Origin of the sequence: Pseudomonas sp. BT76 TE3572 (assembly GCF_050435365.1) — a bacterium.
In the GTDB taxonomy this organism is placed as follows: domain Bacteria; phylum Pseudomonadota; class Gammaproteobacteria; order Pseudomonadales; family Pseudomonadaceae; genus Aquipseudomonas; species Aquipseudomonas fluorescens_W.
Map to the genome: position 1 here is coordinate 3,930,677 of NZ_JBNDKE010000001.1, position 57,671 is coordinate 3,988,347.

44 protein-coding genes, 1 pseudogene and 1 riboswitch (2 of these 46 running past the window's edge) are annotated in these 57,671 nt (G+C 59.2%); of the genes and pseudogenes, 12 read left to right on the forward strand and 33 right to left on the reverse strand.

Annotated features, from left to right (window positions below; genetic code table 11):
• From cpdA to ABH912_RS17845, 3 genes are all read right to left on the reverse strand, one after another.
• On the reverse strand, positions 1–695 hold the 5' portion of the coding sequence (gene cpdA, locus ABH912_RS17835; protein WP_429511275.1) for a 3',5'-cyclic-AMP phosphodiesterase. It extends 121 nt beyond the left edge of the window; only the first 695 of its 816 coding nucleotides appear in the window; the start codon lies at positions 693–695; its stop codon lies beyond the left edge, outside the window.
• Between the two features lie 99 nt (positions 696–794).
• Positions 795–1,247, reverse strand: a complete 453-nt coding sequence (locus tag ABH912_RS17840) for a DUF1249 domain-containing protein (RefSeq protein ID WP_008153350.1) — start codon at positions 1,245–1,247, stop codon at positions 795–797.
• Positions 1,238–1,855 (reverse strand): NUDIX domain-containing protein, encoded by a 618-nt coding sequence (locus ABH912_RS17845; protein WP_033055495.1) that lies wholly within the window; start codon positions 1,853–1,855, stop codon positions 1,238–1,240. The genes ABH912_RS17840 and ABH912_RS17845 overlap by 10 nt, the downstream gene beginning before the upstream one ends.
• A 228-nt stretch (positions 1,856–2,083) precedes the next feature.
• Here ABH912_RS17845 and ABH912_RS17850 point away from each other — a divergent pair, with 228 nt between their 5' ends.
• Entirely contained in the window at positions 2,084–2,830 is a 747-nt protein-coding gene (locus ABH912_RS17850) for an RsiV family protein (protein ID WP_095127425.1), read from the forward strand.
• Here ABH912_RS17850 and cytX read toward each other — a convergent pair.
• The gene (gene cytX / locus ABH912_RS17855) at positions 2,799–4,091 is read right to left on the reverse strand and encodes a putative hydroxymethylpyrimidine transporter CytX (RefSeq protein WP_429511276.1); all 1,293 of its coding nucleotides are present in this window, start codon (positions 4,089–4,091) and stop codon (positions 2,799–2,801) included. The two genes, ABH912_RS17850 and cytX, sit on opposite strands and share 32 nt — an antisense overlap.
• 159 nt (positions 4,092–4,250) lie before the next feature.
• Positions 4,251–6,140, reverse strand: a complete 1,890-nt coding sequence (thiC, locus tag ABH912_RS17860; RefSeq protein ID WP_033055492.1) for a phosphomethylpyrimidine synthase ThiC — start codon at positions 6,138–6,140, stop codon at positions 4,251–4,253.
• Positions 6,141–6,303: 163 nt separating this feature from the next.
• Positions 6,304–6,409, reverse strand: a riboswitch (TPP riboswitch).
• 191 nt (positions 6,410–6,600) lie between these two features.
• Here thiC and ABH912_RS17865 point away from each other — a divergent pair.
• Positions 6,601–8,040 (forward strand): TolC family outer membrane protein, encoded by a 1,440-nt coding sequence (locus tag ABH912_RS17865; RefSeq protein ID WP_429511277.1) that lies wholly within the window; start codon positions 6,601–6,603, stop codon positions 8,038–8,040.
• 103 nt (positions 8,041–8,143) lie between these two features.
• Here the strand turns inward: ABH912_RS17865 and waaA are convergent, their stop codons facing one another.
• Both waaA and ABH912_RS17875 read right to left on the reverse strand, forming a co-directional pair.
• Positions 8,144–9,421 carry a lipid IV(A) 3-deoxy-D-manno-octulosonic acid transferase gene (waaA, locus tag ABH912_RS17870; protein ID WP_429511278.1) on the reverse strand — a complete coding sequence of 426 codons (1,278 nt, stop codon included), beginning with the start codon at positions 9,419–9,421 and terminating at the stop codon, positions 8,144–8,146.
• Between the two features lie 11 nt (positions 9,422–9,432).
• Complete coding sequence (locus ABH912_RS17875; protein ID WP_429511279.1) at positions 9,433–10,335, reverse strand: LysR family transcriptional regulator; 903 nt, start codon at positions 10,333–10,335, stop codon at positions 9,433–9,435.
• Positions 10,336–10,438: 103 nt separating this feature from the next.
• Here ABH912_RS17875 and ABH912_RS17880 point away from each other — a divergent pair, with 103 nt between their 5' ends.
• From ABH912_RS17880 to ABH912_RS17895, 4 genes are all read left to right on the forward strand, one after another.
• The gene (locus tag ABH912_RS17880) at positions 10,439–10,771 is read left to right on the forward strand and encodes a DMT family transporter (protein WP_033055625.1); all 333 of its coding nucleotides are present in this window, start codon (positions 10,439–10,441) and stop codon (positions 10,769–10,771) included.
• A gap of 186 nt (positions 10,772–10,957) precedes the next feature.
• The gene (locus ABH912_RS17885; RefSeq protein ID WP_429511280.1) at positions 10,958–12,133 is read left to right on the forward strand and encodes an NAD(P)/FAD-dependent oxidoreductase; all 1,176 of its coding nucleotides are present in this window, start codon (positions 10,958–10,960) and stop codon (positions 12,131–12,133) included.
• The gene (locus ABH912_RS17890; RefSeq protein ID WP_429511281.1) at positions 12,130–12,942 is read left to right on the forward strand and encodes an aldo/keto reductase; all 813 of its coding nucleotides are present in this window, start codon (positions 12,130–12,132) and stop codon (positions 12,940–12,942) included. Before ABH912_RS17885 ends, ABH912_RS17890 begins: the two co-directional genes overlap by 4 nt.
• A 32-nt stretch (positions 12,943–12,974) precedes the next feature.
• Complete coding sequence (locus ABH912_RS17895; protein WP_008146227.1) at positions 12,975–13,943, forward strand: hypothetical protein; 969 nt, start codon at positions 12,975–12,977, stop codon at positions 13,941–13,943.
• 103 nt (positions 13,944–14,046) lie between these two features.
• Here the strand turns inward: ABH912_RS17895 and hldE are convergent, their stop codons facing one another.
• Together hldE and msbA are read right to left on the reverse strand one after the other, a co-directional pair.
• On the reverse strand, positions 14,047–15,471 hold the full coding sequence (gene hldE, locus ABH912_RS17900; protein ID WP_033055483.1) for a bifunctional D-glycero-beta-D-manno-heptose-7-phosphate kinase/D-glycero-beta-D-manno-heptose 1-phosphate adenylyltransferase HldE: 1,425 nt from the start codon (positions 15,469–15,471) through the stop codon (positions 14,047–14,049).
• Positions 15,472–15,719: 248 nt separating this feature from the next.
• Positions 15,720–17,519 (reverse strand): lipid A export permease/ATP-binding protein MsbA, encoded by a 1,800-nt coding sequence (msbA, locus tag ABH912_RS17905; protein ID WP_033055482.1) that lies wholly within the window; start codon positions 17,517–17,519, stop codon positions 15,720–15,722.
• 117 nt (positions 17,520–17,636) lie between these two features.
• Here msbA and ABH912_RS17910 point away from each other — a divergent pair, with 117 nt between their 5' ends.
• Positions 17,637–18,278, forward strand: coding sequence for a toluene tolerance protein (locus tag ABH912_RS17910; RefSeq protein WP_429511282.1), 642 nt, complete (start codon positions 17,637–17,639; stop codon positions 18,276–18,278).
• Between the two features lie 42 nt (positions 18,279–18,320).
• On the opposite strand, the gene ABH912_RS17915 is transcribed toward ABH912_RS17910, so the two are convergent.
• The 16 genes from ABH912_RS17915 to glnE form a co-directional block, all read right to left on the reverse strand.
• Entirely contained in the window at positions 18,321–19,448 is a 1,128-nt protein-coding gene (locus ABH912_RS17915) for an O-antigen ligase domain-containing protein (protein ID WP_419866176.1), read from the reverse strand.
• A gap of 25 nt (positions 19,449–19,473) precedes the next feature.
• Positions 19,474–20,241, reverse strand: coding sequence for a hypothetical protein (locus tag ABH912_RS17920; protein ID WP_033055474.1), 768 nt, complete (start codon positions 20,239–20,241; stop codon positions 19,474–19,476).
• Between the two features lie 39 nt (positions 20,242–20,280).
• Positions 20,281–21,237 (reverse strand): glycosyltransferase family protein, encoded by a 957-nt coding sequence (locus ABH912_RS17925; protein ID WP_429511283.1) that lies wholly within the window; start codon positions 21,235–21,237, stop codon positions 20,281–20,283.
• Positions 21,234–22,664: a PIG-L deacetylase family protein gene (locus ABH912_RS17930; protein WP_429511284.1), complete on the reverse strand. Its 1,431-nt coding sequence runs from the start codon at positions 22,662–22,664 to the stop codon at positions 21,234–21,236. The genes ABH912_RS17925 and ABH912_RS17930 overlap by 4 nt, the downstream gene beginning before the upstream one ends.
• Before the next feature lie 8 nt (positions 22,665–22,672).
• A complete protein-coding gene (locus ABH912_RS17935; RefSeq protein ID WP_429511285.1) occupies positions 22,673–23,569 on the reverse strand; it encodes an antimicrobial resistance protein Mig-14 in 897 nt (298 codons plus the stop codon).
• Positions 23,569–24,699 carry a glycosyltransferase gene (locus ABH912_RS17940; RefSeq protein ID WP_033055468.1) on the reverse strand — a complete coding sequence of 377 codons (1,131 nt, stop codon included), beginning with the start codon at positions 24,697–24,699 and terminating at the stop codon, positions 23,569–23,571. The genes ABH912_RS17935 and ABH912_RS17940 overlap by 1 nt, the downstream gene beginning before the upstream one ends.
• Entirely contained in the window at positions 24,683–26,440 is a 1,758-nt protein-coding gene (locus ABH912_RS17945) for a carbamoyltransferase family protein (protein WP_429511286.1), read from the reverse strand. The genes ABH912_RS17940 and ABH912_RS17945 overlap by 17 nt, the downstream gene beginning before the upstream one ends.
• A gap of 173 nt (positions 26,441–26,613) precedes the next feature.
• Positions 26,614–26,949, reverse strand: a complete 336-nt coding sequence (locus ABH912_RS17950; protein WP_429513123.1) for a YceK/YidQ family lipoprotein — start codon at positions 26,947–26,949, stop codon at positions 26,614–26,616.
• Between the two features lie 166 nt (positions 26,950–27,115).
• Positions 27,116–28,567 carry a lipopolysaccharide kinase InaA family protein gene (locus ABH912_RS17955; RefSeq protein WP_429511287.1) on the reverse strand — a complete coding sequence of 484 codons (1,452 nt, stop codon included), beginning with the start codon at positions 28,565–28,567 and terminating at the stop codon, positions 27,116–27,118.
• Positions 28,567–29,319 (reverse strand): lipopolysaccharide kinase InaA family protein, encoded by a 753-nt coding sequence (locus ABH912_RS17960; RefSeq protein ID WP_429511288.1) that lies wholly within the window; start codon positions 29,317–29,319, stop codon positions 28,567–28,569. The genes ABH912_RS17955 and ABH912_RS17960 overlap by 1 nt, the downstream gene beginning before the upstream one ends.
• Positions 29,316–30,050, reverse strand: coding sequence for a lipopolysaccharide kinase InaA family protein (locus ABH912_RS17965; RefSeq protein ID WP_033055461.1), 735 nt, complete (start codon positions 30,048–30,050; stop codon positions 29,316–29,318). Before ABH912_RS17965 ends, ABH912_RS17960 begins: the two co-directional genes overlap by 4 nt.
• Positions 30,050–30,856, reverse strand: a complete 807-nt coding sequence (gene rfaP / locus ABH912_RS17970) for a lipopolysaccharide core heptose(I) kinase RfaP (protein WP_033055460.1) — start codon at positions 30,854–30,856, stop codon at positions 30,050–30,052. The genes ABH912_RS17965 and rfaP overlap by 1 nt, the downstream gene beginning before the upstream one ends.
• Positions 30,856–31,977, reverse strand: a complete 1,122-nt coding sequence (locus tag ABH912_RS17975) for a glycosyltransferase family 4 protein (protein ID WP_223432815.1) — start codon at positions 31,975–31,977, stop codon at positions 30,856–30,858. Before ABH912_RS17975 ends, rfaP begins: the two co-directional genes overlap by 1 nt.
• Positions 31,977–33,038, reverse strand: a complete 1,062-nt coding sequence (waaC, locus tag ABH912_RS17980) for a lipopolysaccharide heptosyltransferase I (RefSeq protein ID WP_429511289.1) — start codon at positions 33,036–33,038, stop codon at positions 31,977–31,979. Before waaC ends, ABH912_RS17975 begins: the two co-directional genes overlap by 1 nt.
• A 1-nt stretch (position 33,039) precedes the next feature.
• Positions 33,040–34,074: a lipopolysaccharide heptosyltransferase II gene (gene waaF, locus ABH912_RS17985; protein ID WP_033055457.1), complete on the reverse strand. Its 1,035-nt coding sequence runs from the start codon at positions 34,072–34,074 to the stop codon at positions 33,040–33,042.
• Positions 34,075–34,437: 363 nt separating this feature from the next.
• Positions 34,438–37,377: a bifunctional [glutamate--ammonia ligase]-adenylyl-L-tyrosine phosphorylase/[glutamate--ammonia-ligase] adenylyltransferase gene (gene glnE / locus ABH912_RS17990; protein ID WP_429511290.1), complete on the reverse strand. Its 2,940-nt coding sequence runs from the start codon at positions 37,375–37,377 to the stop codon at positions 34,438–34,440.
• 383 nt (positions 37,378–37,760) lie between these two features.
• Here glnE and aceE point away from each other — a divergent pair, with 383 nt between their 5' ends.
• From aceE to msrA, 5 genes and pseudogenes are all read left to right on the forward strand, one after another.
• A complete protein-coding gene (gene aceE / locus ABH912_RS17995) occupies positions 37,761–40,406 on the forward strand; it encodes a pyruvate dehydrogenase (acetyl-transferring), homodimeric type (RefSeq protein ID WP_033055454.1) in 2,646 nt (881 codons plus the stop codon).
• An 11-nt stretch (positions 40,407–40,417) separates the two neighbouring features.
• Entirely contained in the window at positions 40,418–42,382 is a 1,965-nt protein-coding gene (gene aceF / locus ABH912_RS18000) for a dihydrolipoyllysine-residue acetyltransferase (protein WP_429511291.1), read from the forward strand.
• Between the two features lie 280 nt (positions 42,383–42,662).
• Positions 42,663–44,058: pseudogene (locus ABH912_RS18005) on the forward strand (alkaline phosphatase D family protein).
• 289 nt (positions 44,059–44,347) lie between these two features.
• Positions 44,348–47,041: a putative bifunctional diguanylate cyclase/phosphodiesterase gene (locus ABH912_RS18010; RefSeq protein ID WP_429511292.1), complete on the forward strand. Its 2,694-nt coding sequence runs from the start codon at positions 44,348–44,350 to the stop codon at positions 47,039–47,041.
• Between the two features lie 69 nt (positions 47,042–47,110).
• A complete protein-coding gene (msrA, locus tag ABH912_RS18015; RefSeq protein WP_150656684.1) occupies positions 47,111–47,758 on the forward strand; it encodes a peptide-methionine (S)-S-oxide reductase MsrA in 648 nt (215 codons plus the stop codon).
• Positions 47,759–47,906: 148 nt separating this feature from the next.
• Here msrA and ABH912_RS18020 read toward each other — a convergent pair whose 3' ends face one another.
• The 8 genes from ABH912_RS18020 to ABH912_RS18055 form a co-directional block, all read right to left on the reverse strand.
• Positions 47,907–48,743 carry a 23S rRNA (adenine(2030)-N(6))-methyltransferase RlmJ gene (locus ABH912_RS18020; RefSeq protein WP_033055449.1) on the reverse strand — a complete coding sequence of 279 codons (837 nt, stop codon included), beginning with the start codon at positions 48,741–48,743 and terminating at the stop codon, positions 47,907–47,909.
• A 294-nt stretch (positions 48,744–49,037) separates the two neighbouring features.
• The gene (locus ABH912_RS18025; RefSeq protein ID WP_033055448.1) at positions 49,038–49,361 is read right to left on the reverse strand and encodes a hypothetical protein; all 324 of its coding nucleotides are present in this window, start codon (positions 49,359–49,361) and stop codon (positions 49,038–49,040) included.
• A gap of 343 nt (positions 49,362–49,704) precedes the next feature.
• Positions 49,705–50,139, reverse strand: a complete 435-nt coding sequence (locus ABH912_RS18030) for a hypothetical protein (protein WP_231670517.1) — start codon at positions 50,137–50,139, stop codon at positions 49,705–49,707.
• 35 nt (positions 50,140–50,174) lie between these two features.
• Complete coding sequence (locus tag ABH912_RS18035) at positions 50,175–50,675, reverse strand: hypothetical protein (RefSeq protein WP_033055443.1); 501 nt, start codon at positions 50,673–50,675, stop codon at positions 50,175–50,177.
• Between the two features lie 87 nt (positions 50,676–50,762).
• A complete protein-coding gene (locus tag ABH912_RS18040; protein ID WP_033055441.1) occupies positions 50,763–51,080 on the reverse strand; it encodes a hypothetical protein in 318 nt (105 codons plus the stop codon).
• Positions 51,077–55,735: an RHS repeat-associated core domain-containing protein gene (locus tag ABH912_RS18045; RefSeq protein WP_429511293.1), complete on the reverse strand. Its 4,659-nt coding sequence runs from the start codon at positions 55,733–55,735 to the stop codon at positions 51,077–51,079. Before ABH912_RS18045 ends, ABH912_RS18040 begins: the two co-directional genes overlap by 4 nt.
• The gene (locus ABH912_RS18050; protein ID WP_429511294.1) at positions 55,735–56,472 is read right to left on the reverse strand and encodes a DUF4123 domain-containing protein; all 738 of its coding nucleotides are present in this window, start codon (positions 56,470–56,472) and stop codon (positions 55,735–55,737) included. The genes ABH912_RS18045 and ABH912_RS18050 overlap by 1 nt, the downstream gene beginning before the upstream one ends.
• A protein-coding gene (locus ABH912_RS18055; RefSeq protein WP_429511295.1) for a type VI secretion system tip protein VgrG crosses the window boundary here: on the reverse strand, positions 56,462–57,671 show its 3' portion. Its footprint extends 809 nt past the window's final position; 1,210 of the gene's 2,019 nt are visible here — the last part of the coding sequence; its start codon lies off the right edge, out of view; the stop codon is at positions 56,462–56,464. The genes ABH912_RS18050 and ABH912_RS18055 overlap by 11 nt, the downstream gene beginning before the upstream one ends.

The following is a 57,671-nucleotide window of genomic DNA, read 5'->3' on the forward strand; positions in this document are numbered from 1 at the left end:
ACCTTGAAATCGTCACTGCCCGGCTCGAACTGAATACACGTCGAAGGCGACGCAATCAGCCGCACACCCTTGCGAACCTGATCGATCTCCTGATGCACATGCCCCCACAAAACAGCGCGCACCTGCGGAAACCGATCCAGCACAGCAAACAACGCGTCCGGATTGCGCAATCCAATCGGCTCCATCCAGGCACAGCCAATGGACACCGGATGATGATGGAAACACACCAGATGATGCCGCTCCGGCGCCTCACTCAACGAACGCACCAGCAACTGCAACTGCGCATCCTGCAAGAACCCCGGCACCGAACCCGGTACGGCCGAATCGAGCAACGTGACCCGCCAATTACCGACATCCACCACCGGCTCCAGCAACGCACTCTGCACCGCAGCCTCCGCCATGATCCGCGGCTCATCATGATTACCGGGAATCCAGCGCGCCGGCGCATCAAGCTGCCGCGTCAGGTCGCGAAACCGCTGATAGGACTCCAGCGTCCCGTCCTGAGAAAGATCGCCACTGGCAATAATCAGATCGATCTGCGGCTGCTGAAGCCGCACCAACTCGATGACCTTTTGCAGGCTGTCCCGGGTATTCATGCCCAACAACGTCCCGTCCGTCTCGGCAAACAGATGACTGTCGGAAAGTTGCACCAGCAACGCCGAATCGGCGGTGGTCAAAATGGATACGCTCGGCAAGGCGTTCTCCCAAGGCTGAATCACGGGATTGGATGAGTGCCGCAATTATGCTGGGGGATGATCAAAAGGGGAAACCTGTGAACCTGACGCAGTTCACATCTAACGAACGACCGCGTACTCATGCCCGCAGGCCAGGCAATGGCTCAGCCATTCGCCCAGAAACATATTCAGCTGGGCCTTTTCGTCCGGCTGATGCATTGAGGCATTCGGGTAAGGATAGATGCCACGAAAGCGTCGCGCATGTTCGGCGCTGACGACTTCGGCCATGCACGCGTCGTGATAGACCTGGACTTCCAGTTGCGGCACCGGCAGCCACGGCAGGCTGTGTTCCTGGCGCACTTGCAGGGTTGTGGTGTACGGACAGACCTGCAGCACTTCGAGGGCCAGCACGCCGAGCATCTGGTCGCCGTGGGTCACGGCAATGCGCCGCGCCTCCGGCTCGTTGCGCATGTCCGGCAACAGTCGCATCAGGCGCGCGTAGTTGGCCTCGCAGGAGGCTTGCAGCCCCACAAGGTCAACCCGATAGCGATCGCGCAGTTTGTTTACGACCATAACCCCCTCACTTCAGCGCGGTTCAAAGCTAGCCATTGCAAGGCAATGATGCTGGCCGCGTTGGCAATTCGTCCGTCGCGTACGGCCTGCAGGGCATCTTCGAACGCCCAGACCGTGACGCGGATATCTTCTGCTTCTTCCTCCAGCCCATGCAGGCCGCCGACGCCGGTGCTATCGCAACGCCCCAGGTACAAATGCACGAATTCATTGCTGCCGCCCGGCGATGGAAAATATTTGGTCATCGGCCAGAGCGCCCCGAACACAAGCCCAGCTTCCTCCTGCCCTTCGCGGTGAGCAACTTCTTCCGGCACTTCTTCCTTGTCGATCAGACCGGCGACCAGTTCGATCAGCCATGGATTGTCGGTTTTGCCCATGGCGCCGACGCGAAACTGCTCGATCAACACCACTTCATCGCGCTGCGGATCGTAGGGCAGCACGCACACCGCATCGTGGCGAACGAACACTTCACGATTGATCTCGCGACTCATACCACCGGCGAACAATTCGTGACGCAAGTGCACACGATCGAGCTTGTAGAAGCCCTCGTAGCATCTTTCGCGCCGAACGATATCAACGGCGGTCGGAATGGCGTTGGCAAAATCAGTCATGACTATCCTCTTTACTGCAAATCCGTTATGAGGCTCCTTTTTGTTACTTGCAACCTCGACTTCGCGCCATCCTAACGCGCCCGCGACCTTTGATGCAGCCCCTTTACAGTCAGCGGGATAGACGGTGAGGGCGAAACCAACTCTAATTAGCTTAGTGGCGAACTGACTGCTTCGTTGAGAGTCGAAGCGGATAACTTTTTGCCTTTCCCTGTTTTATGAAGGACGCCCATGTCGCTTTTTAAAATCGCCTCCGTGGCTGTAATCGCCCTGACCCTGGGCGCCTGCCAGAGTTTGTTCCAACCCAACTACCGGACGCCGCTGGAAACCACCCGCGATGCATCCGAACAGCTGAAACCGGGTTGCACAACACCTGACTGCCCGCTGGTGAACATCGATACGCTGCGCTTCCCGGCCGAACCGCAACTGGACGGCATCATTGAAAAACGCCTGCTGCAAATGACCCGCACCTCGCCCGACGCCCCGGTGGCGCCGACGCTGGCAGCGTATCGCGAGCAGTTTTTGAGCAGTGCCGGCCCGCGCTACAGCAGCTATCTGCAAGCCAAGGTACGTGAGCAGCATGACGGCTTGGTGATCGTTGAATTCTCCAGCTACCTGGACACTGGCGGCGCCCATGGCACACCCGGCCGCAGCTTCATCAACTATTCACGCCAGCAACACAAAGTACTGACGCTATCGGACATGTTGGTGCCGGGGCAGGAAGAAGCGTTCTGGAAAGCCGCGCAAGTGGCGCACAACAGCTGGCTGATCAGCACCAAGCTCGATCAGGAGCCGGAGTTCGTGAAGCAGTGGCCGTTCCAGAAAACCCAGAACGTGGCGCTAACCTACGGCGGGGTGATCCTCAAGTACGAAGTGAGCACCATCGCGCCTTACGCGCTGGGTCACGTCGAACTGAAGATCCCTTACCCCCGCCTGAACGGCATTATCAAACCCGAGCTGTTTCCTGGCCGTAACTGAAAGCCCGACCCAGCACGAGTTGCAGCAGCCCTGCCAGAATCAGTGACGGCAGGGTTGCGCCGATATCCGGATACAGATTAGCCAGCAAATGATAGGTGCTCACGCCGCCCAACCAGGCGAGCAGCGCCGGCCAGCGCAACGCAGCTGACGCCACCTGAGCACTGCGTTTGCGCAGGATGAAGTGATCCACCAGCACCACGCCGAACAGCGGCGCAAACACCGAACCGATCAACAGCAGGAAGTTTTGATACTGGGCCAATGGCGCCAGGCACGCGATCAGTGTGCAAATCACGCCGATGGCCAAGGCCAGGTGCTCGACTTTCAAGCGCAACAGAATCCCGCTCGAAACCGCCGCCGAGTGAATATCGGCAAAAGCGTTTTCCGACTCATCCAGCAGAATCAGCAGCAGCGGAATCCCCAAGCCGGCACCGGCCAATGCCAACAGCAAGGCATTCACTTCACCGCTCGGCGCGAACGCCAGGGTGTAGGCCACGCCCAGGCTCATCAGCCAGAAGTTACCGATAAAGAAGCCCAGTGCCGTGCCGCCGAACACGTTTTTCGCACGCTTGCCGAAACGCGAGTAGTCGGCAATCAGCGGCAGCCAGGACAGCGGCATGGCGATAGCAATGTCGAAGCCCACGGCGAACGACATCGAACCGTCACCGGCCTGCGCCCACAACGCCGCCAGATCCGCCTTGGCGAACAGGTTCCAGGTCAGCCAGATGCACGCAGCCAGCAGCAACCAGATGCCCCACTTGCGCAGGATCTGACGGACGAATGTCAACGGACCACTGACGGCCAGCAAGGTTGCCAAACCACCAAAGAACACAGTCCAGAGCAGCGGATTCGACAGCAGACTGCCTTCGCTGAACGCCCGTGCGCCGAGCAGGCTGGCGGCATCGCGCATGACGATGATTTCGAACGACCCCCAACCGATCAGTTGCAGCAGGTTCAGCACGGCCGGCAGGCTCGCACCTTTTGCGCCGAGGCTGAGTTTGAGCGCGGTCATCGATGACAGGCCGGTGTCGCTGCCGATCACGCCGACCGCGGCCAGCAATAGAACACCGACCAGCGTGCCGAGGAAGATGGCCAGCAACGAGCCGGACAGGCCCAGACCTGGTGCGAGCAATGCACCGGTCTGCAGGACCATCAGGCCGATGCCGAGGGAGAACCACAGGGAAAACAGATCGCGGCCGCCGAAGACGCGTTTGTCTTTGGGCACCGCGATATCAGGGGAATATGTGCTGGGTTGAATGCTCAAGGGTGTTATCTCAGAGGGACATTTGTTGTTGTGTTGACCACCCCTTGTAGGAGCGAGGCTTGCCCGCGAAAGCGGTGTGTCAGAAAAAACGCCTTCGCGGGCAAGCCTCGCTCCTACAGGGACTACGCCAGCCTTGAGAGACAGGCGTTGCCGGTCAGATCAAACCTTCTTGTACAGCTGACTGCCTTCCTGTTTGAACCGCTCGGCCTGGTCCGCCAATCCCTGGGCGACTTCGGCGTCGACGGTTTCGATACGCTGGTTGGCCGCGTATTCGCGGACTTCCTGAGTGATCTTCATCGAACAGAATTTCGGTCCGCACATGGAGCAGAAGTGCGCGACCTTGGCCGAATCCTTCGGCAGGGTCTCATCGTGATACGAACGAGCCGTGTCCGGATCAAGGCCCAGGTTGAACTGGTCTTCCCAACGGAATTCGAAACGCGCCTTGCTCAAGGCATTGTCGCGGATCTGCGCGCCCGGATGCCCTTTTGCCAGATCGGCGGCATGCGCGGCGATCTTGTAGGTGATGATCCCGGTCTTCACGTCATCCTTGTTCGGCAGACCCAAGTGTTCCTTCGGCGTCACGTAGCACAGCATGGCGCAACCGAACCAGCCGATCATCGCCGCACCGATACCCGAGGTGATGTGGTCGTAGCCTGGTGCGATGTCAGTGGTCAGCGGGCCGAGGGTGTAGAACGGCGCCTCGTCACAGCACTCAAGCTGCTTGTCCATGTTCTCTTTGATCAACTGCATCGGCACGTGGCCCGGGCCTTCGATCATGCACTGCACTTCGTGTTTCCACGCGATCTTGGTCAGCTCACCGAGGGTTTCCAGCTCACCGAATTGCGCAGCGTCGTTGGCGTCGGCAATCGAGCCCGGACGCAGGCCATCGCCCAGCGAGAAGCTGACGTCGTAGGCCTTCATGATTTCGCAGATGTCTTCGAAATGGGTGTAGAGGAAGTTCTCTTTGTGGTGCGCAAGGCACCACTTGGCCATGATCGAACCACCACGGGACACAATGCCGGTCACGCGCTTGGCGGTCAGCGGCACGTAGCGCAGCAACACGCCGGCGTGGATGGTGAAGTAGTCGACGCCCTGCTCGGCCTGTTCGATCAGCGTGTCGCGGAACAGCTCCCAGGTCAGGTCTTCGGCAGCGCCGCCGACTTTTTCCAGCGCCTGGTAAATCGGCACAGTACCGATCGGCACCGGCGAGTTACGGATGATCCACTCGCGGGTTTCGTGAATGTGTTTGCCGGTGGACAGGTCCATGACCGTGTCCGAACCCCAGCGAATGCCCCAGGTCAGTTTCGCCACTTCTTCTTCGATGGACGAACCCAAGGCGCTGTTGCCGATGTTGCCGTTGATCTTCACCAGGAAGTTACGGCCGATGATCATCGGTTCCAGTTCGGTGTGGTTGATGTTGGCCGGAATGATCGCGCGACCGCGGGCGATCTCTTCACGGACGAACTCGGGGGTGATGATTTTCGGCACGCTGGCGCCGAAGCTGTGACCGGCGTGTTGCTGGTCCAGCAGCCCGGCGGCACGAGCCACTTCGAGCTTCATGTTTTCGCGGATGGCGACGTATTCCATCTCGGCGGTGATGATGCCTTTGCGGGCGTAGTGCATCTGGCTGACGTTGGCACCGGCCTTGGCCCGGCGCGGGTTGTTCACGTGAGCGAAACGCAGCTTGGTCAGTTCCGCATCGGCGAGGCGTTCCTGGCCGAAGTTGGAACTCAGACCCGGCAGACGCTCGGTGTCGCCACGGGATTCGATCCACGGCGAACGCACATCGGCCAGGCCTTTGCGCACGTCGATGATGACGTTGGGGTCGGTGTACGGGCCCGAGGTGTCGTACACAACGACAGGCGCGTTGATCTCACCGCCGAAGTCGGTCGGGGTCACATCCAGGCTGATTTCGCGCATCGGCACGAGGATGTCCGGGCGAGAACCCTGAACATAGATTTTTTGCGAGCGGGTAAACGGCTGAACCGATTGCTGATCGACTTGGGCCGAATCACTCAGGTTCGTAGTGTTTTTTAGTTTTATCGTCATCACGGGCTCTCCAGACACATCCAGGCAGTGGATTTTTGTCGGAGCGAACCTGTAATCGAATGGACGCACGGGCGCTGGGAAAACCAGCTGTGCTGTGCTCAGTGCTCGAGGGGTGTTCGATTGTCGAACAACATCCCGGACGAAGCACAAGAGGACTCGCCGGGTGACGAGAAATCTTGTTCCCTACGCAGGCGCTAACCTGATCAGGTTCAACGGGATCCGAAATTATTCGATCTCAGCCTCATAGCAAGGCACCCCGACAAGAACCCGGCCAGTCTAGACACAACTGGCAAAGAACGCCAACACCGCGGTAAACACCATGATGAATGGCGTAATTACAGGATTGTTGCCATGCCGATGCCCAACTACACTCGCACCCCATTCCCCGCCTTGACGCTGTGCGGGCTGCGCCGTACCTTTGGCGCTCAAATTATCAGCGTAATTTTTTAGGGATCGCCTCATGCTGCGCAAACTTTCACTGGCCCTTGCCGTGTCTTGTGCGTCCAACGGAATGGCCTGGGCAGCAGAAGCGCCCTTATCGACCAAGACGGATCTGGTCAGCGTCTACCAGGAAGCGGTGGACAACAACGCCGACCTGGCTGCAGCCATTGCTCAATATGGCGCCCAGAAAGAAGTCGTGCCCCAGGCCCGCGCCGGGTTGCTGCCGAACCTCTCTGGCGGTGCCGAAATGGCCAACGTGCGCACGTCGATCGATCAGCCTTCGTCCACCTTCAGCCGCAATGCTCATTCGTATCAGGCCACTCTGGCGCAACCGCTGTTTCGAGCCGATCGCTGGTTCCAGTTTCAGGCCGCCAAGGACGTGAATGAACAGGCTGCGTTGCAACTCTCGGCGACCCAGCAAAATCTGATCCTGCAGACCGCCGAAAGCTACTTCAACGTATTGCGCACCCAGGACAACCTGGCCTCGACCAAGGCCGAAGAAGCCGCATTCAAACGCCAGCTCGATCAATCCAACGAGCGCTTTGATGTCGGTCTGTCGGACAAGACCGACGTGCTGCAATCGCAAGCCAGTTACGACACCGCGCGAGCCAACCGCATTGTTGCGCAACGCCAGGTTGATGATGCATTCGAAGCGTTGATCACCCTGACCAACCGTCAGTACAACTCGATTCAGGGCATCGTCCACACCCTGCCGATCCTGCCGCCAGCACCTAATGATGCCAAGGCCTGGGTCGACACCGCCGCCAGACAGAACCTGAATTTGCTGGCAAGCAACTACGCCGTCAGTGCCGCCGAAGAAACCCTGAAGCAGCGCAAAGCCGGCCACGCGCCGACCCTGGATGCCGTGGCGAAGTACGAGAAAGGTGATAACGATGCTCTCGGCTTCAGCAACCCCAACTTCATAGGCCAGCCTTATAAGGGCAACGTGGACCAGACCACTGTGGGCCTGCAACTGAACATCCCGATCTACAGCGGCGGTCTGATCAACTCCCAGGTGCGCCAGTCGTATGCACAGCTGGACCAGTCCGAGCAGCAACGCGAATCCCTGCGTCGGCAAATCGTCGAAAGCACCCGCAACCTGCATCGCGCAGTAAACACCGACGTTGAACAGGTACAGGCGCGCAAGCAGTCGATCATCTCCAACCAGAGCGCGGTGGAAGCGACCGAAATCGGTTATCAGGTGGGCACACGAAACATCGTCGACGTACTGGATGCGCAGCGTCAGCTGTACACCTCGGTGCGTGACTACAACAACACGCGTTACGACTACATCCTCGATAACCTGCGCTTGAAGCAGGCCGCGGGCACGTTGAACCCGGGGGATTTGCAGGACCTGGCGCGTTATCTCAAGCCCGATTACAACCCGGATAAAGACTTCCTGCCGCCGGACCTGGCCAAGGCTGCGGCCGAGCAGATGAGGGCTAAACCAACGCAATAAAAAGCAAAAGATCGCAGCCTCGTTTCACTCGACAGCTCCTACATGGGATTTGTATTCATCCTGTAGGAGCTGTCGAGTGAAACGAGGCTGCGATCTTTTTGGTCTATCGGTCGATCAACCGCCCCAACCCATCCAGCAACCGCTGCAACGCGCCCTGATTGGTGCGCATCACCTTCAACCCCGCCTCCGCCATCCGCTGCGCATCGCGCGGCAACTCGAACAGCCGCTGCACCGCCAGCGCCAGACCTTCAGCATCCTCCACTTCCTGCAACGCCCCGGCACTGCGCAATTGCGCGGCGATTTCGAGGAAATTGAACAGATGCGGTCCGCTCAATACCGGTTTGGCCAAAGCCGCCGGTTCCAGCAGGTTGTGCCCGCCGTTCGGCACCAGACTGCCGCCAACAAAAGCGCTGTCAGCCAAGGCATACAGAAACAGCAACTCACCCATGGTGTCGCCCAGCAGCACCGACGTACCGGCGGTGACGGGTTCGCCAGTGGAACGACGGACCGTGGCGAAGCCCTGCTGCCGACACAACTCAAACACCGGGTTGAATCGCTCGGGATGGCGCGGCACCAGAATCAGCAACGCATCGGGATGATTGGCCAGCAACTGACGATGAGCCGCCAACACCACTTCGTCTTCACCTTCGTGAGTACTCGCGGCGATCCACACCGGACGCTCCTGCGCCTGCCATTGCGCACGCAACTCGGCGGCACGCTGAAGCAGTGCCGGGTCGATGGTCAGGTCAAACTTGATCGAGCCGGTCACTTCCACGGTTTGCGAACGCGCACCCAAATCGCGGAAGCGCTGGGCCTCGGCCTCGGTCTGCACCGCGAACAAGCTCATCTCGGCGAGCATCGGCTGGGTCAGTTTCCTGAAGCGGCCATAGCCCCTGGCCGAACGCTCGGACAGTCGCGCATTGGCCAACGCCACCGGAATGCCGCGCTTCGCACATTGGTGAATGTGGTTGGGCCACAGTTCGGTTTCCATGATCACCGCCAGTTTCGGCTGGACCCGATCAAGGAATCGCTTCGCTGCGCAAGGCAAGTCGTAAGGCAAATAGCAGTGCTGGATGCGCGGCTCATTGGCGAACAGCGCGTGAATGCGCTCGGACCCGGTCGGGGTCATGCAGGTCACGGTAATGGGCAACTGCGGATAACGTTGCAGCAAGGCGCGAATCATCGGCGCCGCGGCAATGCTTTCGCCCACCGACACCGCATGCACCCAGATGCCGCCCGTTTTCATCGCCGGTAACCCGAGGGAGAAACGTTCGCCAATGCGCTTGGCGTACGCGGGTGCCTTGCGCGAACGCAGCCACAGCCGAATCGCTACCAATGGCAGCCCCAGGTAAAACAGCGCGGTGTAGAGAGTTCTATTCATGGCGGCGGAGTTTATCGGCTTTTTTGACCGATCGCCTGCAAGTGCACGGCAAAACGTTCCGCCAGCCAACGCGCCGCCGGGCCGAGAGGTTCGTCGCGGCGCCAGACCAGCTCAACCACCAGCGCTGGCGGGGTCCATTCGCTGACCAGTTCGACCATCAGGTCCTGATACGCCGGGTACTGCACCACGTGTCGCGGCAGCCAGGCCCAGCCGAGCCCACGCACCAGCCATTCAGCCATCACGTAGAAACTGTCGGCCCGCCAGACTTGCGGACTGGCCGGCTCGCTGCCGGGGTAGACACTCGACTGTGTGGACATCAGCAACTGCCGATGCTGCGCCATTTGCTGGCAATCAATCTGCTTCTGCTGCGCCAATGGATGTCCGACACCGCAGACAGTCACCATCTCAACGCTGCCCAACACCCGCCGCTCAAGCGCTTCGGGAATCTGGTCGTGATAAAACAGCAACCCCAGATCGGCCCGACGCTCCACCAGTTTACGCGCCACATCTCCTTGGGCGGCGCTGGTCAGTTGCACTTCAAGGCTGGGAAATTTTTCGGCCAGCGCTTCGAAGCTTTCGATGATCGGCTGATAGGGCATCGCCTCATCCTGGGCCACACGCAAACGAGCCTCCTGGCCACGCATCATCGCCAGCGCCCGGCCGTTAAGCCGTTCGCACTGGCGCAGCACTTCCCGTGCCTCCTCCAGCAAGGCATTGCCGGCCTCGGTGAGTTTCGGCTGGCGGCCGCTGCTGCGGTCGAACAGGCTGACGCCCAGGTCCTCTTCCAACAGCGCAATCGAACTGCTGACCGCCGACTGCGCCTTGCGCTGATCCCGCGCTACCGCAGAAAACGAACGCTGCTCCGCTACGCTGACGAACAGCCGCAGCTGCTCCAGATTCCATTGCGTGTTCATGGCTCAACCCATCTTCAGAACAGATAGGTAATGACTTTACCGCATCTGGAGAATCTCTAAAATGCCGACCTCAGAAAGCAACACTTCACACGAGGATGCACCCATGACCGCTTACTACTACCTGGCCATTGCCATCTGCGCCGAAGTGATCGCCACTGTTTCGATGAAAGCGGTCAAAGGCATCAGCACCCCGCTGCCGCTGATTCTGGTTATTGTGGGTTATGGCATCGCCTTCTGGATGCTGACGCTGGTGGTGCGCAGCGTTCCGGTGGGCGTCGCTTACGCAGTGTGGGCCGGCATGGGGATCGTGATGGTCAGCGTCGCGGCGCTGTTTATCTACGGGCAGAAACTGGATGTGCCGGCGATGATGGGGATGGCGTTAATCGTGCTCGGTGTCGTCGTGATCCAACTATTTTCCAAAACCGCCGGCCACTAACTGACACCACCAATCCCCTGTAGGAGCGAGCCTGCTCGCGAAAGCGGTGTGCCAGTCGACTGAAAAGGTGCCTGACACATCGCCATCGCGAGCAGGCTCGCTCCTACAGGTTTTGTATGCGCCTACAAATCCCCTCTTCGTCGAGTCTGTATACTGCGCCCTCGTCTTGAACACTGAGGTCGCTGCATGCCATCCGTTATTTCCACCGACGTTCTGATTGTCGGCGCTGGTGTCGCCGGCCTCTGGCTGAATGCGCGCCTGCGCCGTCAGGGTTTTTCGACCGTGCTGGTGGAAAGCGCCAGCCTCGGTGGCGGGCAAAGCGTGAAATCCCAAGGCATCATCCATGGCGGCGCCAAGTACGCGCTGCATGGCGCCCTGACCGGTGCTTCGGAAGCCATCGCCGACATGCCTCGGCGCTGGCGTGAAGCCCTGGCCGGTGATGGCGAACTGGACCTGACCGGCGTGCGCCTACTGTCCGAAGCCCATTACCTCTGGTCCCCCGGCACGATCGCCGGCAATCTCACCAGTTTCTTCGCCAGCAAGGCCGTGCGCGGCCGTGTCGATCAGGTCAAGGGCGAGCAACTGCCGGCCGCCCTGCAAGACAAGCGCTTCAAGGGCAAAGTCTATCGCCTGGCGGAACTGGTGATCGACGTGCCGAGCCTGATTCAGCGCCTGGCCGATCTGGCGGGTGATGGTTTGCTCGCTGGTCAGAACATCGAACCGTTGCTGGAAGCTGGCATTCTGGTCGGCCTGAAGGTCGACGAGCGCGAGATTCGCGCCCAGCGCATCGTCTTGAGCGCCGGGGCCGGTACGGCTGCGCTGCTCGAAGCGCTGGGGCTGAGCCAACCTGCCATGCAACGCCGGCCGTTGCACATGATCATCGCCAAAGGCCCGGGCCTCAAACCACTGTATGCCCACTGCCTGGGCGGCGGCACCAAGCCGCGCATTACCGTGACCACCCATCCGGCCGCCGATGGTCAGTGGGTCTGGTATCTGGGCGGCGATATCGCTGAAGCCGAAGGTGTCGCCCGCGAACCCGCCGAGCAAATCGCCACCGCGCAGAAAGAACTCGGTCAGTTGCTGCCCTGGATCGACCTGAGCACAGCGCAATGGGCCACCCTTCGAGTGGATCGCGCCGAGCCACTGCAATCGGGACTGACCCGTCCTGATAATGCATTCCTTGCCGAAGAAGGCCGGCTGCTGGTCGGCTGGCCAACCAAACTGGCGCTCGCTCCGGACTTCGCTGATCGCGTCATCGCGTCCTTGCAGCGCGACGGCATCCAGCCAAGCCATTCTGCCCCGCTTCCCGACCTGCCAAAACCGCCGATGGGCGTCCCTGCCTGGGAGCAACTGCTGCCATGAGCCAACCGACCTTGCACGATCTGCATCGCCCGCTGGGTAGCACCGGCCTGTTGGTTTCGCCACTGGGCCTGGGCACGGTAAAACTCGGCCGCGACCAAGGCGTGAAATACCCCAACGGTTTCCAGATTCCCGATGATGACGAAGCGCGCATGCTGCTTAAACTCGCGCGCGACATGGGCATCAACCTGATCGACACGGCCCCGGCCTATGGCCGCAGCGAAGAACGCCTCGGTCCGTTGCTGCGTGGGCAGCGCCAGGATTGGGTGATCGTCAGCAAGGTCGGCGAAGAGTTTGCCGACGGTCAGTCCCATCATGACTTCAGCGCCGCTCATACCCGACTGTCGGTGGAACGTAGTCTGCAACGGCTGGAAACGGACTTCATCGATCTGGTGCTGGTGCACTCCGACGGCAACGACCTGGCGATCCTCAACGACAGCGAAGTCTATGCGACCCTCGCGGCGTTGAAGCGTGAAGGCAAGATTCGCGGCTTCGGTTTTTCCGGCAAAACCGTCGAAGGTGGTTTGAAGGCTCTGGAACAAGGTGATTGCGCGATGGTCACCTACAATCTGAACGAACAGAACGAGAAGCCGGTCATTGACTATGCTGCTGCTCACGGCAAAGCCATTCTGGTCAAGAAAGCCCTGGCCAGCGGTCATGTATGCCTGAGCCCGGGCGTCGACCCGGTGCGCGCCAGCTTCGAGTTGTTGTTTGAACATCCGGGTGTTGCCAGTGCTATTGTCGGGACCATTAATCCGCTGCACCTCGCCCATAACGTCGCGACCGTTGCCCAGGTCCTACGTAGAAACTGATGCCGCCCACGCGGCCTTAAGCAGGAGCCGACATGCCGCGTACGCTCATAAGAAAGAACCCGAGCAACTTCAAGACCCTGCCGTTATTCGTCGAAGCGACTCCCGAAGGCCTGAGTTATCAAAGCGTCGGGATGCCGCTCAATTTCTCCCAGACGCTGCAACGTCGCCGCCCGGTGACGGTAGCCGACACTCAGCGGTTTTCGCTTGAGCTGGCCAACCTCGGGGTTTCAGTGCGCCTGACCCTGCATTGGCAGAACCGCGATTACTGGGTGTTGGTGCGTCAGCGTCGGCAAGACCGCGGCGACGTGGTGCTCAAGCTAATCTCCGGTTACGTGCCAGCCCATGAGCTGAACCTGCCGCTGCACACCGCGATTCAGGAAATTGCCGAAGAGTGTCTGCTGGAAACTCCGGAAGGCTGGCTCGGCGGGCGTTTTAACGACACCTGGCTGCCGGCGCCCTACTCCTCCGCGCTGCATTATCGCGAAGCCCTGCCGTTTCGCCTGACGCCGTTGTCCGGATCGGCGCGGCCGGTGCGTTGCGCCAAGATGCAGTTGATCGAACGCCCACGGGCTTACGTGCATTTACCGACGGCCTCGCTGCAATTGATCTATGACTTGCGCCTGGACGTGCCCAAGGAAGCCAAATCCCTGAGCCTGTTCCATGTCGACGAACGACTGGAAGGCGATCAACTGGTGGCCCGCCTCGATCGCAAACGTCCCGATTTGTACTTGATGCCGCTGCAGGACGGCCAGCCGATGGCCGAGCTCTATACCTTGAAAAAGGATCAGCTGTACCCGGCGAGTACTCGCGGGTTGTACCTGGCAGAGAGTTTTGCCCAGCAGGAAGGCTGGCTGGTGAGGGATGAGCGGATTCGCTGGAAGGATTGGGTGCGACAACAGGGCTTGAGCCCACCAGGGAAGGATTCCGGTTTGGCGCGGTTGCGTGGGAAGGCAAAGCAATTGCTGAAGAGAATCGTACCGCGCAAGAAAGTCAGCTCTTAAAAACAAAAAGATCGCAGCCTCGTTTCACTCGACAGCTCCTACATTGAAATGCGATTTCCTGTAGGAGCTGTCGAGTGAAACGAGGCTGCGATCATTTCTGGCATCACTCGGACTTGCGGATTTTCTCGACAATCGCGGTAGTCGAGCTGTTTTCCACCAGCCCCAGCACTTTCACCGTTCCGCCGTAAGCGGTCACGATGTCTGCGCCGACAACCTGCTCGATCCCGTAGTCCCCGCCCTTGACCAGCACATCCGGCTTGACCTCGCGCAGCAGGTTTTCCGGAGTGCCTTCAGCGAAGCTGATCACCCAATCCACGGCGCCCAGACCTGCCAGTACGGCCATGCGACGGTCGACGCTGTTGATCGGACGCCCCGGCCCTTTCAGGCGGCTGACCGACGCATCGTCATTGACCGCAACGATCAAGCGATCGCCCTGGGCCCGCGCCTGTTCGAGGTAGGTCACGTGGCCGGCGTGCAAAATGTCGAAGCAGCCGTTGGTGAAGACAATCTTCTCTTTATGCGCACGCGCATCATCGACCGCCAGCAACAGCTGCTCAAGGCCGAGTACACCGCGCTCCGAACCTTCTTCTCGCTGGATGGCGCGACGCAGTTCCGGTGCGCTGATGGCTGCCGTACCCAGTTTGCCGACCACGATGCCCGCCGCCAGGTTGGCCAGCGCCACCGCGTGAGGCAGTTCTTCGCCAGCGGCAATGGCGGCCGCCAGGGTGGAAATCACCGTGTCGCCGGCACCGGTCACATCGAACACTTCACGGGCTCGGGCTGGCAGGTGCAGCGCCGGATGATCCGGACGCAGCAGGGTCATGCCGTGTTCGCCACGGGTCACCAGCAACGCGCCGAGGTCGAGGTCGTGCATCAGCTGCGCGCCCTTGCTCACCAGCTCGTGCTCATCGGCGCAACCGCCGACGATGGTTTCGAATTCGCTGAGGTTCGGGGTGATCAGGCTTGCACCCCTGTAGATCGAGAAATCCTTGCCCTTGGGGTCGGCCAGCACCGGAATGCCACGGGCACGGGCCGCCTGGATCAGCACCTGATGGTTTTTCAGCGCGCCTTTGCCGTAATCGGACAGCACCAGCACTTTGATGCCTTCGAGCAATTCGTCGACTTGCTCGCCCAACGCCAACGCGTCGGTGGCGAAAGGTTCTTCGAAGTCGATACGCAGCAGTTGCTGGTGACGGCTCATGACCCGCAGCTTGACGATAGTCGGCTGGTGCGCGATGCGCTGGAACAACGCCCGTACGCCGGCGCCCTTGAGGCTATTGGCCAGGCTGTCGGCGGCTTCATCGTCGCCGGTCACGCCGACCAGCGAGGCCGGTGCACCGAGGGCGGCAATGTTCAACGCAACGTTGGCGGCACCGCCCGGGCGGTCCTCGATTTGCTCGACCTTGACTACCGGTACCGGCGCCTCAGGGGAAATCCGTGAGGTACCACCATGCCAGTAACGGTCGAGCATGACATCGCCGACCACCAAGACAGGGGCTTGATCGAATCGCGGCATGGACAACTTCATGGAGCAACCCACATACAAAATGAACAGGGGCGCGATATTAACACAGGGTTGGCGTGGGCTTGTGTGACGGCTGCAACGGGATGATTCGGCGGCGCTTTCTGATCATTTATTGATCAGAAAATCCGACCGCGGTGCGCAGATTTATTCAGGATTGGTCAAAAAAGGGTAAATATCTGGATAGCAATCACCGGGCGCATTGCACGCCGGATGTGCAAAAGGGGTGAGCCAGGCCCACCCCTTTTGTGGGGTCAGGCGATGTCGCCAACCGGGGCGTCGAGGCCCATCGCATGCAGGCGCGAGTAGTAGCCGTTTTGCGCCAGCAGTTGAGCGTGGGTGCCGCGCTCGACGATTTCGCCATGGTCCATGACCAGGATCAGGTCGGCTTTCTCGATGGTCGACAACCGGTGAGCAATCACCAGTGTGGTGCGACCTTTCATGACCTGGTCCAGTGCTGCCTGAATGTGCCGCTCGGACTCGGTATCGAGTGCCGACGTTGCCTCGTCGAGAATCAGCAACGGTGCGTTCTTCAACAAGGCCCGGGCAATCGCCAGGCGCTGGCGCTGGCCACCGGACAGCAACACGCCGTTTTCGCCGACCTGAGTGTCCAGGCCTTGCGGCATCTCCGAGATGAAGTCCATCGCGTAAGCATCCGTGGCGGCCTTTTCAATGTCGGCACGCGGTGCACCGGCCAGGTCACCGTAAGCGATGTTGTTGGCGATGGTGTCGTTGAACAAGGTCACATGCTGCGTCACCTGCGCCACGTGTCGACGCAGATTGCGCAGACGATAGTCTTCGATTTCCACGTCATCGAGCATGATTTCGCCGGTTTCGTGGTGATAGAAACGCGGAATCAGGCTGGCCAGGGTCGACTTGCCGCTACCCGAACGACCAACCAGGGCGACCATTTGCCCCGGTGCCGCCGTGAAGCTGATGTTCTTCAGCACTTCACGCTCGGTCCCTGGATAGGTGAAGCTCAGGTTGCGCACTTCCAGGTGGCCGCTGACGCGATCGCGCTCCACGGTACCCTGGTCAATCTCTGGTTCGACGTCCAGTTGCTCGAAAATGCTCTCGGCACCGGCAACGCCTTTCTGGATTGTCGAGCTGACTTCCGACAACTGCCGAATCGGCTTGGGCAACAGGCCCGCCGCGGTGATATAGGCCACCAGGTCACCGGCGGTGGCGTCGCCGCGCAGGAACAGCACCAGGAACATCAGCACCGCCATGGCGGTGTAGATCACCAATTGCAGCATGGGCGTGTAGACCGCACCGGTCTTGGTCATGCGCAGTTGCTTGTCGGTGTTACCCTGGCTGGCTTCGGCGAAACGACGCTCTTCATAGCTCTCGCCACCAAAGCTGCGCACCACGCGATAGCCCTGGATGGTCTCGGAGGCCACGTGAGTTACGTCGCCCATCGCCACCTGGATTTTTTTGCTCTGCTTGCGGAATTTTTTGCTGGTGCTGCTCACCATGATCGCGATGATGGGCAGGATCGCCAGCATCACCAGGGTCAGCTTCCAGTTCATCCACAGCAGGTAAGCAAACAGGAACACCACGGTCAGGCCTTCACGAATGACCACTTTGATGGCGTCCGTGGCAGCACCGGTGACCATGGTCACGTTGAAGGTGATGCGCGAAATCAGGTGCCCGGAGTTATGGGTGTCGAAATAACGGTTGGGCAATACCAGCAACTTGTTGAACAGCTCGACACGCAAGTCGTGGACCAGCCCAAGGGAGACTTTGGCCAGGTAGTAGTTACCCAGGAAAGACCCCAGGCCTTGCCAGGCGGCGATCAGGATGATCAGCAGCGGCACGGCCATCAGCAACTGCAAGTCTTGCAGATAGGGAACAGTCGGGAAGAGCACCGCTTCGGGGTTGCTCAGGCCATCGACGAAATATTTGAGAATCCCTGCGAGCATGGGCTGCGTCGAGGCAAAAATCACAAAGCCAACAATACTGATGGCAAACATGCCCCAGTACGGGCGCACATACGACAGCAGGCGCAGGTAAATCTTCAAGCTCGACGGCGCAGGCGAATCAGGGCTGGTCATGAGAACCCGTTGTATGAGAAAAGAGCCCGCGAGTGTAACACAGGCCCCATTTTAGTCGCTGAGCTGCGGTAACATGGCCGGCTATCCATGCCTCACGGCGCCCTACCCGGAGTATTGATGCAAGCGCTTGATCACACCCGATATCTCGCCCTGCGCGAGGGAGCACAAGTCCTTGAAGCGGATGGTTCGGGGGACAAGGTTCTGCGGTTGACGGACGGTTCAATACTCAAACTGTTTCGCCGCAAACGCCTGCTGACGTCGGCCGCGTGGTACCCGTACGCCAAACGCTTTGCCGACAACTGCGATGCGTTGCGTGAACGGCACATCCCCTGCCCGTCGATTCGTCAGGTTTACCGTATTGCGAGTATCGAACGTGATGCCGTGCACTACGATCCACTGCCGGGCCAGACACTGCGTCAGCTGCTGGACGTCCAGGGCGATGCCGATCCGTTGCGCGGTCAATTGGGGGTTTTCATGGCCACTTTGCATGAGCGGGGGATTTATTTTCGCTCGGCGCACCTGGGCAACATCGTGCTCACACCCGAGCATCAATTGGGCCTGATCGACATCGCCGACATGCGGGTGTATCGCCGTCCGTTGCGCAAGACTCTGCGGCTGCGCAACTTCAAGCATATGGTGCGTTACCCGCAAGATCGGCAATGGCTGCTCGACGGTCACGGCGAAGTCTTCATGCACCATTATGGCCAGACCCAGAGCATCTGCTCCCCGGAGGAGCTGAGCGTCGCCCTGCAAAAATAATCTGACGACCTTCGCCTCCGGGGAGGAGGCGAAGGCCAGGCATTACGCCAGCGCGGGTTGTCGCGCCTTCAGCACGCGAGACAGGATCATCGCGGCGGGCAGCAGCACCAGTGGCCACAACTCGTCAGGGTTACCGATCAGCAAACTGCCATCGAAGTTCAGCATCACCAGCGCACACGCCAGGTACATACCCCACGCGTCGCGCAGACGCCAGGCCTGCCAAAGGCTTGCGGCCATCAGTGCTACGAACAACGCCAGCGCAACCCCGCCGCTGTACAGCCCCAGCGCTACGAAAATGTTGTGCGGATGCTGAATCGCCATCCCGCCATCGAGTACCTGGTCGGTGTGAAAGCTGATGCCGCAGCCCAGTGCCCAGCCGCAGTGGCGCCACTCGCCGACCATGATATGAAAAATCTCGATGCGGTACGAATCACCTCGGTTCCAGAGGGACTGGTACCAGGCTTCGTTGTGCACCACCAGGAACAGCAGGCCTAAAACAATTGCGCAAATTGCCACCCCACCGCCTACCAGCCGCGGCCTGTGGTAAATGCCGTAAAGCACCCACATACCAAACAGGAACACGGCCCCCACAAACGCAGTACGCGTCTGCAGCACAAAGGCTACCGCGAACACCGACAAAACGATGGCCAGGCCACCTTCGATATACTTCCGCTCCCTGAGCCAGAGAGGCAGCGCCAGCGCCAACGCACAGAACAGCCAAATGCTGGCGTAGATGACGTTCTCCAAGCGTGCCGGAAGTATCGCCAGCCGGCCGCCCACGGCGAATTCACCGGTTGTCCAACCGTAGAGCGCGCTGCTGAAAATGTACAACGTCAGGATCCAGAACTGAGCGCGAACAAACGCCGCACTGCGGAAGAACTGCGGATCGGTGAAGGCGCCGACCACCATGACGAACATCAGTACATAGAAGACGTGTTTGTAGAACTGCATCTGCCCTGCAATCGTCGCAGGCACCAGAAACCATAGAATGAACGCCAGCCAACCCCACGCCAGCGGTTCCTTGAGCAAGCCCGCACCGCGTTCCTTGATCAGGAAGATCAGGCCCGGCAATACCATCAAGGCGTAGAACAGGTTGTTGGTCCACTTCGACGACCAGCCCACCACAAAGCTCAAAAGAAACAGACAGAGCGCCGCTGCGAAATACACCATTGTGTTCTTTCCTGGCTTCATGCCGCTAAATTCCATGGAGCACCCAACCTATTGCCAGACCCAAAATAAGAGCCGCGATCAGCTTCAGCCGATCGAGACGTTTACGCCGTAATTTGTTCTCCCGTTCCTTGGGGACCACCACATGCTCACCGAAACCGGTATGCAATACCGCGTCGTTTTCCAGAATCAACGCATAACGATTTTCGCCAGCATACAGACGCGACAGGTCTTTCTCACCGGAAAATCCGGAATAGGGTGCATGCAACAAGTAATCCGCACGACGGCGCAGCCCTGGATTAAAGGAAAAACCTTGCCACTCGGCTTTTTGCGAGCCCAGTACGTAGAAAGGAATGCCATGGCTGACTTTGCGCTCGTTCAGGAACACGTAAGGACTGTGAACCATCAGGTCATGATTGAAGCTGCGCAACCACACCTGCAGTGCCTGCGGATCTTCCTCCAGCAGGCATTGGGACTCTTCGATGAACCCTTCGCGGTAGAAATCCCAGTCGTCTTCACAGTGGAAAATCCACGATGTCTGCACCTGAGCGTAAGCGGCGTCGATAGATCGCAACTGACCCAGGCGTGGCTTGTTGATGAAGAACTGGGTATGCGCCCTCCAGTGCTCCGGAATACAGGCCTCTACGGCGCTGTCGCCGGAGTCCTCTGTAATGAACACTTTACGGATGGGAGCCGTATTGAACCGGTCAAACGTTTCGAGGGTACGCTTCAACAAATCGAAGCGACCGCAACTAGTGATTACAACCGAAATGTCGCTAGTCTCGCTGAACAGCATTTATTTGCACCGCACCATAGGTTGTTTAATCGCCCGGCTTCACAGCCCCAGCGACAAGCGTAATTTTTCTTTCCAGCCCAGCGGGACGTGCTCGCGTAGCGGCGCACGCAGGGCGTCGACAATCGCATGCCCTACAGCCCGGAACGTGTAACGCTCCTCTACCAAAGCCTGTCCGGCCAATGAAATCGTCTCGGTCAGCTGTGGGGACTCGCGCAACACCGCCAGTTTTTCCCTGAGTTCGTCGCGGGTTCGATAGAGCACGATGTTGTGCATATCGACAAACCCCAGCGCGCGATTCTCTGCTTCCCCTTGATCGTAAGCAAACAGCACACAACCACAGGCCATGGCCTCGAAATTCTTGATCATGTATTCGCCCATGCCGACGTCGGCACTCACGAAGTAACGGATCCGGCTCAACGTCTCGCAGTATTCCTCACCCGACTTGGTGCGGGTGATCAGCAGGTTCTCCACTTCGGCCACGGACTCAAGCATGGCCTTGCGCCCGGCATACGCCACGCTGTTGAGACTGCCGACAAAACCCAGCTCGATATCCCGTTCACGCTGGCAGTTTTGCAACAGCGCCTGATCGTAGCCCTTGGGCACGAAATGCGCGTCAAACCCTTCATCACGCAAACGCTGGCTGACCATGAAGCCCGAGCTGATCACCCGCGCCCAGGGTAGCTTGCGGTAATGCGCGCTGAACTTGCCGGTGTACTTGCACGGGATGTAATTCTGGTACGCGTCGTGTTCCAGAATAACCAGATTGGGCAGGGTCTGGATGAACCTCACCTGTCTGATTTCTTTTTTGAAGCGCAGAAAAAAAACAATCCGGTCGTAGCGGGTCACATCGACATGCTTGCGAAAGTATCCACGCAAGTCGTCCTGCTCCGCGCTGGTCAGCTCACGCTTGTCGCAGTCGCAGTGCTCGGCGATACCGTCATACAGTCGATCGAGGATCGCTCGCTGCTCTTTCTGCACCAGAAACAGAACTTTCAATTGGTCTCTCTCTTTCCAGACAGCTCTTGGACCCAGAATAATTCGTGGCGTCGCACCGCTTTTCGGAAGAACTCGTTTTCGCCGAAAGCCGGCCAGTGTCGGGCCGCCAGACAACGTTGGATCGCCCGGCGAAGCAGACGCTTGAGGGGAAGTCGGGGCTGAAGGTCGTGCATCATGCCCAACGACATAGCCTTGTGCCACTGCTTTTCGGTCGACAGACACAGCGCCCAGGGCCGCAACGGTTCGTGATTATTGATCTGTGGTGGCAGTGTCACGCCGGTGCTGGCATCACCCATTGGCCAGCGATCGTTGTCGTGTAGATGATTGGCGTAATGCAACAAGGTTTCGGGCTGCCAGGCGGTTCCGTTCAGTGCCTGCATCACCGCTTGCTGTGAGCATAGATGGTCTGGGTGCGGGTCGAAACGCGGATGTGGCAAAACGATGACCTGGGGCTGGATACGCTCGATCAACTCACTCAGGTCGGCCAGCAGATTGTTCCAGGACGGTATGCCATCGACGTCACTGCCCAGGGCAAACGGATTGAACCGTCGAAAATATCGGGTATCGCCAAGCTGTGCCTCACGGGACACCACGGCCTCGGCCGGCGCGCTTTGCATGGCGGGCAATTGCAGGCAGAAATACCCCAACTGAATACAGCGTTCCTGAGGAACGCCGCCCCACAGCGGCACGCTGATGCTATCCCAGGCGCGAAGCGAGCCTTTCAACCGGGACGCTTCGACGCCATTGAGCCCCATCTGCTGATAGTGCCCGGCCTCGATTTCACCGGCGGTCAAGGTCACGATCCAGCTTTGGCTGGCGCTGCTGTACAAACCGAATGCAGCCAACTCGGCATCGTCGGCGTGGGGCGCGATCACCATCACTCGCTGACGACTGTAATCCGGATACTCGAATGCCCTGAGTACCGGCTCACCCAGCAGTCGGCAGAAACGCCCGCGCAGGCGTAGTTCACCTTGCGACAGAACCTGCGCCTGACCACTGAGGTTGAGGTAACGCAGGCCGTTCACACCACGTTCGAAGGTTTGTCGGTCTGGGTTATCTCCCCCCGACAACTCGACCACGGGATCGATAAAGCGTCCCAGCCAGGTGCTTTTTATCCGCAGCGCCAAAACCAGCGTGGCGTCGTCGACCAGCATGACGCCGTCGTCCAGACGCAAACGCTCACCGTCAAGGTGAACCTTGGGCTGCTGGGTGTACGGTGGAAAGCTGTACTGGTAATCGTCTTTGGGCGAATAAAACAGGTGGTCGGCGAACCAGGCCTCGTGGGCAATCCAGCCTAGAACCGCGAGCACCAGCGGCAGCCACCAGGTCACCAGCACACCCGTGGCAATCAACAGCACCAGCGCGATGAGCAGACCGACGCGTTTGTTGCGCCGATGGCGCTTGAGCAATTGCTGTTTGCGGTTCATGGGCTGACTCATACGGTGAACACCGGCACAGGATTGCACCAGCGATCCTTGTATTCACGGTCGGCGCGACCGAAAGAAAAGCGCAGCGGTTTGTCCAACGCCCGGGCATGCTCCCAGGCGCTTTGCGTATTGAGAAAACTCAGCACGCTGCCCGGACTGAATTCGCGGGTTTCGGGATCGACGCCGCCGTTGATGTACTCGACGCTGATCCACTGCGGTGTCTCGACACGGTAGACCAGTTGAATCGCTATTGGCGCATCGTTGAGGAAAATCACCGAGCCGATCAGCAAATCACGCAGCAACTCGATGACCTCAGCCATGCGCTCGGCCCCCGTCGCCGGGAAGCCCCAGCGACGCTGGAACAGATCGCAATAGATCGCCGCCAGTTCACTGCTGGAAAACTCGGCGACAGGCCGAACCACTCCGCCCGCTTCCTCCAGCAATCGCAATTCACGGCGCTGGTTGTAGCGAAACTTCTTCGACAGTTCTTCGGGAGTGCGGGCCATCGCCAACTGTTCAGCCTGCAACTTGATGCCGGTGAAGCGGCCTTCATTCAGTGCCGACAGGTAGCGTCCACGATGACGCAGCGGCGCTTGTGCATCGGCAGCGGCCGGCAGGATGAACTCGGCATTGCCGAGGTCGAACAGACCTTTTTTACCGCAGCGCTTGAGCACGTCCTTGGACAAGGCGAGGTCGCGCCCCCAAGTCGGGATCGCGGCTTTGACTTCACCGTTTTGCTCCCAGGCCAGGTAGCGCACAGGAATGTCGGCCAACTGCGCAAGCCGCTCGACCACCATGGGATGAGTGGCGACGCTGCCGCCATATCGTTGCCAGGCTTGAGCATATGTCGAGGCGTCGACTACCGCCCAGCCACGTTCGCGCCAGCCTTGAAATCGGTTGAGCATCAGCCCCTCGGCGCCAGTTCGGTAACGTGCGGCAAACGCCAGAAAGCATCGCGCACCGCGCGGTCGGAGAAGCGCTCACGCAAGCGATCGAGCATCAGCTCGGCGCACTGGTGACGTTGCTGCTCGTCCATCGCGGCCAGATGTTGCAGCCCTTGAGCCAAGTGTTCGGCATCGCCCAGCGGGAACAGAATACCAACGCCCTCGACCACTTCTTTCGCCCCGCCACACGCCGTGGCGAGCAAGGGCACACCGGCGGCCATGGCCTCCAGCAGCACCATGCCGAACGGTTCGTGATCGGAACTCAGGGCAAACACATCGAAGGCACGGAAATAACGCCGAGCCTCAGGCACCTGACCGAGAAACAGCACGCGGTCGCCGATACCCAACTCACGGGCCAGGGCCTTGAGGTCCTGTTCCAGTCGACCGGCACCGAGAATCACCAACTGGCTGCTGGCCGGCAAACCCGGCAACGCCGCGGCAAAACCGTGCAGCAGCGTGGTCTGATCCTTGTCCGGATGCAGCCGTCCGACATTGCCGACAACCCAGGCATCCGGCGCCAGACCGAGGGTTTCCCGGGCCTCGCGAACCGACACCTGACTGTCCTGCAAGGTCTGCACATCGATACGGTTATAGAGCGTCTGAATCCGCGCCGCCGGCCACTTTGGCAGGCAATGGCGCATGTCGTCGCGCACGGCATCGGAAACCCCGAGCAGGCTCAGGCGCTTGCGGAAAATATTCGCGAAGAGTTTACGTGTGCCGCGTTTGTAATCGTCAAACGCGTGATGCACGCCAATCACCGGCAACGACGTGCCGAGCAAGGCGATATAAATAGGTTTGAAACGGTGAGCGATGCAAAAACTGAAATTGCGCGAGGCGGCGATCTTGCGCAGATCGCTGATGGCGCCCAGCTTCAGGCCACGAATGGCCTTGGAGCTGTATTCCATGAACAGCACTTCATCTGAAGCACAGCCCGCGGCGACTTCGGCATCGGCAGACCCGGTCAAAAACACCGTGGTCACTCGATAACCGGTCCCCGCGAACAGGCTGGCGTACTGCCGGGCACAGTCCAGAAACGGCCCGTCATAGCCGTGACAGAACTGCAGCACATGGCGTTCAGCCGAGCGTGTCATATGCGTCCGCGCCCTCTTTGACCACCAGGATGTCTTCCATGATCAGATACTGTAGATCGGAACCGAAGAACATGTTCAGGGCGTCCGTCGGCGAGCAGATCATCGGTTCGCCACGACGGTTGAGCGAGGTGTTCAGCGACACGCCGTTACCGGTCAGCATTTCCAGCGCCTTCATCATGTCGTAGTAGCGCGGGTTGTATTCGCGCTTGAGCACCTGGGCCCGCGAGGTGCCGTCTTCATGGACGACTTCCGGCACGCGGGTCTTCCACTCTTCCGCCACTTCAAAGGTGAAGGTCATGAACGGCGCCGGGTGATCGATCTTGATCATCTGCGGTGCGACGGTGTCGAGCATCGACGGGCAGAAAGGCCTCCAGCGCTCGCGGAACTTGATCTGGTGGTTGATGCGGTCAGCCACGCCAGTTGCACTTGGGCAACCGATGATCGAACGACCGCCCAAGGCGCGCGGACCGAACTCCATGCGGCCCTGGAACCAGGCCACCGGGTTGCCGTCGACCATGATTTTGGCGATGTTTTCCGGCATGTTCTCAAGCTTGCGCCATACCGGCTTGCTCGGGTGACGGGCGCATGCAGCGAGGACGTCTTCGTTGGTGTACGACGGGCCGAGGTAGACGTGTTCCATCTTCTCGACCGGCACACCACGGGCGTGGGACACATAGGCCGCCGCGCCGACCGCGGTGCCGGCATCGCCGGACGCCGGCTGCACGAACAGTTCTTTGACGTCATCGCGGGCGATGATCTTCTGGTTCAGCTTGACGTTCAACGCACAGCCACCGGCGAAGGCCAGCTTGCCGGTTTCCTTGAGCACGTCGCCCAGGTAATGGTCGATCATCTGCAGCGAGATCTTTTCGAACAGCGCTTGCATGCTTGCGGCGTAGTGGATGTACGGCTCGTCGGCGATGTCGCCTTCGCGCTTGGGACCCAGCCACTCGATCAGCTTCGGCGAGAAGTAGAAACCTTTGCCCTTCTCTTTATAACGACGCAGGCCGATGACGTTGGCGTAGTCGGTGTTGATCACCAGCTCGCCGTTCTCGAACGAAGCCAGGCGCGAGAAATCGTATTTGCTGGCATCGCCATACGGCGCCATGCCCATGACCTTGAACTCACCGTCGAGCATCTCGAAACCGAGGAACTCGGTGATCGCGCCGTACAGGCCGCCGAGGGAGTCCGGATCGAAGAATTCCTTGATCTTGTGGATCTTGCCGTTTTCGCCGTAACCGAAAAAGGTCGTGGCGTACTCACCCTTGCCGTCGATCCCGAGGATCGCGGTTTTCTCTTTGAAACCGGAGCAGTGATAAGCGCTGGAGGCGTGAGCCAGGTGATGCTCGACCGGTTCGATCTTGATTTTCTTCGGATCGAAGCCCAATTGCTCGAGGCACCAGACAATCTTGTTGCGATAGCGCTTGTAGCGACGGTTACCCATCAGGATCGCGTCGAGCGCGCGGTCCGGGGCGTACCAGTAACGCTTGGCGTAATGCCAGCGAGCCTTGCCGAACAGGCTGATCGGCGCGAACGGAATCGCTACCACATCAACGTCGGATGGCTTGATGCCGGCCTGCTCGAGGCAGAACTTCGCCGACTCGTAAGGCATGCGGTTCTTTGCATGTTTATCGCGCACAAAGCGCTCTTCCTCAGCCGCCGCGACCAGCTTGCCGTCGATGTACAACGCTGCGGAAGGATCATGGCTAAGGGCGCCGGACAGGCCAAGAATCGTCAATGCCACAGGGGTCTAGCCTCTTTAGTCTGCATGCAGGCGCAAGGCGCCTCAAAGATTAATGTGCCCTCGCAATGGGCGAGTGGCAGCTAAAGGGCGGGATTATAGCGTAAACATGGCGGGAATGACCCAGTGCATATTGCCCCCGCAAAGATGATCCGGGCGAAAGCAGGCGGCACTGCTTATCCGCGGCCTGACCTCCAGTAAATACTGATATTGCCGTCGGTAGCTTGCCGGTAAACCGTATAAGGCAGGAGGACGGTGTCGAAAACACCCGAGAGGGTGAAATCCACCAATATGAACGGCAAAAGAATACCCGTGGGATCAGGCGCTGCGTTTAATACGCAAAAGTCGTAGGCCAGGCCGCTGTAAATACGCGGTATGGATTGACAGTAAGTCTTTTGTTTTCTGAGGCTGCGAGCCGCATCCTCGTCATCCTGCAGCACCGTAAGGGCGGTCCCGCAGCCTGATAAAACCAGTGCAAAAGTGCTCAGTAACACCGTTATTTTTATCGTCAAAATCTGCCCTCCGAGAACGACAGGCAAACTAACATCGCGGCTATTCAGGGCACAGTTCACGGACTCCGTAGATCATGTAGGACATTTCATAAGAACCTGTCCCAATGACATCGAAAAGCCCGCACAAGGCGGGCTCGGTACTACAGGGTTGTGGGCAAGCTCCGACTTACGCGGCGCTGTCGACATTTTTGGGAACGCGCTGATCAATGACCTGATACAGCGCACTGCTCTCAGGCCAGTTCCGCATGAACCTTGCCCGATCCCGCGCATAGGCCGGGGCGAAGCTGCTGAGCGAGGCATGCTGACACATAGAATCCAGATCAATCAGCGCCCAGCGATCGTGCTGCCAGAACAGGTTATGCCCCTTGAAATCCCCATGACTGATCCGCTCGCCAATCAGCTCGGCAAACAAATGATCCAGCGCCTGCAACTCGGCTTCCGGTGCCTCACCGCTTTCAACATAAGGCGCAAACCGCTCGATGATGTCCGGCCCCGGCAAATACTCGGTCACCAGATAAGCCCGACTGCGCAACCAGAGAAAACGCTTCTCCAGCAACGCCAACGGCTTGGGCGTGGCAATGCCGAGAAACGCCAGGCGATTGCCTTCGCGCCAGGAATGCCAGGCACGGCTCGGACGCCAGAAGCGTTTGAGCCAGTGGGCAAAACCCTTGATGTTGTAGCGTTTGATCACCAGCGTACGACCAGCCACCTCGACCTTGCCGACACTCGCCGCGCCGCCGGTCTTGTACAGATGGCCCTGATCGAGCAGCGCATCGGCCTGCGCCAGCACCGGCAGCATCGCCGCTTCTTCCTCGCGGCGAATCGCCCGCAAGCCGAACGCTCCGCGCTGGACGCTGAACAGCGTGCATTCGCGGCCAACCTTGATCAGGAAGTCCTTCAGGCGCCAGCTGCGCACCTTGTTGATCTGCTTCTGCAACGCTTCCATCGGCAAGGCATGCTCGCCGTTGCTCAGCAGGTAATACACCAGCAACTCTTCGGTGTAGGGTTCCAGCGTCTTGGGCAACTGGGCAAAAAACACCCCGAGGTTTTCCAGGACTTTCTGTCGCGAGAGCGGCTGGCCAGGCGTTTCGGTACAGATCCCGGCACCGTCGATCAAATACAGCCGACCGCCCTGGCGCAGCAGGTTGTCCAGGTGCAGGTCTTCCTGCCACAAGCCCTTGCGGTGCAATTGACCGATCGCACCCAGCGCATCGGCCAATACCGCCGATTGCTCATCCGCCAGCATCGGCAAGTGCTCGACCCGTTTCCAGGCATCCCCAAGGCTTTCGGCGCCTTCAAGAAAATCGAATAGCAGCCAACCGCCTTCGCCGTCCTTCAGGCCATCAGCCAGCAACAACGGCGTGGTCAACCCCTGAGCCGCCAGCAACCGCACGCCGTCCAGCTCACGCTGAAAATGCCGCGCCGCTTTGCTGCCGACCAACAACTTGGCCAGCACCGGTCGCCCGCGCCAGACGCCGGCACCGACATAACGCTGCCCCGGCAACACCCGCAACAGACTCAGCAACTGCAACTCGGCAGGGCCGGCGGCATCGGCCAGTGGAATGTTCAGCGGCAGGCGCGGGCTGCGGCCAGCGTTTTTCAGTTCGGACAAACGCATCAGCGCGCCTCCTTATGACTGCGCCGCGCGGACAGTCGCGCAAGCCAGCTGTCGATCAGCGAACTGTCTTGCGATTGATCCAGATAGGCGGCCAGCAGCTCACGCAACTGCGCTTCGCTCCACTCAGGCGCCCGACGCACCAACGGCTCCAGGTCTTTGGCCCGGTCACGCAGACCAAACAGCAACGGCCGGGTCTTTTCCAGGTCGATCAGCTGGGCCAGGTAACCGTCGCCGGTGGCCTGGAGAAAAATGTGCTTGGGGTAGAAGCAACCGTGAACCTGACGCGCGCCGTGCAGGCGCCGAGCCAATAGCCCACAAGCCTTCAGAATGGCCGAATGCTGCGCCGAACTTAGGTCCGACCAGCGCTGCAACAACGAATCCAGGTCATCCCAACCATCCAGGGCACGGGTCAGCAGAATCGCCCGGACTTCGCCGTCGACTTTGCGCTCACCGAAAAACGCTGCTTTCAGCGCTGGAATTCCGAATCGCTCATAGCGACTGATATTGCGAAACTCACGGGCAAAGCTCGGCTCGCCAAAGGGCGCATGCAAGGTGCGCATCTGGTAGTTGCTCTGGCGCTTGAGGTAGTAGCCATGACCCTCCAGATCCAGCCGAAACACGCTGCTCCAGCCACCGCGAGCGGTGTTGGGCTCATCCACAGCGTCGAGCTGCTTGGCCCAGAGTGCGTCAAAGTTGCCGAGACCGTGACGCTCAAGCAGAGCACGGTCTTCAGCCGCCAGAAAATCAGTCATTCGCGTCCCTCGAAAAATCTCACCACGTGCCGGATCCGCTTTTTGTCGGCGGCATTCAGCCGATCACACTGGCGGTATTGCAGGTAAAAGCGCAGGCGCTGGGTAGCCGACAAGTGATACTTGGCGACCTTGTCCAGACAGGCCAGGTCCTTGGTGATCCGGTACTTGAGCCAGAAGCCGCGCCAGAAATCGCCATTGGGACAGTCGATCAGAAATAGCCTGGCATCTTCGTCGATCAGCAGGTTGCGCCACTTCAAATCGTTATGGGTGAAGCGGTGGTCGTGCATGGTCCGGGTATAACCCGCCAGCTGCCGGCTGACGTTATCGACCCAGGCGCGATCCGCCAGTTTCGGATCATGCCGCTCGGCCAGTGCCGACAAGTCTTCGGTATGCGGCAGCTCACGGGTGATCATTGCCCCGCGATCGTACGCCGCACCGCGACGTTCCAGGCCCCAGGCCACCACTTCGGCGGTGGGAATGCCCCACTTGGCGAAGCGCTTGAGGTTCTGCCACTCGGCCTTCACCCGGGGTTTTCCCAGGTAGCGACGCAGACCTTTGCCAGCACCCACGTAGCGTTTGACGTAATAGTTGACGCCATTGCGCTGGACGCGAATGACCTCGGACAACAGGTCGCGCGTCAGGCGTTCGCCCTGAAGCGCAAACACAGCTTCAAGACTGCCGAAATCTTCTGCCAGATCGCTGTACTCAGGCTCCAGTTTCCAACCCGCCATCAGAGCGCATCCCCGTATCGCTGTTTACGGTCGTAAAGTTTGTTGGCCTTGCCTTCGAGCCAGGCGAGCAGCCCGGCTTCCTCGCCCAGAATCTGGCGCAGGGGCTGCTGGAAATAACCCTTGAGGAAGCGCAATTTGTCGCGACGGGTCAAGCCGATGTCCAGGGCCGAAAAGTACAGCGCCGCCAGGTCCTTGTTGCGCCAGCGTCGGGTAATCGTCGGACGGGTCTGGGCGCGGTGCAGGTCGATCACCGAGAGCCTGAAATCATCGGCCGTCACCGGTTTGTCGGTGTGCAACAGAAAGTGGCAGATGTAGCAGTCGCGATGGTTGACGCCGGCGCGGTGCATCATGCCGGTCATGCGCGCGACTTCGGCGATCAGCGCGCGCTTGAGCTTTGGCTCCGGCGGGTGCTTGACCCAGTCGATGCTGAAATCTTCGAGGCTGACCGTGGGCGCCAGCTCTTCGGTGACGATGAACGAATGCTGGTCCGCCGGGTTGCTGCCCTTCTCGCCATAAGCCACGGCGGTCATGGTCGGCACGCCGACTTCTTGCAGACGCTGAATAGCCTTCCATTCCTGGCCGGCACCGAGCACCGGCAACTTGGCGGTGAGCAGGTTCTTGAAGATCTCGCCCCAGCCAATGCCACGGTGGATCTTCACGAAAAAGCCATTGCCGTTGACTTCGGTACGTAGGGTCCGGCGCGCTTCAAGTTCGCGGTATACCTCGCCCTGGAGGCCCTCGACTTCAGCGAACGGGTCGCGTCCGGCCCAGAGGCTCTTGAACGGTTCAGCCAGCATCAACTTCATTAAGCGTGCTCCGCCAGAATCACATCGGCCGCGTGCTGCGGCATGCTGTAGAGGTCGGCCGTCTCGGCGAAGGCCAGACCATTGCGGCTCCAGGCCGCCCGTGCTTGAGCGTCGTTCAACATGCCGGTCAGGTACTGAGTCAGCTGCGCCTGATCGAAAGGTTCGTCCAGCACCAGACCGGCGTCGGCCTCGGCGATGTAATGGGCGTAACCACACACCGCGCTCACCAGCACCGGCAACCCGGCCACCAGGGCTTCGAGCAACACAGTCCCGGTGTTTTCGTTGTACGCCGGGTGAATCAACAGATCGGCGCCAAGCAGAAAACGCGGGATGTCGCTGCGGCCCTTGAGGAACGTCACGTTGTCGCCGAGCCCCAATGTGGCGCTCTGCATCTGGAACAATTTGGGGTCGTCCTGACCAATTACAAATAGCCGGGTGCGTTTCTTCAGATCAGCGGGCAATGCGGCCAGCGCCTTGAGGCTGCGATCCACACCTTTGGTCTTGAACCCGGAACCGATTTGCACCAGCAGCAGATCATCGTCTTTCAGGTTGAATTCGCGGCGGAATTCGGCACGAATCTCGGCGGCATTGGCCGGCGCACGACGGTCCTGAGAGATACCTGGCGGCAGCAGATGGAAGCGTTCAAGCGGCGTGTCGTAATGCTTGATGAACAGCGGCTGCTGGACTTCGGAAATCATCAGCACTTCGGTCTTGGCATCCTTGGCGAACACCGCGCGCTCGTACTCGGCGAAGTGCCGGTAACGGCCCCAACGGCGGTACAGCGAGTTGCGCAGGTTTTGCGCCTTGTCTTCGAAGCAGCCGTCGGCGGCGTAGTAGACGTCCAGGCCCGGCATTTTGTTGAAGCCGATCAAACGGTCCACCGGACGCTTGGCCAGATCCGCTTCCATCCATTCGCTGAGTTTCTCGTTGCGTCGATGATTGAAGAACGCCTTGACCGGCGCCACCAACACTTCGAAGCCCGGCGGAATGTCGCCCTCCCAGATCAGCGTGTAGACCCGAATCTGATGGCCGCGCTGCTGACATTCCAGGGCGATACGCATGAAATCGCGCTGCAAGCCCCCGAATGGAAAGTACTTGTACAAGACGAATGCCAATTGCATCAGCGCAGCTCCTCAGCCAGTAACAACGTGCTCAGTCGGGTCGCGACACGCTCGGGATTCAGACGCGTGAAGCACAGGGGCCACTCGCGTTTAAGGTCAAACTGACGGGCATCTTCGGCCGTCGGTTGATAGGTACATTTCTTTTGCATACACGGTGCGCAGGGGAAGTCGCTGGCGATGTGAATCTGCGCTTTACCGTAGGCGCCGGTCAGGCCCGGGTTGGTCGGGCCGAACAGCGACAGCGTCGGAACGTCGAGCGCTGCGGCCAAATGACCAAGACCCGTATCCACCGCCACGCAGGCTTGCGCGCCGGCGAGCACTTTGCCGACACCCGCCAGGTTCAGCTTGGGCAGCACTTCGACGTGCCGCATGTCTTTGGCGATGCGCTCGGCCCGGGCTTTCTCGATCGGATTACCCCACGGCAACTTCACTGCAACACCCAGATATCCGACGCGCTCGGCCAACTCGCGCCAGTAGGCTTCCGGCCAGTGTTTGGTGTCCCACGTGGTGCCGTGCAGGAACACCACGTAAGGATTCTTGCGCGGCAATTCCACCAGTCGTTCGATGTTCAAGCCGTAATCGCCCAAACCTTTTGGCAGGTCGTAACCCAGGGCCAAGGCAAATAGCTGACGCACTCGCTCCACCGCGTGTTGCCCACGGGCCACGGCCAGACGCCGGGAATAGAAGCGTGCGGCAATCGGCTCACGGGCCGAGTTTCTATCCAGCCCGGCCACCGGGGCTTTGGCGTATCGGGTCAGCAACGCACTTTTCAGCAGGCCCTGGGCATCGATCACCAAGTCATATTTGTTAGCGCGAACGCTTTGCTTGAAGCGCTTCCACTCGCCACTCTTGATGGTCTGCCAGATGTTTTTGCGCCAGCGACGGATCGCCACCGGAATCACCTTGCCCACGGCCGGGTGCCAGGTCGGAATTTCGGCGAAGCCTTCTTCCACCACCCAATCGAACGTGATGCCGGGGATCGCCCGTGCCGCGTCAGTCAGCGCCGGCAACGCGTGAATCACGTCGCCCAGCGAAGAAGTCTTGATCAGCAGTACCCGCAAACTATTTGACCTCGACCACAGTGCCTTGCAAACGCTGCAAGGCTTCGTTCACCGCTTGCGGCATGAGCTGGCGCAGGCAGTTGTAATGTCCGAAGCGACACGTGCGATCGAAGCAGGGGCTGCATTCGATGCCCAGGCGCACGATCTCGACGTGCTCGGCCAGTGGCGGCGTGAAACCCGGCGACGTCGAGCCGTAAACCGCCACCAACGGGCGATTCAGCGCAGCGGCGACGTGCATCAGGCCGGAGTCGTTGGACACCACCGCGTCGGCGCAGGACATCAGGTCGATGGCTTCGGCCAGGGAGGTGCCGCCGCTGAGGTTCACCGACTCTTCACGCAAACCGGGAATCAGCCGCGAACGGATGTCTTCGCCGACAGCGTGATCGTTTTTCGAACCGAACAGCCAGACCTGCCAGCCTTCGCGGATCTTCGCTTCGGCAACCTTGGCATAGTGCTCGGACGGCCAGCGCTTGGATTCGCCGAACTCGGCACCGGGGCACAGCGCCAACACCGGTCGGTCGAGCGCCAGACCGAACTTGGCCATTGCCGCTTCGCGAGTGACCGGGTCAATTTGCAGGCTCGGCCGTGGATAAGGTGTCGGCAGCTCGGCACCGGACTCGTAAGCCAGGGCCATGAAGCGCTCGATCATCAGTGGATAACGTTCTTTATCCAGCGTGCGCACGTCATTGAGCAGGCCGTAGCGGAACTCGCCACGCCAGCCGGTACGTTTCGGGATGCCGGCGAAGAACGGCACCAATGCCGACTTCAGGGAATTGGGCAGCAGAATCGCCTGGTCGTACTGGCCGGCCAGGGATTTGCCGATGCGCCGACGCGTCGCCAGCTCCAAAGCGCCGTGACCGAGCGGAAAGCTCAAGGCCTGGCGTACTTCGGGCATGCGCTCAAGAATCGGCCGGCTCCACTCGGGGGCCAGCACGTCGATTTCGCATTGCGGGTGGCGCTGCTTGAGACACTGAAACAGTGTCTGCGCCATCACCATGTCACCGACCCAACTGGGCCCAACGATCAGAATTTTCATGTGGTTTCCATAAACGAGCCGGGGAGGCATACGCCTCCCCGCCTCGAGAATCCAGCACCTGCAGCCTTGGCTGTCAGGTCATTTGGACGAGCCGGTTGGGGCTCGTCAGATCAATTTATGCACATCGATGTCAATTTATACAAAAGGACCTGTGTCAATTCACACACATTGTTGACGCACATCTTTGTCAATTAACACAAATCTTTGTGGCGAGGGAGCTTGCTCCCGCTGGGCTGCGAAGCAGCCCCAAAACCTGCCATCGAATTCCGCCTGGCGCACCGCACCAGCTGAGTTACGACTGCTTCGCAGCCGAGCGGGAGCAAGCTCCCTCGCCACAAAAGCCCGCCACATTCCAAGTCAGCCTCAGCTTAGCCCCAGCTCGCGCCAGATCCGTACTACCTGCCGCCGTTCGTCCACGAACTGGTCGCCCGGTATCACCCCGGGGTCCTTCTGCAAGGCCTGCCGGTGAGCGGCGGAGCGGTAGGCTTTATAGGCCTCGCGCAACAGGCTGGCGTCTTCGACGGGCATCAGCCCTTCGTGTTCCAGCTCTTCCAGAATGCGGATATTGTCAGTCCAGCGCAGCAATGGCGGGTGCGATTCGGACCACGCCAGGGCCGCGTATTGCACCATAAATTCAATATCGACGATACCTCCGGCGTCCTGCTTGAGATCGAACGGCGCCGTGGCCTCGAAGGCATTTGCCCCAGTGCCCGCCGCGGTACTCTTGCTGCCAAGGTTATCGCGCATTTTGGCGCGCATCTCGCTGACCTCCTGGCGCAAGGTCGCCAGGTCCCGCGGCTTGCCCAATACCGCCGCGCGGACTTTCTCGAACGCCTGGCCGACGTCCGGGCTGCCCACCAGCACCCGCGCCCGCACCAGCGCCTGATGTTCCCAGGTCCAGGCTTCATTTTCCTGATACCGGGCAAACGCTCCGAGCGAACTCACCAGCAACCCCGACGCGCCGGACGGCCGCAGACGCATGTCCACTTCATACAGCTGACCGGAGTTGGTCTGGGCCGTGAGCAAGTGAATGATCCGCTGGCCCAGCCGAGTAAAGAATTGCGCACCATCGATAGGTTTCGGCCCGTCGGTTTCCGCCTGCGGGTCGCCATCGTGGATGAACACCAGGTCCAGGTCCGAACCATGCCCCAGTTCCAGACCGCCGACTTTCCCGTAACCGACAATGATGAAGCCGGGATCGCACAAGGTGCCGTCGGTGCGTTGCGGCGTGCCGTATTTGGCCACGGTCTGGCGCCAGGCCAAGGCCAGCACTTGTTCGAGAATCGCTTCGGCGAGCCAGGTCAGGTAATCACTGACCTTCATCAACGGCAGGCTGCCGGCGATTTCCGAAGCGGCGACGCGCAAGCGGTGCGCCAGTTTGAAATGCCGCAGGGCTTCCATTTGCTGTTCGAGGTCGTCTTCGGGAATCCGCGTCAAACGCTCGCGCAACTCGGCGGCCAGTTCCGGCGCCAGCGGCGGTTTGAACAGCCGACCTTCGTTGAGCAATTCGTCGAGCAGCAGCGGGAAGCGGGTGATCTGTTCGGCGATCCACGGGCTCGCGGCGCACAAGGTCAACAAACGTCGCAGCGCGCCGGGGTTTTCGGTCAGCAACACCAGATACGCGGAACGACGGGCCACGGCTTCCACCAACGGCAATACCCTTTCCAGCACCAGATCCGGATTGGCGTGCTCCACGGCCTGAGCCAGCAGCCGCGGAATAAAGGCATCGAGGCGTTCACGCCCCAAGCGCTGCATCGCGCGCAATTGCGGACTGCTGCGCAAGCCAGCCAAGGCTTTCAAAGCCTTGGAGGCATCGACGAAGCCGCCCTCTTCCAACTGACGGCAAGCGGCCTCTTCATCCTGAGCCTCTTCCCACAGCGGCAGCCATTCACCGCCGACCACCACTTCGCTTTCGGTGCCTTCCTCTTCGTCGGGATCGGCGATCACCTGACCGAAGTGCCAGGCCACGCGGCCACGCCAATACATCAGCTGTTCATGGAAAGCCTCCCAGTCGGCGAAGCCCAACATAAAGGCAATGCGCGCCTGATCCTGAGCGCCGTCCGGCAACATCTGGGTTTGGCGGTCGGCAATCGCCTGGATCGCGTGCTCGGTGTACCGCAGGAATTCGTAGCCTTCGCGCAGTTCGCTGATCACCGCCGGCGGCAGGTAACCCTGACCTTCCAGCGTGCTCAGTACTTTTAATAGAGGACGTTGCTGCAAGCTCAGGTCGCGGCCGCCGTGGATCAGCTGGAATGCCTGGGCGATAAATTCGACTTCGCGGATGCCGCCGGAGCCGAGTTTGATGTTATCGGCCATGCCCTTGCGCCGGACTTCCTGCTGGATCAATTGCTTCATGGTGCGCAACGCTTCGATCGCCGAGAAGTCGAGGTAACGCCGGTAAACGAACGGCCGCAGCATCTCTTGCAATTGCGCACCGGCGACTTGATCACCGGCCACCACCCGCGACTTGATCATCGCGTAGCGTTCCCAGTCGCGCCCCTGATCCTGGTAATACTGCTCCAGCGCGTTGAAGCTCAACACCAATGCGCCGGCCGAACCGTAAGGCCGCAGGCGCATGTCGACGCGGAATACAAAACCGTCGACGGTCATCGGGTCCAGGGCCTTGATCAGGCGCTGGCCGAGACGGATGAAAAATTCCTGGTTATCCAGCGAGCGTTTGACCCCGACGGTTTCGCCGCCTTCGGGATAGGCGAAGATCAGGTCGATGTCCGACGACAGGTTGAGCTCCACCGCACCGAGCTTGCCCATGCCGAGAATGACCATTTGCTGCGGCTCGCCGCTGCGCCGCCCAGTCGGCACGCCGAACTGCTGACAATGCCGCGAGTACAACCACTGATAGGCCTGATCGATGCTGGCATCGGCCATGTCCGAGAGGTCGCGGCAGGTCTGGATCAGATCGCACTGACGATTCAGGTCGCGCCAGATGATCCGCACTTGATGACGGGTACGTTGACGACGCAGGGCGCGACCGAGCCCATCGTCGGTTTCCGCGGCATTCACCGCTGCCGCAATCTGTGCGCACAGCTCGCCGGGCGCAAAACTTCGGTCCAGCTCACCGGACTGCACCAGCTCCAGCAACATCAATGGGTCACGGACACTTTGTTCAATCACGAAGTCGCTGGCAGCGGTGACGCGGGCGAATTGCGCCCAGCGTTCAGGCGTCCAGCCGGCCAGGCCATGGTCGTCATCCAGCCCGGCGGCGGCCGCACGGAACGACTGCTCGGCACGGGTGACAAACGGCAGGAGAACGCCGGGCAGTTCGGCAAGCGAAGGGAGGCTCATGGTCTATCCTTGATCGGCGTGTGGAGGGCTGCATGTAGTGATTCGCGAGAATGCACTACCTGATCGACTGTCGAACAAAGGTTAGAAATAGCTGAAATTTCTTTATTTTTGGCAGACAGCATCAAGCTTTCACCTTTTCTGGTTGGCAAAAGACCAACCTTAACGATTATTCTCACAACGCAGCTGGAGGCCACAAGCCGCTCATCTGTAGTTTTACTACTCGTATATACATTCGAAAGGCTGAAATGCCCGATGATTTGTAGTAAAACTACACGCCGCCGGAACAACCTCTCGGCAATCCAAGAATTTATATCGTCTGCCCACAAGGCCAGTCGCAAACTCAGGCAACCGATTCTGGAAGCCTTTCCGCCCTGGAGCAAGCCATGCAAGACCTCGATCCCGTCGAAACCCAGGAATGGCTGGACGCCCTGGAATCGGTTCTCGACAAAGAAGGCGAAGACCGCGCTCACTATCTGATGACCCGTATGGGCGAACTCGCAACCCGTAGCGGTTCGCAATTGCCTTACGCCATCACCACGCCATACCGCAACACGATCCCCGTTACCCACGAAGCACGCATGCCTGGCGACCTGTTCATGGAACGCCGCATTCGCTCGTTGGTACGCTGGAACGCGATGGCCATGGTGATGCGTACGAACCTGAAAGATTCTGACCTGGGCGGTCACATCTCCAGCTTCGCCTCCAGCGCAACCCTGTACGACATCGGCTTCAACTATTTCTTCCAGGCCCCGACCGACGAACACGGCGGCGACCTGATCTACTTCCAGGGTCACACCTCGCCAGGCGTTTACGCCCGTGCGTTCATGGAAGGCCGCATCACCGAAGACCAGATGAACAACTTCCGCCAGGAAGTGGACGGTCAGGGCCTGTCGTCCTATCCGCACCCTTGGCTGATGCCTGATTTCTGGCAGTTCCCGACCGTATCCATGGGTCTGGGCCCGATCCAGGCGATCTACCAGGCACGCTTCATGAAGTACCTGGAAGCCCGTGGCTTCATCCCTGAAGGCAAGCAAAAAGTCTGGTGCTTCCTGGGCGACGGCGAGTGCGACGAGCCGGAATCCCTGGGCGCGATCTCGCTGGCTGGCCGCGAGAAGCTCGACAACCTGATCTTCGTTATCAACTGCAACCTGCAGCGCCTTGATGGCCCGGTTCGCGGCAACGGCAAGATCATCCAGGAACTCGAAGGCGTGTTCCGCGGTGCTCAGTGGAACGTGACCAAAGTCATCTGGGGCCGTTTCTGGGACCCACTGTTGGCCAAAGACGTCGACGGTATCCTGCAACGCCGCATGGACGAAGTCATCGACGGCGAGTACCAGAACTACAAAGCCAAAGACGGCGCGTTCGTACGTGAACACTTCTTCAACTCGCCAGAACTCAAGGCAATGGTTGCAGACTTGTCCGACGACGAGATCTGGAAACTCAACCGTGGCGGTCACGACCCGTACAAGGTCTACGCGGCGTACCACGAAGCGGTCAACCACAAAGAACAACCGACCGTCATCCTGGCCAAGACCATCAAAGGTTATGGCACCGGTGCCGGCGAAGCGAAGAACACTGCGCACAACACCAAGAAAGTTGATGTTGAAAGCCTGAAGCTGTTCCGCGATCGTTTCGACATTCCGGTCAAAGACTCCGAGCTGGAAAACCTGCCGTTCTTCAAGCCAGAGCCAAACAGCGCCGAAGCCCGCTATCTGAGCGAGCGTCGCACTGCACTGGGCGGTTTCGTGCCTCAGCGCCGCGCCAAAAGCTTCGACATCCCGACGCCATCGCTGGATACCCTCAAGGCCATCCTGGACGGCTCGGGCGACCGTGAAATCTCCACCACCATGGCCTTCGTGCGGATCCTCGCGCAACTGGTCAAGGACAAGGAAATCGGTCCGCGCATCGTTCCGATCATCCCGGACGAAGCCCGTACCTTCGGTATGGAAGGCATGTTCCGCCAGTTGGGCATCTACTCGTCCGTCGGCCAGCTCTACGAGCCAGTCGATAAAGACCAGGTGATGTTCTACAAGGAAGACAAAAAGGGCCAGATCCTCGAAGAAGGCATCAACGAAGCGGGCGCCATGAGCTCCTTCATCGCTGCCGGTACTTCGTACTCCAGCCACAACCAGCCAATGCTGCCGTTCTACATCTTCTACTCGATGTTCGGCTTCCAGCGTATCGGCGACCTCGCCTGGGCCGCTGGCGACAGCCGTACCCGTGGCTTCCTGATCGGCGGCACCGCCGGCCGGACCACGCTGAACGGCGAAGGCCTGCAACACGAAGACGGTCACAGCCACATCCTGGCTGCCACCATCCCGAACTGCCGCACCTTTGATCCAACCTACGGCTACGAGCTGGCGGTGATCATCCAGGACGGCATGAAGAAGATGACCGAAGAGCAGCAGGACGTTTTCTACTACATCACCGTGATGAACGAGTCCTACCAGCAGCCAGCCATGCCGGCCGGTGTCGAGGAAGGCATCATCAAGGGCATGTACCTGCTCGAGGAAGACACCCGCGAAGCGGCGCACCACGTTCAGCTGATGGGCTCCGGCACCATCCTGCGCGAAGTTCGCGAAGCGGCGAAAATCCTGCGTGAACAGTTCAACGTCGGCGCTGACGTGTGGAGCGTTACCAGCTTCAACGAACTGCGTCGCGACGGCCTGGCCGTAGAGCGCAGCAACCGTCTGCACCCGGGCCAGAAGCCTAAACTGAGCTATGTCGAAGAGTGCCTGAACGGCCGTCAAGGTCCGGTCATCGCGTCTACCGACTACATGAAGCTGTTCGCTGAGCAAATTCGTCAGTGGGTCCCGTCCAAGGAATTCAAAGTCCTGGGCACCGACGGTTTCGGCCGCAGTGACAGCCGTAAGAAGCTGCGTCACTTCTTCGAAGTCGACCGTCATTTCGTGGTGTTGGCAGCCCTGGAAGCCTTGGCTGACCGTGGTGACATCGAACCTAAAGTGGTGGCTGAAGCCATCGCCAAGTTCGGGATCAACCCGGAAAAACGCAACCCACTGGACTGCTGAGGAGACACTCTGTGAGCGAACTCATTCGCGTACCTGACATCGGCAGCGGTGAAGGTGAAGTAATCGAACTATTTGTGAAGGTCGGCGACCGTGTCGAAGCCGACCAGAGCATCCTGACGCTTGAGTCGGACAAGGCGAGCATGGAAATTCCTGCGCCCAAGGCCGGCATCGTCAAAAGCATCAAAGTGAAGCTGGGCGATCGCCTGAAAGAAGGCGACGAACTGCTGGAGCTGGAAGTCGAAGGTGCCGCTGCTGCCGCCCCTGCGGCTGCCGCTGCCCCGGCTGCCAAAGCTGAAGCGAAACCGGCTGCTGCTCCTGCCGCGGCCCCAGCTCCGGCTGCCGCACCTGCTGCCGCTTCGGTTCAGCAAGTGCATGTTCCGGATATCGGTTCGTCGGGCAAGGCCCAGATCATCGAGATCCAGGTCAAGGTCGGCGACACCGTCGCGGCTGATCAGTCGCTGATCACCCTGGAATCCGACAAGGCCAGCATGGAAATCCCTTCGCCCGCCGCTGGCGTGGTCAAGGCCATCAGCGTCAAGCTCAACGATGAAGTCGGTACTGGCGACCTGATCCTGGATCTGGAAGTGGCGGGTGCTGCGGCACCGGCTGCGGCCGCTCCAGCTCAGGCAGCTGCACCGGCCGCCGCTGCTCCAGCGCCAGCCGCTGCGGCCCCGGCTGCACCGGTTGCTGACAGCGTTCAGGACATTCATGTCCCGGACATCGGTTCGGCAGGCAAGGCCAAGATCATCGAAGTCCTGGTCAAGGCCGGCGATACCGTTGAAGCCGATCAGTCGCTGATCACCCTGGAATCCGACAAGGCGAGCATGGAAATTCCATCGCCTGCCGCTGGCGTGGTGGAAAGCGTTTCCATCAAGCTGGACGACGAAGTCGGTACCGGCGACCTGATCCTGAAGCTGAAAGTCAAAGGCGCTGCGCCTGCTGCTGCCCCGGCGACCGCCGCTGCTGCTCCTAGCGCTCCAGCTCCTGCTCCAGCCGCCGCTGCGCCTGCTGCTCCGGCACCGGCTGCACCTGTTGCTGCACCGGCCAAGCCGGGCGCCAAGGTTCACGCTGGCCCGGCTGTACGCCAACTGGCCCGTGAGTTCGGCGTTGAACTGAGCGCGGTCAGCCCAAGCGGCCCGCACGGTCGTGTGCTGAAAGAAGACGTGCAGGTTTACGTCAAAGCCATGATGCAGAAGGCCAAGGAAGCACCGGCCGCCGCTGCTGGCGCAACCGGCGGCGCGGGCATCCCGCCGATTCCGGTCGTGGACTTCAGCCGCTTCGGTGAAACCGAAGAAGTGCCGATGACCCGCCTGATGCAAATCGGCGCGTCGAGCCTGCATCGCAGCTGGCTGAACATTCCACACGTGACTCAGTTCGATTCGGCTGATATCACCGACCTGGAAGCGTTCCGTATCGCTCAGAAAGCCGTTGCCGAGAAGGCTGGCGTCAAGCTGACCATCCTGCCATTGCTGCTCAAATCCTGCGCGCACCTGCTCAAGGAACTGCCGGACTTCAACAGTTCGCTGGCACCAAGCGGCAAAGCGATCATCCGCAAGAAGTACGTGAACATCGGCTTCGCCGTCGACACCCCTGAAGGCCTGCTGGTACCGGTCATCAAGAACGTCGACCAGAAGAGCCTGTTGCAACTGGCAGCCGAAGCCGCTGTGCTGGCCGCCAAGGCCCGCGACAAAAAGCTCACCGCTGACGACATGCAAGGCGCCTGCTTCACCATTTCCAGCCTCGGCCACATTGGCGGCACCGGCTTCACGCCGATCGTCAACGCGCCGGAAGTGGCGATCCTCGGTGTTTCCAAGGCAACCATCCAGCCAGTCTGGGACGGCAAAGCCTTCCAGCCGAAACTGATGCTGCCGCTGTCGCTGTCCTACGATCACCGTGTGATCAACGGCGCCGCTGCTGCACGCTTCACCAAGCGTCTGAGCGACCTGCTGGCGGACATCCGCACCATCCTGCTGTAACACCGATCGGCCCTCCTTCACCGGAGGGCCCGTCGCGTTCCACGTTTTCCGAGCGCCACGCTCGTACCTCAACCCCGCCAGTTTGGCGGGGCTTTTTTTGCCTTGAAGAAAGTCACCCAACACCCCTTTCCTACATTCGCGGCTTACGTTGCCCACAACTCCAGTCCACTTCCTCTCGATATTTCTTGCAAGCCAATAACTAAGCTCAATCCAACTAATTATCGTTAAACCCTCACCAGCCTATTTTGCTTAGTTAGCATTAATTCGAATGGATTCGAACATGTTCAAACCGACTGTCGGCCCTATTATTGGCCACACCACAACTAACCACGCACGAATCTTCTTGCGCGGCGAACTTCAAAACAATGCACCGGTATTTGCAGGCGCTCGTTATCGCAGACAGGGCGAAGAGCGCTGGTCCCAAGGCGTATTTGCAAAGTTGACAATCTTGCGTGATATGTCCGATGTGATTGCACTCAATGACCTTGCCACCGATACCGAGTACGAATACCAGGCAGGCTGGTTCAGCCCCATGAGCCCGGTGCACACCGTGGAAACGGTTCAGGAACTGCCGCTGCAATGGCCGCGGGATATTTATCGTTTTCGAACCCGCTCCAGCCAATCCGGAATGCCGAGGGCTTATGTCGTCGGGTCATGCCGTTACCTGCGCCTGACCGCAGGAGTGGCAATCGCACCGCAGGCCGGCGACCGGATATTTGCCTCGATCACGAATCTTGCGCAGCAGACTGAACCGCCCATCAGCGCTATGTTGATGACCGGCGATCAAATCTATGTCGATGACCTGAACGTCATTGCTCCCGACCGGGAGTACAAGGAAATACTCAGCAAGTACCGCGCAGCTTTTTCACAACCCAATATCGCAAAGTTAATGTCCGGCGTGCCGACTTACATGATCCTCGACGATCATGAAATTGAAGACAACTGGCCCCGCCAACGAAAGTAAGGCCGACGCCTACTTATACAAAAACGCCATCGCGGCGTATGAGTTGTATCAAGCCAGCCATAGCCCGGCGCATGAACTTCTTCCCAATGGGCAAATAAATAGACAACTGGAACACTATTGGTATCAATTCGCCGAGGGCGATATCGAATGGTTTGTCACTGACAGTCGAACCCGACGCAACCTGTCGGCCAATGATCGACGCATCCTCGATGAAGAGCAGGAACAGGCCTTGTGCAAATGGCTGATTCACAGCCCAGCCAGGGTCAAATTCGTGGTCACCAGCGTGATGTTCTACCCCGACCGCAAAGCCCATGGTGATGACGCGTGGAAGGCCTTTCCCGAACAGCGTCTGCGGCTGCTGGAGACAATTCGTACACACCGCATCAAGAACGTCTTCATCGTTTCCGGTGATGTCCACGGCTCTTTGACGAGTCGTCTGACCCACAGCGAAGACCCGGACTTCGAGGTGCACACCATCGTCTCCTCCCCCTTGTGCAACAGCAAACTGCTGCCATACGCCAAGGCATCCACCTTCATCCTCGATCAACCGTTGGCGCGAACAGCCGCTGGGGACTATCAGCATGAACTGACCAGGAAGGTGGTCAGCGAGGACAACTTTGCCCATTTGATCGTCGATGCCGAACAGGTTCGTGTCAGTTATCACAACCGGGACGGCAAGCTGCTGCAATCGGTAGGCATTCCTTTGCGTTAAACCAAACCTGTGGCGAGGGAGCTTGCTCCCGCTTGAGTGCGCAGCGCTCACAAGATTTTTGGGCCGCTGCGCAGCCCAGCGCGAGCAAGCTCGCTCGCCACAGGGCTCCAAACGATTACTTTTAGCCATCCATTGGAGAAATCCCGCCGCCGGCCGACATATTCTTATAGCACTTGGCCTTCATGTCTCTTGTCAGTCAGTGTCGCAATGATGCAACCTTGCTGCAGATAACAGTAAAGAGGGCGAGAGCCCGGCGCGATCAGCCTATTCGAAGCGAGTTTCCCTCCATATGAAAAGCCAACCCGATGCCGCCAGCCGTATGGTGGCCGAGGTAGTGACGCAGTTGCCTGTGCCCTCGCGGCTCGGCATGCTTCGTTTCGAACGGCTGAATGAAGCGAGTTGGGCGCTGCTGTTTCTCGATCCCAATTGCGAACGACAATTCGGCCTGCCGGCTGTGGAGCTCTGTGCTCTGGTCGGCTCGCCCTACGCCAGCCTGATGGAGCCCGAAGCGCGCTATCAGCTGCATGACGCGGTTCAGCAGCAACTTACCGAAAGCCCGCATTACCTGATCCGCTACACCCTGCACACCGCCGCCGGCTCCTTGAACCTGCTGGAACTGGGCGAAGCCTACAAACAACACAATCGACACCTGCTGCGCGGCTACCTGCTGGTGGTCGACGGCCTGTTCGAGGGCGAGCAACTGCTGCCGGCCCTGGACCTCGAAACCCAGAACTCTCGCCTGCAAATCGCCCTGGAACTCAATCAGCGCGCCCAGCAGGAACAGCTTCTGCACCTGGACCGGGTGCGCGCCCAGCAAGACTTGATCCTGCTGCTGACCCGCCAGCGCTACAGCAGCAACAACTCCCTGAAAGAAGCCGCCGAACTGATCACTCGCAGTGCCTGTGACATTTACGAAATCGACTGCGCCAGCCTGTGGAACCTCGAAGGCTCACAGCTCGTGCCGATTTCGGCCTATCACCGCGCCAGCCAGGAATACCTGCTGCCGGAGTCGATCGACGTCAGCCTCTTCCCTGATTACCTGGACGCCTTGCACACCGGCCGCGCCATCGACGCCCACAACGCCATGCGCGACCCGCGTACCCGGGAAATGGCCGAACACCTGCGCTCGCGTGATGTGAACGCCATGCTCGACGCCAGCATCCGCGTTGACGGCCAAGTGGTCGGCGTACTCTGCCTGGAGCAGACCGGTACGACCCGCGCCTGGCAATCGGACGAAATTGCTTTCGCGGGTGAACTGGCGGATCAGTTTGCCCAAGTCATCAACAACCACAACCGCCGCACAGCCACCAGCGCCCTGCACCTGTTCCAGCGTGCGGTCGAGCAAAGCGCCAACGCCTTTTTGCTGGTCAATTGCGATGGCGTGGTGGAATACGTCAACCCGAGCTTCACGGCGATCACCCAGTACACCACCGAAGAAGTCCACGGCCAGCGGCTGTCGGAACTGCCGGCCTTGGAAAACCTCAGCGAGCTGCTATTCGACGCGCCCTCGGCGCTGGCCAAGAGCAACAGCTGGCAAGGCGAATTCAAGAGCCGCCGTAAAAACCTCGAACCCTACTGGGGCCAGTTGTCGATTTCCAAGGTTTACGGCGACAACCGCGAGCTGACGCATTACATCGGCATCTACGAAGACATCACCCAGACCAAGCTCGCCCAGCAGCGCATCGAACGACTGGCTTACACCGACAACCTGACCAACCTCGGCAACCGCCCGGCCTTCATCCGCAACCTCGATGAACGTTTCGCCCGAGATAGCGATACCCCGATCAGCTTGTTGCTGGTGGACATCGACAACTTCAAGCGGATCAACGACAGCCTCGGCCACCAGACCGGCGACAAACTGCTGATCAGCCTGGCCCGACGCCTGCGCAACAGCCTAAGCCCGAGCGGCAGCCTGGCGCGGTTCGCCAGCAACGAATTCGCCGTGCTGCTGGACGACACCGACCTGCGTGCGGGCCAACAGATTGCCAATCAATTGCTGGCGACCCTCGACAAGCCGATGTTCGTCGACAACCAGCTGATCAGCGTCACCGGCTCCGTGGGCCTGGCCTGCGCGCCGTTGCACGGTCGCGACCCGCAAACCCTGATGCGCAACGCCGGCCTCGCCCTGCACAAGGCCAAGGCCAACGGTAAACATCAGGTCCAGGTGTTCACCGAAGCGCTGAACGCCGAAGCCAGTTACAAGTTGTTCGTCGAAAACAACCTGCGCCGCGCTCTGACCCAGAACGAGCTGGACGTGTTCTACCAGCCCAAGCTCTGCCTGCGCAGCGGTCGCCTGCTGGGGATGGAAGCCTTGCTGCGCTGGAACCATCCGGAAAAAGGCATGATCCGCCCGGATCAGTTCATTAGCGTCGCCGAAGAAACCGGGCTGATCATTCCGATTGGCAAATGGATCGCCCGCCAGGCCTGCCGCATGAGCAAAGACCTGACCGCCGCGGGTCTGGGCAATCTTCAGGTGGCAATCAACCTGTCGCCCAAGCAGTTTTCCGATCCGGATCTGGTGTCGTCCATCGCCAACATCCTCAAGGAAGAAGCGCTGCCGGCAAATCTGCTGGAACTCGAACTCACCGAAGGCCTGCTGCTGGAAGCCACCGAAGACACTCACTTGCAGCTCGATCAGCTCAAGCGCCTGGGCCTGACCCTGGCCATGGATGACTTCGGCACCGGTTACTCGTCGCTCAGTTACTTGAAAAAATTCCCGATCGACATCATTAAGATCGATCGAAGCTTCATCCACGAAATCCCGGACAACCAGGACGACATGGAAATCACCTCCGCAGTGATCGCCATGGCCCACAACCTGAAACTCAAGGTCGTGGCTGAAGGCATCGAAACCGCCGAGCAGTTGGCGTTCCTGCGCCGTCACCGCTGCGATGTTGGCCAGGGCTACCTGTTCGACCGACCGATCCCCGGCACCGAGCTGATCGAAAAGCTCAAGCGCTATCCGCGTGGCCCGATCGCCTGACAGCGGCGTAACACTCGGGCAAACTGCGTGTCTGACAATTTACATTCAACCTGACTGAGGGGACTGATCATGGTCTTGCGCTCGGAAATTCTGGTGAACAAAAACGTGCTCCCGACTAAAGAACAAGCTCTGCCTGGCCGCGAAACCCCAATGACCGTGCCGGAAAAACACTTCGTCCACGACGCCCCACTGCTGGGCCCGTTCGCGATGGATGTGGATTTTGCGATCTTCGGCCTCGGCTGCTTCTGGGGCGCAGAGCGCAAGTTCTGGCAGCGCGAAGGCGTAGTCAGTACGGCGGTGGGTTACGCCGGCGGCTTTACGCCGAACCCGACGTATGAAGAAGTCTGCTCGGGCCTGACTGGCCACAGCGAAGTGGTACTGGTGGTCTACGAGCCGGCAAAAGTCAGCTACGAAGCGCTGCTGAAGATGTTCTGGGAACTGCACAACCCGACTCAGGGCATGCGCCAGGGCAATGACATCGGCACGCAGTACCGCTCGGTAATCTACGCCACCAACCCGACTCAGTTGGCAGCCGCCAAGCACAGCGAGCAAGTGTTCCAGGCCGAGTTGACCAAGGCTGGCAAAGGCACGATCACCACTGAAATCGACGAAGCCCCGACGGTCTACTTCGCCGAGGCGTATCACCAGCAGTACCTGGCCAAGAACCCTGAAGGGTATTGCGGGATTGGCGGCACAGGCGTGACCTGTCCGATCTGATTTAGCGCAACTCCTGTGGCGAGGGAGCTTGCTCCCGCTCGGCTGCGAAGCAGTCGTAATTCGGTATGCGGGTTCTTACTGAAAGAACACCGATACCGATTTTAGGGCCGCTTCGCGCCCCAGCGGGAGCAAGCTCCCTCGCCACACATTACTCGGCGATCAACCAATCCATCTGCCACCCACCCTGGGTCTGTCCCAACTTCTTGGACAACCACGGCAGCAACTCACGCAATTCCTCTTCCAGCCCCCACGGCGGATTCGCAATCGCCAACCCGGAGCCGTTCAGACTGTTCGGCGTATCCAACGGATGCACCAGCAACTCGACGCGCAACAACTTCGGCGCGCCCGTGCCCGCCAGGTCCTGATAAAAACGACGCAACATGCGCTGGTCCTTCACCGGGTACCAGATCGCCGCAACGGTTTGGCGCATCCGGCCAATCGCTTCTTTCAGCGACGCCGCACAGCGCTGCATCTCATCCAGCTGCTCGAACGGCGGATCAATCAACATCACCGCCCGCTTCTCCTGCACCGGCAACATCGCACGCGGCACATGCCAGCCTTCCCCCAGATGCACCTTCACCCGACGGTCGCCGGCCATGTTGTCCTTGAGCAACACACCGTCCTCGGGGTGCTTCTCGTTGAGCATCACCCGATCCTGCGGCCGCGTCAGGCGCCGCGCCAACTCCGGCGACCCCGGGTAATAGCGCAACTGGCCATCCGGGTTCATGTCGTGCAGCACCTTCATGTAATCAGCGGTCAACGCCGGCAGATCCGGCTGATCCCACAAACGCGCAATACCTTCCAGGTACTCACCGGTACGGCTCGCCTGATCACCCTGCAGGTCATACAGACCAATACCGGCGTGAGTGTCGAGATAGGCAAACGGCTGCTCTTTGCGCGACATCAAAGCGATGATGCGGGTCAAAGTCAGGTGTTTGAACACATCGGCGTGATTGCCGGCATGGAAGGCGTGACGATAATTCATGATTGCTCCTGCGAAGGGCGGGAAGTTTACCTTGTACGGCGGCGAACGTCAGGACCTCACGGCTGAGCGGGCAAAGCCTCCCTCACCTTAACCCTCTCCCCAGAGGGCGAGGGGACTGATTTTGGCGATCTCTCGGCCTCCATCGACCTGAACGATCAAAGTGAACTCAAGCTTGGCCAAGCCAAGTTCACCTTGCAGTCGCAGGTCGCAGCAAACTCCCCAAACACCTCGGTCAGTCCCCTCGCCCCTCGGGGAGAGGGCTAGGGTGAGGGGGATGGATCTCAAGCCTTACACCTACTCCGAAGACCGCGCCCGTAACCGCCGCCCAAGAACATCCAGCACATCACACCCATCCCGCAACGGAATGGCACAGAGCAAAGCAAAATCACTAAGAATGAAGGACTGACACTCGATCGAACCGCGCATGGACAAGTTCTCCATCACTTGGGTGACGGCGCGAATTCGGTAGTTGGCAGCGTCATACAAAACATCCAGCGGCGCTTGGGTGTCGACGAACAGGGTTGGCATGTCGTCGCAATTGCTGGTGAGGGCCATGAAACGGCTTTTGGGGTGGGCGATTGGTTTTTCGTAGGGTGGATCGGGGGTAAGTGTTTTCATTTTTTTAAGACCTTGGAGTATGTATTTGAAGCTACCAATGGCCTTTCCTACGGGCTTGGGTGGCAGCCGTGCACGGGAGTAGGAAACTGAGACACTCCAACTCAGCCACGCCGAAGCGTGTCCCGCGCACAGCCGCCGCGAACGATGTTACGGCCACTAATTAAGTGCCGCAATCAAACGACAGCGTTGATGCACATTGGAGTTCAGGGTTCCTACGCCCTGCCACTGCTTTTGCAGTGACAGCCAAAGACTATCCATGGAGTTCACTTCGCACCAGTTCATGGAAACCGCCGCGGATTGAAGGAAACTTCCGACGACCTTGCCCAGAAAATTCGCTTTCCAATCAGAAAGCAACGTCAATTCTGTCCACGTTGACCTTTACGAATCGTTCATTGAGTTCTGGGTAGTCGTAGTGGATGTCCTGTTCCGTAAAGTCGACGAAGGATCGGAAGACACTTCCATCCAAAAAGCCATAAAGAGCACATGAAAATCCGTCCCCCGTCATTTCAATCAGTGTTTCGACTGGCGCTTCTGCAGCTAATACAAAATCACCCTCAGGAAGGACTATCTCGAACTCCACTTCGTAGGTTTCTCCAACCTCTATTTTTCTAGGACAGTAGCTCGCAAAGCATTTAACTTTTACCCCACTAACAAGCAATAAAATCTCCTCCTCAACTATTTTATCTACTGCCAATACAACCGCAGAGCACTTATTTATCACTGAAGACCCTTCTTTATCCCAAACAACACTTATAACTCTCCCGGATATAACAAGCATCAAAATTCATCAGCAACACATCACTCAATAAAAACTTAACGTATCGCATCGTCATTAAACAATTCTAGATCTAACGCTCCCCAGCTCCTGTAATAAAAATCACGAGAACCCCCTCTATAATCATGTCTAAAATCAAGAAGTTGTTTATAGAGAGACTGTATTGCTGGATCCTTTATGAGTCTCATACTATCCAAGACCAAGCACACATCATAAATTTTTTCCGCTCGAGCTTCCGTCTCAAACTTATAATCTTCTCTAGACTTGATTCCTAGAAAACGTGAAAAATGAAATGGAAGCTCCCCATTCGAACGAAAAATCCATAAAAATAGAGTCACAAACCTATCTACAAAATATCTTCTGTTCGGGCAATCTGGATCCGCTGCAAACTCTAATAAGCCTTTCACTCCAAATATATTTATTACAGCATTATCAAAACTCGCGACGTCTCCATCACAATCGCTTTCAGCCAAATCAATAACAGCGCGCCCGTAGGCCCAATCTGTAATAATCTCACGCGTCAGTTCTTGACTAGACATCTACCACTCCATATCCTGCATAAACCCGAGCCAGCTTAATTAATTCGCAGTAAAAAAAAACGGGACAGATCTATTTACTCTCACATCTTAAGAACATTTTTCAGCCGTGTACTCGCCAGCTACTATTATCAAAATAACATTCCACTCGCGAGCACAAGTAAAACAATAGTTAACTCCGACACCCGAAGGGTCTATCACAGAAAGCTCCTGCGACAAGGGGGTTACATCCTTCACAAACATCTCTGCCACCTCCGCCCCCAATGCCCCAACAGACTTAAAACCTAGAACATTTTCAAATGTAATTATCCAACGTTCTTCCTGCCAATCCAGAAACTCTATAAAAATGCGCTCTCGCTCACATGTTATTTTTTCAATGGTGCCGTCTGAAACTGGAAATTTAGTCATTTTGAAGTACCTGGATGTTTTTCACCGGCAACAAAGCCGGTTCCGTGACCGAGTTGATAGCCGTCAGGCTTAACTTTGACAATAGCCTTCTTTTTATCCGCCTGACTCCAGCTTAAGTGACTAGGTTTAAGCTCCAAATGATAGTGCTCACCATGATGCCTTGCATTAAATTGCCCAGCATCTCCGGGATGACTTTCAAATCTAATAATCGTATCAGCGTTAGGTCGCCACGCCATTCTTTGACTTCCATGTTGCGTCTGTGAAACTTTGGGCTGGACTCCTAACGCTTCCGTAAGCTCATTTGGATCTTCAGGAAAGTGAGTGTAAGCGTTCGGCTGGGCCGGCTCACCCTCCTCAACCCTAACGCCAGTCGCATCATCCGGCGCCCCACACCGGGGCTTATTCGGCGGCGGACAATTCCCGCTCAACCCCAACGGATCAACCCACCCCGTCGGATTTGGCGTGTACTGATACTGGTTCAGCCCACCCGCCAACTTCACCGGGTCCGGCGTCAGGTAGCGGCCAATCTCTGGATCATAGTACCGATGCCGGTTGTAGTGCAGACCGCTCTCGGCGTCGAAGTACTGCCCTTGAAAGCGTAGCGGTTGCTCAAGTTGCTCGCCCCCGCCCAACGCCAGGTGCGTGACTTTGCCGTAGGCGTTGTACTTTGCCGACCAGACGATTTCGCCGCTGTAATCCGTCAGTTCCTGCGGCGTACCCAAGTGGTCGAGTTGGTAGTAGAACGGGCAGGCCTTGCGCGGGCCTTTGCCGTCGAGCATCGCTAACGGGCGGAAGCTGCCGGGTTCGTAGACGTAGCTGCGGTAGTGCTCGCGGCTGCTTTCGGCGATGAGGTTATCGCCTTGCCAGAAAAACTCGGTGGTTTTACCGTCGACGGTTTTGCTGATACGGCGGCCGAAGGCGTCGTAGCGGTAACTTGCGCAACTTCCGTCCGCCAAAGTGACGCCGACCAAGCGATGCTGGCAGTCGTAGCGGTATTCAGTGACAAGTTTTTGCCCGGTGCCGCGGCGTTCGCGGATGAGGTTGCCGAAGGTGTCGTAGTCGTAGTGGCGGTCGCCTTGCATGAGCAGGCGGTTGCCTTTGACGGTCGCGGCGCCGGGACGATCCTGCATCAGCAGGTTGCCCGCCGGGTCGTGGGCGAAGCTTTCCGGTTGTCGATCGCGGGAGTGTCGGACGCGGATCAGGCGGTCGAGTGGATCGTATTGGTAGCTGCGTTGGCCGTGTCGTGTGTCGGCAATGTAGTCGAGGTTGCCGTTGGTGCTGTAGGCATAGTCGCGGCGATACAACGCTTGGTGCTGTTGACTGACGGCATGGGCCTTCAATCGGCCCTGATCGTCGTAGGCATATTCGCTGAGCAGTTGCCCCTGCTGGCGTTGCTGCTCGCGACCGAAGGCAAATTGATGAGTGGTGAGTCGCGCGCCGTTGAGGTCAATGGCCGTCAGCGCGCCACCCTTGGCGTGGTGGTAATCGAGTTTGCTGTTGTCCGGCAGGCGCAGGCGATTGAGTTGGCCGCAGGCGTCGTAGCCATAACGTAGCGTGCCCCAGCCTTGGTGTTCGCTGATCAGGCGGTCCTGCTGGTCGTACTCGAATTCCAGCGGGTGATCGTGACCGTCATCGACGCTGACCAACCGGCCGAGGCTGTCGTAGCGGTATTCCACCTTGATGCCGTCGGGCAGGGTTTTGACCAGCAACCGTCCGGCCGAGTCCCGTTGATACGCCGTTACCAACCGCGAACCGTCGTCGCCGAACTCGATTTTCTCCAGCAACTGGCCGTTGAGGTCGTAGGCGTACGCCGTGCGTTGGCCGTCGAATCCGGTTTCCTGTCGGATCAAGCCGTTGGGCGTGTAGTCCAGGAGATATTTTTCGCCGGATTCGTTTTCGATCTCGGTGAGCAACAGCTGGGCGTTGTCGTAGCGGTACTTCAGCTGGGTGCCGTCGGCATTGATCCGGCGGCTGACAAGATGCAGGTCGTCGACGTATTCGTAGCGAGTGACGCGGCCCTGCTCATCGCGTTCGGCGGTGATCTTGCCGTAGGCGTTGTAGCTAAATGCGCGGCTGGCGCCTGTGGGAAGCGTCGTCTGGATCAGTCGGCCGACGGTATCCCATTGGTACTGGGTAACGGCGCCGTGTTCGTCCTGACGGGTAATCTGCCGCCCCAGCGCGTCGTAGGAAAACCGCCGCACACCACCATCCGGCAGCGTTTCCTCAACCAACTGCCCCAAGGCATTCCAGACGAACACCTGCCGGCTGGTGTCCGGGTAACGGATCGACAGCAGCTGACCTTTTTCGTCGTAGTGGTAGTGGGTGACTTGACCGTCAGGATCGATCGCTTCGGTGATGTCACCCTGGGCGTTGCGCTGATATTTCCAGACGGCTTTGCCGCGAAACCGTGCGTGCAGGAAACCGTTGCGATATTCGTAGGCCGTCGGCTCGTCTTCCGGCGGAATCAGCGCAACCAATCGTCCGATTTCGTCGTAACGGTATTCGGTGACAGCGCCGAGCGGATCCTGCTCGGCAATCAGCCGACCGTTGTCGTCGTAAGCCTTGAGGTGCTCACCGCCGTCCAGCTCGACCTTGCGCACCAGCCGTGCGCGGTCGTCGTGGACGTAAACCTCTTCACTGCCATCAATGTTCTGGACGGTGACACTGCCCTCGTCATCCCAGACGTAACGCGTGTCCATCTGCGAAAACGACGCCCAATGTCGGACACATCGGGCAGCCTTGCCGGACCTTTCCCACTCCCAGAAGAAACTCGCCCCACCGGTCAGTTGCCGCTGCAGGATCACGTGCTGATCGTCGTAGTCGTAACGCTCGCTTTCGCCGGCGGCGTTGGTGGCTTCGATCAGTTGATCGCGTTCGTCGTAGTGATACGTGACCAGCGTCTGTTCGGTGTGCCAGGCCTCGTCGAGGGTGTCGGCCGGATGAAAGCGCTGATACTCCACGGCGACCAAATGGCTGCGGTCATAGCGCAACAACAAGGCACGGCCGGCGCCGTTGTCGAGGCGTTTGATGCGGACTTGTCGATCGCGGGTGATGCGCAAGCGGTTGTCGTAAGCGTCGCTGATCGCCGTCAACCGACCGTTATGAAAGTGATAGAACCGTGCGTCGTCACCCGCCTGGGCGAGGATCAATTCTTCGGGTTCATCGCCGAGATAAATAGCCGCCCGCGACAGGCTGTTGTGGATCGCCGGGCGTTCACTGTTTGGCAGCGGGAACGTGGTCCGACGGTTTTCGTGGTCGATCCAGATGACGGTCTCGCCGTCGATTTCCAGTCGATGGGCGAGGCTGTGACTCCAGCCGAAACCGAGGCCGCAGTCGATTTCGGCGGCGCTGGTGCGGTAGAGCCGGGTGAAGTCGAATGGCAGGATGCCGTCCAGCGAACCGTCGGTGAGGGTCAGCAGTTCTTCGCCGGTGACCATCGACACCGGGCATTTGTTGGTGGCGGTTTTATCAACGGAATCGGCGCTGTCACCGTTGGGGTTTTTAGCCTGATCCGGGACGTTGTCGTGGTGTTCGTTTTGCTTGAGCGTGGTATTGCGCTTGGCATCCCAGCGCAGATGCATGCGCCCTTTTTTCAGACCCGCTGCAACACCGCGTGCGGCGACTTTTTTGTAGCGGTCGACGTAGGTCATGAAGGAGTTGAGGATGCTGAATGTCGCCTTGACGAAGCGCATCGCGAGACCAGACAGCAACATCCCGTACTTAAGTCCCCGAAGCTTCAGATAAGCGGCAGCTGCGGGTATACCGGCAACCGTCAAGGTCAGCACCAAAGCAATCAGAATATCGATCAGTAACGAGACGATGACATGGCTGGCGATCTCTGCTGAGTTGCCAGCAGTCTCGCTAGGCGGTAGCGCCGAAAGCCAAAGACTCGCGGTGCGAAATAGCAGGCAAAGCGCCGCTTCATCGCTGGCTAGCAGCATGGCCTGCTCCATCGCAACAGGTGATTGCTGTGCCAAATCGATGAGTTGCTGAGCACTACTACCGAGTCGATCAAGGTGATCGCCAGGATTTTTAAGGATGTCAAAAACGAGGCTGACGCTGTCCCAAACACCGATGATCGCAGCCCAACTTCCCGCGAGTGTTCCGTTACCCCCAGCCGTCAGAGTTGACTGCGACCACTGAGGCTTGAACCCTTCCCACTCATTGCGTAGCCAGGCTTCCAACTCCGTGGTCAGGCCGTCGTATGAGGAGAAAAGCTCATCGACTTGTTCCGGGGTGACTTCGCTCTGAACATGAACGCGATAAAACTTCCCGGGAACGCCGGTGAATTGTCCCTTACCGTATTGATCAAGCGTGACCGGCTTAGTCTCGCCGCCCTCTACGGCAATCACATCGACCTGAATGTTCCCTAACGGAATGTCGTAGAGCGATTCAAACTTGCTCTCAATCTCCAGAGTCCCGCTGTCCGAACACTGCGCAACACTGGAAAAGAAGTCCTCATCGCCACTGCTCACCGCAGTGGTGGTATTGCCGAATTTTATGATCCGCTCCATGCCCATCAGCGAAGGCAAATCAGCGGCGCGGCTGGCCGTGTCCGCCGCTTGGCTGAACCAGTGCTTGAGCTGTTCACGGTAGAGGGAAAGGGTGTCCTTGAAACCGTCGAGCTCCTGCTCGATCCGTACAATCTGATCCATCAGTCCAGCTCCGTTATCAAGTAATCCACCAAAGCTGATTTCGGTGCTTGAGGCAGATCAGGCGCCTGCAGAAAGATCGCGACCTTGTGCCGCAATACGCTCGCCGAAAACGCCTCATAAAGATCAGGTCGGTCCTCGCTCAACCACATCAGCAAGTTGTTAATACGGGTTGTTGCGGACTCGTTGGCGAGATGTTTGAGCAGCGATTCGGAAACTTCCCACCACGGAAAAACCCTGGAGGTTTTCAACGCACTGCCACCGATGTCGAGCGACTGGCCATTGATCAAAACGCGATCAATCACAGGCATTAACTGCATGGCGTTAACGTCGATGGACTGAAGAATCGGCAGCAAATAACGCCCGTCCCAGAAGCGGAAAAACACCGCATTACCGTTGGGCAAAAGGACTTGAGTGAGGCTGCGCAGGTGCTCGACCAGCACGTCTTGAGAGACGGAAGCCACCGCCAGCCAACCCCAATCCCGAGACTCAGTGGTGGCAACCCACTCCAGAAACTCACTGCCCGCAGCGACGATTCCGACATAGGGCATCACCGGTTCCCACTCGGCGTAAGCGGTGTCGGCCCAGATCGGACTGGGTGCTTGAGCTGTGATCGAACGCTGCCAGGCTTTGAACGGTTCAGCGTCGCTCGTGTTGCTGAAAACCGCGAACAACTGCTCGGAAGGTTTGAGCGGTTGGCGATCCAACCAGACGTGGGGTGACAAGGCATCAGGCTGCACAGATACCGTCCTTGCAGCGCTCACATTCCTCACAGAACGGCGCGTCGCTTTTCAGGCTCAGGATCTGTGCGGCACTCAGCAGCGCGGCCTGGGCGGCGACGAGTTTCAAGGGTGTGTCCGGCGATGCAGGTGCCGCCGCCATGGCCGGCATCAACGCCCCGCCCACCTGAATCGGCACGCTGCTGAAGATCCCGCCGGGACCGATGTTGATCCACTGCCCGCCCGCCTGAATCGTCGCGCTGGCCCCGCCGTCGATCACCACTTGCTGGCCGGCGCTGACATGGAATTGCTGACTGGCATTCAGCGCCTGACTGGTCACGCGAATGTGTCGGTCACCGACCACCACCAGGTGATCATCCCGCTTCACTTCGGTCTGGCGCTGGCCATGGGTGATGCGCTGCTCGTCGGCCTTCAGCTCATGGCGAGCGGTGCCGGTGACGACGATGCTGCGGGCGTTATCGACCTGCACCTGTTGATCATTCAGTACGTGCTGGGTCCAGTTTCGCTGGGCGCGCAGGTAGATTTCCTCGGCACCTTTGCGATCCTCGATGCGCAATTCGTTGTAACCGCCACCACCGGGGCTGCTCTGGCTGCGGAAAATGCTGCGGGTTTTGTCAGCGGGTAGATCGAGCGGCACCGGGGATGCGGCGTTTGGCAGGCAACCCATCACCAGCGGTCTGTCGGCATCGGCGTCGACGAATCCCACCAGCACTTCCATGCCGACTCGCGGGATCATCACGCTGCCATAACGGTCGTGCGCCCAACCGGTGGCGACGCGCAGCCAGCAACTGGAATGTTCATCGAGCTGACCGTCGCGGTCCCAGGCGAGCTGAACCTTGACCCGACCGAACTCGTCGCAATGGATTTCACTGTCGGTCGGGCCGGTGACCACGGCGGGTTGATAGCCGAGCATGCGTGGTTTTTCCGGCCCGAGTGGAGGGCGAAACGAAACGTCCCACGGTGTTGCCAGAAAGGTATTGCGGTAGCCCTGGAAATCATCCGGGCCGTCGCTGGTAACTGACTCTTCCAGCACTTGCGGTTGGCGGCCACGGTGTTCGATTTCGGTGATCAACCACAGGTCATTCCAAGCCTGGCGCGGATGCTCGGCCAGGTGTAGGAAATGCCCGCTGACCAACGCCGATTCGTCGCCACGACCTTCAGCCTGACGGAAGTCGGCGTTGTGTCGTTCGAGTGCTCGC

Bases quoted from the DNA above. Each gene is read 5' to 3' on its own strand.
- ABH912_RS17840 (WP_008153350.1), bottom strand. From the start codon at position 1,247: ATGGTCGTAAACAAACTGCGCGATCGCTATCGGGTTGACCTTGTGGGG.
- ABH912_RS17845 (WP_033055495.1), bottom strand. From the start codon at position 1,855: ATGACTGATTTTGCCAACGCCATTCCGACCGCCGTTGATATCGTTCGG.
- ABH912_RS17850 (WP_095127425.1), top strand. From the start codon at position 2,084: ATGTCGCTTTTTAAAATCGCCTCCGTGGCTGTAATCGCCCTGACCCTG.
- thiC (WP_033055492.1), bottom strand. From the start codon at position 6,140: ATGACGATAAAACTAAAAAACACTACGAACCTGAGTGATTCGGCCCAA.
- ABH912_RS17865 (WP_429511277.1), top strand. From the start codon at position 6,601: ATGCTGCGCAAACTTTCACTGGCCCTTGCCGTGTCTTGTGCGTCCAAC.
- waaA (WP_429511278.1), bottom strand. From the start codon at position 9,421: ATGAATAGAACTCTCTACACCGCGCTGTTTTACCTGGGGCTGCCATTG.
- ABH912_RS17875 (WP_429511279.1), bottom strand. From the start codon at position 10,335: ATGAACACGCAATGGAATCTGGAGCAGCTGCGGCTGTTCGTCAGCGTA.
- ABH912_RS17880 (WP_033055625.1), top strand. From the start codon at position 10,439: ATGACCGCTTACTACTACCTGGCCATTGCCATCTGCGCCGAAGTGATC.
- ABH912_RS17885 (WP_429511280.1), top strand. From the start codon at position 10,958: ATGCCATCCGTTATTTCCACCGACGTTCTGATTGTCGGCGCTGGTGTC.
- ABH912_RS17890 (WP_429511281.1), top strand. From the start codon at position 12,130: ATGAGCCAACCGACCTTGCACGATCTGCATCGCCCGCTGGGTAGCACC.
- ABH912_RS17895 (WP_008146227.1), top strand. From the start codon at position 12,975: ATGCCGCGTACGCTCATAAGAAAGAACCCGAGCAACTTCAAGACCCTG.
- hldE (WP_033055483.1), bottom strand. From the start codon at position 15,471: ATGAAGTTGTCCATGCCGCGATTCGATCAAGCCCCTGTCTTGGTGGTC.
- msbA (WP_033055482.1), bottom strand. From the start codon at position 17,519: ATGACCAGCCCTGATTCGCCTGCGCCGTCGAGCTTGAAGATTTACCTG.
- ABH912_RS17910 (WP_429511282.1), top strand. From the start codon at position 17,637: ATGCAAGCGCTTGATCACACCCGATATCTCGCCCTGCGCGAGGGAGCA.
- ABH912_RS17915 (WP_419866176.1), bottom strand. From the start codon at position 19,448: ATGGTGTATTTCGCAGCGGCGCTCTGTCTGTTTCTTTTGAGCTTTGTG.
- ABH912_RS17920 (WP_033055474.1), bottom strand. From the start codon at position 20,241: ATGCTGTTCAGCGAGACTAGCGACATTTCGGTTGTAATCACTAGTTGC.
- ABH912_RS17930 (WP_429511284.1), bottom strand. From the start codon at position 22,664: ATGAACCGCAAACAGCAATTGCTCAAGCGCCATCGGCGCAACAAACGC.
- ABH912_RS17935 (WP_429511285.1), bottom strand. From the start codon at position 23,569: ATGCTCAACCGATTTCAAGGCTGGCGCGAACGTGGCTGGGCGGTAGTC.
- ABH912_RS17940 (WP_033055468.1), bottom strand. From the start codon at position 24,699: ATGACACGCTCGGCTGAACGCCATGTGCTGCAGTTCTGTCACGGCTAT.
- ABH912_RS17955 (WP_429511287.1), bottom strand. From the start codon at position 28,567: ATGCGTTTGTCCGAACTGAAAAACGCTGGCCGCAGCCCGCGCCTGCCG.
- ABH912_RS17960 (WP_429511288.1), bottom strand. From the start codon at position 29,319: ATGACTGATTTTCTGGCGGCTGAAGACCGTGCTCTGCTTGAGCGTCAC.
- ABH912_RS17965 (WP_033055461.1), bottom strand. From the start codon at position 30,050: ATGGCGGGTTGGAAACTGGAGCCTGAGTACAGCGATCTGGCAGAAGAT.
- rfaP (WP_033055460.1), bottom strand. From the start codon at position 30,856: ATGAAGTTGATGCTGGCTGAACCGTTCAAGAGCCTCTGGGCCGGACGC.
- ABH912_RS17975 (WP_223432815.1), bottom strand. From the start codon at position 31,977: ATGCAATTGGCATTCGTCTTGTACAAGTACTTTCCATTCGGGGGCTTG.
- waaF (WP_033055457.1), bottom strand. From the start codon at position 34,074: ATGAAAATTCTGATCGTTGGGCCCAGTTGGGTCGGTGACATGGTGATG.
- glnE (WP_429511290.1), bottom strand. From the start codon at position 37,377: ATGAGCCTCCCTTCGCTTGCCGAACTGCCCGGCGTTCTCCTGCCGTTT.
- aceE (WP_033055454.1), top strand. From the start codon at position 37,761: ATGCAAGACCTCGATCCCGTCGAAACCCAGGAATGGCTGGACGCCCTG.
- ABH912_RS18010 (WP_429511292.1), top strand. From the start codon at position 44,348: ATGAAAAGCCAACCCGATGCCGCCAGCCGTATGGTGGCCGAGGTAGTG.
- msrA (WP_150656684.1), top strand. From the start codon at position 47,111: ATGGTCTTGCGCTCGGAAATTCTGGTGAACAAAAACGTGCTCCCGACT.
- ABH912_RS18020 (WP_033055449.1), bottom strand. From the start codon at position 48,743: ATGAATTATCGTCACGCCTTCCATGCCGGCAATCACGCCGATGTGTTC.
- ABH912_RS18025 (WP_033055448.1), bottom strand. From the start codon at position 49,361: ATGAAAACACTTACCCCCGATCCACCCTACGAAAAACCAATCGCCCAC.
- ABH912_RS18030 (WP_231670517.1), bottom strand. From the start codon at position 50,139: ATGCTTGTTATATCCGGGAGAGTTATAAGTGTTGTTTGGGATAAAGAA.
- ABH912_RS18035 (WP_033055443.1), bottom strand. From the start codon at position 50,675: ATGTCTAGTCAAGAACTGACGCGTGAGATTATTACAGATTGGGCCTAC.
- ABH912_RS18040 (WP_033055441.1), bottom strand. From the start codon at position 51,080: ATGACTAAATTTCCAGTTTCAGACGGCACCATTGAAAAAATAACATGT.
- ABH912_RS18045 (WP_429511293.1), bottom strand. From the start codon at position 55,735: ATGGATCAGATTGTACGGATCGAGCAGGAGCTCGACGGTTTCAAGGAC.